Raw genomic sequence first — 56,606 nt, 5'->3', positions numbered from 1 at the left:
TGAGTTTACCGGGACTGAATTTCCTGCACAATATGTGCTGATCGGTGGTCACTTGGATTCTTGGGATTTGGGCACTGGCGCTTTAGATGATGGTGCAGGTGTTGCGCTTACCATGGCTGCTGCCAAGCATATTGCCGATGTTAAGCGTCCAAAACGTAGTATTCGTGTCGTGTTATTTGCCGCTGAAGAGCTAGGCCTTTGGGGTGCAAAAGCATACTTTAAAAAACATAAAGCAGACCTAGATAACATTGTTGCAGCAGCTGAGTCCGACTTTGGGGCGGATGTGGTGTATGCGTTTGAGTCCAATGTGAATGCAGCGTCATTACCAGTGGTACGAGAAATCGCAGCGCAGCTAGCACCTTTAGGTGTGAAATACGTAGGAAAAAATAGCGCACATGGTGGGCCTGATCTTATCCCGCTAAAAAATAGCACCTCGGCGCCTATTTTTGCACTGCATCAAGATGGCACTGATTATTTTGATTACCATCATACCGCAGACGACACACTTGATAAGGTCGATCCAGCCAAGTTGAAACAGAATACTGCGGCTTACGCCGTTTTTGCTTTGATGGCGGCAGATGCCAAAACCAAGATGGCGGGGAAATAAATTTTTACACTTATAAGGGACAAGTAAGCTTGTTCCTTTCTCTTCTATTGTCTATTTTAACAACACCTTTTGATGCAATTATAATTAGTATATGGAAATCAAAAACTTATTATTTTCGATTTATGACACGCTCTTCGACTTTATCAGTCGCAATAAGCTGGTTGTCACCGTGTTTATCGCTTTAACTGTTTGCCTTTACTTTTACCACCGACAGCAACAGGAAATCTCTAGTTATCGTTCTTTATTAAACGCACCTGAGGTGGATGATATTATTATCTTTGATACTGCAAAACGGTCTCAGCACCTTTATGAACCAGCCTTCCAAGTGCTGCAAGTAACCGCATTATCCGATGACCATATAGAAGTGAAAGCAGGTGCATTTACCTACCGTACCATGCGCAATATTACCCGTGATATCCGTGTCAGTATGCTAATGACAGACCGCTACTTTAAACCACAAAAGCAGACTCTAGAAAAAAGTAAATTACTGGATTTACTAGATAATGAAACGATAATGTCAGTCTATCGCCCTGTTGGTATTCATGTTTTAGGCGGCGTAGTCAGGCCAAGATTTAAAAAGCCTAAACCGCTTTACAATGGGCCAAACATTTCGGCACAAAACCAAGATGCGATTCGAGCTTATCATCGAGAAGAATTTGAAGCCGCAAGACAGGGGTTTGCCGATACCGCTAAATCTGGCAATCCATGGGGACAATATAACTACGCAACTATGCTACGTGATGGTGAAGGAGGTGTTAAAGACATTCCAGCGGCAATCCATTGGTTACAGCTTTCCGCAAAGCAAGGAAATCACAAGGCCAAAGCTGCGTTAGATACGCTGTGTAAAACCCATCACTGCCAGACTACGAATAACTAGTTGTGGTTTTGCTTATGATAGGCAGTTGTCAGTATATTTTCTTCAAAGTCCGACTGGTTTAACGGCTTAGAGTGAAAATATCCTTGTGTCATATCACATAGCAACCCTTTTAAGAACATGCACTGAGCTGGAGTTTCGACCCCTTCAGCGATGACTTTCAGATTGAGTTTATGTGCCATCAAAATAATAGCACTAACTAACGCTTTGTCCTCTTCGTCTTCAGGCAGATCGCGGATAAAAGTTCTATCTATCTTCAACTTAGATAATGGGAATCGCTTTAAATAGCTCAAAGAGGAGTATCCCGTTCCAAAGTCGTCAATGGCCAGCTCAACTCCCAACGCTCGCAGCGCCTTTAACTGTGCCAATATTTTATCTGAATTATCAACTAACACCGATTCGGTAATTTCTAATGTCAGATACTTTGCTTCCAGTTTTGTGTCTCTCAATACTTTTTTGACAAGCTCAACCATATCTTGACGTTTAAATTGAATGCTGGACACATTAACCGCAATAAAAAGAGGATTGCCATAATTGTCTTGCCATGCTTTAGCCTGTGAACAAGCATGATAAAGCACCCATTCACCGATGGGTAAAATAAGGCCTAATTCCTCGCATACCGGGATAAACTGCTCAGGAGAAACATGTCCTAATAATTCACTTTTCCACCTCAGTAATACCTCGCAGCCCACTACTTCTGCGCTGCCTAGTTGGGCGAAAATCGGTTGGTATACTAATGATAACTCTCTGTTTGACAGCGCTTTGTGTAAGGCGCTTTCCAGCACACTTCTTGCCTTTGCATGTTGGTGCATAGCCGAGGTATAAAATTGGAAGCAGTCACGACCATGATCTTTTGCTTTATACATCGCACTGTCGGCATTGCGCAATAGCACTTTACGATCAGCCCCATCATCAGGGTACAAAGTGATCCCCATACTGCCGGACACATAGGCCTCATGTCCCTCCAAATGGAATGGGTTTGCCAATGCCCGCAATATTTTTGTCGCGATATGCTCCAAGTCACTAATTGAGCTGACATCTTGCAGTAGCAATGCAAACTCATCGCCACCGAGACGCGCTACCGTGTCAGAACTGCGGACGCACTCATGGATCCGACTTGCTGCTTCTTTTAGCAATAAATCACCGATATGATGACCAAGGGTATCATTAACTGCTTTGAATCGATCGAGATCGATAAAGCAAATCGCAATCCGTTCGTCTAATTGCGCAGCGCGCTTTAGCGCTAGGTCAAACTTCACATGAAAATGATGACGATTGGCCAGCCCCGTCAAACTATCAAAGTTAGCCTGCTGCCACATTAGCTGCTCATTGCGCTTTCTAGACGTAATATCACTGAAAAGCGCAACATACATATCAATTTCTCGCGCTTCGTTAAATACAGAAGACACTTGTAGCCAACTTGGATAAATTTCGCCGTTTTTACGCTTGTTCCAAATTTCCCCTTCCCAGTGACCTTTATGAATTAAGTCTTCATACAATCCATTGAAAAATCTATCATCATGCCTGCCTGAATTTAATAATGCCGGTGTCTGGCCGATAACTTCGTCTACGCTGTAGCCGGTGATCTCAGTAAAGGCACGATTTACCATCTGAATATGATTGTGTTTGTCGGATACCAGCACACCTTCTGATGTTGTGGCAAATACCGTGCTGGCTAAGCGTTGCTCACGTTCATTCTCAAGCTCTAGGGTAATATCTTGTATAACGTAGATAAACCCGAGCCTGGCCTGATTTTCACTCACAACAGGTGCACACAATACCCTTACGTTTAAATAGTCAAAGCGCTCATCTAACTTACACTCTATCGTGCCTTCTTCTAATAGGCGCTCTGAATCCAGCACGTCAAATAAGGTATAGATAGATTGGGATTTTAAACTATCAAACTCTCCCAACTCTTTTAGTACCGCGCCATTCACGGCCTCTATGTGATGGGTTTCATCAGTAAAAACCAAGTAGGCGTTAATGCTATCGAAGATAGCACTAAGCTTTGCCCCTTGCGCTTGTGAGCGCTGATTAGAACGCTTAAGCCTCACCAATACTGCCATCAACACCGCCATAGAGAGGATCAAAACCGCAATTACGGCTGTTAGCAGCACCACTTGTACCATATTGGCTTGCTTGATCTTCTCCGTCTGCAACAGGACTTGTTGTTCAAGGTTAGCTTGATAGTGCCATAGGTCTTGTTGTAATTTGCGCTGCTCGCTCATGTCTTGAATGATTGACAGTAACTTGGGGTTGCCATTTAAGTCTTCAAAAGGTGTGGAATGCACGCTCACCGTTTTTATGCTGCCATCGGCGATTTGATGCTGAAAGATAAAGTAATTGCGTCCCTCATTTAATGCGGCTTGACGCTCATTAGCAACTTGTTCGGCAGTAAATAAGTTGATGTCTTGAATAGCTTTACGCTCTAACGTTGCCTCACTATAACCATAAAACGCTGCTGCTGATTTATTGGCATCTACAATTTTACCTGTGGCAGGGTCAATGATTAGCATCACAGCACTATGGTTGGAAAAAGTATAATATGGCAGCTCAGTTGCACCTGCGCCCAAGCAAACAAGCGACAGCAGACATCCAAGCATTTTCGACAACAACTTCAAACTCTGACCCCTTAGGATATCGATTTATCTAACTGCAGCAGCTATAGAGCAAAGGGCATGTGAGCGACATCTTACACCAACTGCGCTTAAAATTCGCTCCATGTAAGGGAGTAAACCCAACGCAGACTGCGTTAACTTTGGCATTAAGTATCCTATACTTTGGATAAATGATGCTTTTTTAGCAGCCAGTTTTAGCGTATTCCTTATCCAAACCTCAGGCCATGTAGACTTTTGTTTTTTTTCATGAAAAAAAACTCAACACACTCGTCTTTAGATAACAATTTATACACCTGACCAAACCAACTGACAAGACGGTGCATTCTGAAAATATGGTCTAATTCGCAATAATGTCAATTTGCTTGCTAAACCATTTACGCTTCCAACTCGTACAGCTAGGAAAAATATACTTAGTTGATATACTAAACCAAACTTAACTCATAGTGCGCCAATGAAATACCAAGACTTACGTGATTTTATAAAACAGCTTGAAAAGCAAGGGGAACTTGTTCGCGTCACCCAGCCTATTTCTACTAAACTAGAAATGACTGAGATTGCCGACCGAACGCTTCGTGCCGGCGGCCCCGCCATTTTATTTGAAAACCCTATCGGCTTCGATATTCCCGTTTTAGCCAATCTTTTTGGTACCCCGAAACGTGTTGCTATGGGTATGGGGCAAAATGATGTCAACGAGCTAAGAGAGGTTGGCAAACTGCTCGCGTTTTTAAAAGAGCCTGAGCCACCCAAAGGGATTAAAGAAGCTCTGGGTCAAATACCAGTATTTAAACAAGTGTTAAATATGCCCGCCAAAGAGGTAAAAAAAGCCCCATGTCAGGAGGTTGTACTTAGTGGTGATGAAGTTGATTTAACCAAGCTACCTATCCAGCACTGTTGGCCCGGTGATGCTGCACCTTTGATTACTTGGGGCTTAACGGTTACCAGAGGCCCTTATAAAAAGCGCCAAAACTTAGGAATTTACCGTCAGCAACTACTCGGTAAAAATAAAATAATCATGCGCTGGCTCTCACATCGAGGTGGCGCACTAGACTTTCAAGAGTGGTGTAAAGAGCACCCGGGCGAACCATACCCTGTCTCAGTTGCACTGGGCGCCGATCCAGCAACTATTTTAGGCGCCGTTACGCCGGTGCCGGATACTCTGAGTGAATACGCATTCGCAGGGTTGCTGCGTGGTAGCAAAACTCAGGTCGTCAAATCTATCTCGAACGAACTTCAAGTTCCAGCAAGTGCCGAAATCGTCTTAGAAGGATATATTCAACCGGGCGAGCTCGCGCCAGAAGGTCCGTATGGCGACCACACCGGTTACTATAATGAAGTAGATGACTTCCCTGTGATGACGGTCACTCATATTACCCATCGTAAAGATCCAATTTACCACAGTACGTATACTGGCCGTCCACCTGATGAACCAGCGATTCTCGGTGTTGCCCTTAATGAGGTATTTGTTCCCATCCTACAAAAGCAGTTTCCAGAAATCGTCGATTTTTATCTTCCACCAGAAGGCTGCTCGTACCGTATGGCGGTCGTCACCATGAAAAAGCAGTATCCGGGGCATGCGAAACGCGTCATGATGGGAGTATGGTCTTTCCTACGTCAGTTTATGTACACCAAGTTTGTGATTGTTTGTGATGATGACGTCAATGCAAGAGATTGGAATGATGTGATCTGGGCTATTACCACCCGCATGGATCCTGCAAGAGACACTACCCTAGTTGAAAGCACACCTATTGACTACCTAGATTTTGCTTCGCCTGTGTCAGGACTTGGTTCCAAAATGGGCATGGATGCCACAAACAAGTGGCCAGGAGAAACTGACCGCGAGTGGGGGGAGCCTATTGTGATGGATCCTACGATAAAACAACGTGTTGATGAAATCTGGGACAGTCTCGGGATAGACATCAAATGACATATATCATCTAACATTGTTCACTTAGCTATGCTAGAGTGCACAGACTTTAGCCACGTGCTTAATAAAGGTAAGGTATGCAAGTATTAGCAGCAGAGGTTGTTTCTATTACACCTCTTACAGAATTTGTTCACAAAGTTATTTTAAAACCTGAAGAGACAGTCAAGTTTGAAGCCGGTCATTATCTGCAAGTCGTACTTGGAGAAAAAGACAAGCGCGCTTTTTCTATCGCCAGTAGCCCATCGACTCAAGATCAACTGGAATTACATATCGGTGCCTCTGGTGCAGACTCTTATGCCATGCAATCTTTAGAGCACCTACGTCAGGCATTTGATACCAAGCAAACCGTACAGTTAGAGGTGGGTCTTGGCATCTCGCAGTTACGCACGGATCAAAACCGCCCATTAGTATTACTGGCGGGCGGCACAGGGTTTTCTTACGTAAAATCAATGGCTGACTATCTGGCTGAAACGGGATACGACCAACCCGTACTGTTTTACTGGGGCGTAAAAGAAGAGTCAGCACTTTATGCAAAAGCAGAAATGGAAGCTTGGGCGTCATCCAACAAACACTTTCAATTTATTCCTGTAGTAGAAAATGCCAGCGATGCTTGGCAAGGCCATCGCGGCTATGTACATCAAGCTGTGATGAAAGATATTGTTTCGTTAGAGCCATACAGCATCTATATGGCTGGGCGCTTTGACATGATTGGCATCGTGCGTGATGATTTTATCAACCATGGCGCAGAACGTGAGTTTATGTACGCAGATGCCTTCGCGTTTATTAAGTAACCAGAACTAAGTTATTTAATAGCAATTTATTCAATGTGTGACTGGTCGTCAGTCACACATTGAAAAAACAGAACAAACCAATCAAAACAATCCATTTTACCAAAAGTCACTCGCCCGCTATTCTCTTCGTATACACAAAGACCGCGAGAAGTATGATGAGTAAACTCTATGTTCGTGACATTATGTCACCCGATTTTCCAACACTAACCGCTGACACTGAACTTACTGATGCCATTACTTTGCTGCAAAAGCATCATTTAATTGGTGCTCCTGTGGTAGATACACAGCGTCATCTGGTTGGATTTGTATCAGAACAGCAAATGCTCAAGCCTTTGCTTAATTCCAGCTACTTTTGCGATGGTAAAGTGCAGGTAGGAGATTTACTGGCAACGCCTGCCCTGAGTGTTGAAGCTGCAACAACCGTTGTCGACCTAGCACAAAGAATGCAGCAAAATAGCCCTAAGGTTTATCCTGTCATAAACGAAGGTAAAGTCATAGGAATTGTGACGCGTAGCCAAGTGGTTGCGGAACTCAAAGAAAGTTATCTTAGCTGTGCGGGATAATCCCACACAGCTAGTTCAATTTAGGCTTTCTTTGCAAGTAAGGCTTTTTTATCGGCCTCACTTAAAAAAGCAATCTCAACTGCATTGCGCTGCGCTTTATGGATATCACTCAAGTCTAGACCTGCCGCCGCAGCCGCATGGCTATACTCGTTATCTAGCTCAATACCTTGAACCGCAGGATCGTCAGTATTGATGGTTGCCAACACGCCATGATCTAAAAATGCTTTTAACGGATGCGTGGTTAAGCTTTCGACAGTGCTTGTTTGGATGTTACTGGTTAGGCAAGACTCGATCCCGATACGATTATCACGTAAATAGTCCATCAGAGCAGGGTCATGGATTGCTTTAACTCCGTGACCGATACGTGTTGCACCAAGCTCCTTAATAGCTTGCCAGATACTTACCGCGCCCTCAGCTTCGCCAGCATGCACGGTCACACCAAGATAAGCATCACGAACCTGTTTGTAATGTTCAATAAACAGCTCGCCAGGGAAGCCCAGCTCGTCACCCGCGAGGTCAATCGCAACTAACTGCTCCTTAAAGGCAAGTAGCGCGTCTAGCTCATATTGGCATTTCTCAACACCAAATGTGCGTGACATAATGCCAATCAGGTTAACCTGAATGTCTTGACCCTTGACTGCACTTTGCACTCCGTCAATTACGGCTTCAACCACGCCCTGCGGGTGTAGATTATGGGTTTTTGCCATGTAGTAAGGGCTAAACCTTAACTCAGTGTAATCAATACCTTGTGCAACTGCGTCGGCAACATTTTCCACCGCAATACGGCGACAAGCATCGTAGTCACCTAGTACCTTTACACCCCAATCTAGTTTTTCAAGAAACGCCATGAGGTTGGGGGCATTGTCTAACACTTGCACATGGGGGCGCAGGCTTTCAATATCTGTAGCAGGGAGTTCCATATTAAACTGCTGGCCAAGTTCTAAAATCGTTGTCGCACGAACGTTACCATCTAAGTGGCGATGTAAATCTAATAGCGGAAGTGTGTTATTGATCATAAGAGGCTCGATTTGCAGTTAAAATTTTTGGGATCATACGCACCTAACCTAAGATAGCAAGGACAAATGTCAGTCTTGAGTATAGCTAACTTTAATACAAAAAAAGCCTGCACATCGCTGGGCAGGCTGTTTGTTACGATTTTGCGATTAAATACGCTTTTTCGTAGGTATGTATTTTTTCGTAGGCGAGCTGAGCTTGTTTACTCCAGCGCGCTTCCCATGGGTGGGCACTTAATGAGTCAAAAATCTTAGCGGCGAGTTCATAATCCGCTTCTGCGTTACAAAGGCACGCAAGTGCAAACAATAGCTCTTTATCATCAGGGTGCTTTTTCAACTGTTGTTGTAAGGCTAACTTAAGCTCTGCGTTAGCCTGTGTATTGTATTGCAGATATTCAGCCAATTGATGATATTGACCCTGCTTCAATAACTTCTTCAAGTCTCCTGTGACTTCTGCAATACGCCCCTGTTGTAACTTAACTTTGGTTAGCGCAGGTACTGCATGTGCCTTTACAGCTTTAGGTAGCATATTAAACAAAGTGTCAGCTTGTTCTGGTGTGGCTGTAAACATGCGCTCAAACAGAGTTTGCCACTGTGCATCACTCCAATTTAGCTTTTTATGCCACTTTGCAATTTGCGTCGTGGCTTGTTCAGACTGCTGCGCCTCAACACATGCTGCAATATACCCACTTAGCACCGCAGCGGTTGGCTTCGCCGCTGACATTTTGTCATCTAATAAAGCCAACGCTTGCTCACTATTATTGGCTTCAAGCCACAGCGTCGCAAGCTGTCCTTGGTTATCATCGGATATCGCTTCTAACTCAGTATTGGCTTTAACAATATCCCCTTGCTTCAAAGCTGCTTTTGCAGCGATGGCGCGAACATAGTCTTGACGCTCATCTGGCTGCGGCGTTTTTGCTAACAAGGTTGCGGCTTGCTCTACTTCACCATTAATGAATAGCCACAAGCTTTCATCCCAAGCTTGCTGCGCTTTTAATTTACGCTTTCTTGAAAAGTGACCTTTGGTATTTATTAGGTGACGCCACGACCAACGCACTATCTTAACCAGCAACACTAAAGCTGTGATAGCGAGCAATAACAAGATAGTGAAAGACACTATGCTGCCTTCAATCGTAGTTTGATTGAAGGAGATAAGCACATAGCCTTTTTCATCAATCAGTAGATGGCTCGCAGCTAAGGCAATGAAAATGAGTACGAAAGTAATGATTTTTGCCATCATTTGAGCCACCCCTTCACAGCTGCAGGCGTTGCTAGTTCAACAGAATCTTGGCGTTGCACTTCGCTGCGGCTTAGTTTGTGCAGCGCCTGTTGCATTGCATTCACCGAGGGGTGCTGGGTGTCAAAATAACGCGCCAGTGTTTCGGCTGCACCATCAAGGGCACTAAAATAAATGCCTGCTTGTTGATCCATTAGTGCCGTTTGCGCCTGAGTCAAATAAGCACGTAGCTGAGCGCGAATAAGTAGCTGTTCATTCTTATCAAGGAGCGGGTCGATGATCACTTCGTCATGATGGCGTATGGTAATAAAGTCATCAACTACTCTCTGCCAAGAGCGCTGTAAGTTTGCTTTCCAATCATCAACCTGTTGCGATAACACAGCGTCTTCACTCACACTCGTTTGGGGGATCTGTTTGGTTTTAATCGTTAGCACGTCAACCTGAGACAGCAAGCCATGAAGCTCGAAATAGAGCGACTCTGTTTGTGGTTTGGGCAAAGCTTTCAAGGTAGCAATGTCGGTGGCAATCGCCTGTTTCACCACTGCGGTGTTGGACTCAGACGCTAAGCTCTCTAACAACCGCTCAAGGATAGCAACAGCACCAAGGTAATCTTGTTCTGCGGCAACCTTAAACGTAGCTAAGCGCTGTAAATACAAAGCTTCTGAGGCAACTGCACCACTTACTTGCTGCTGCGCCTTGGCAAGCGTCTGCATAAGCTGTGTATCCACATTTTGCTGTTGCTCTGCCAATCGCTTTGTAACATCGCCTTGCAGCGAGTCGAGTACTTTTTCTACCCGCTGAAGTTGTGATTTAGCGCCATTCAATTGTGTACTTAGGAGCTGATTTTCCGCGCTAATTGCTTGATTAGCCAATAACGTTTGTTGCAACTGTTGTTGCTGCTGTAGATAAACATAGCCAGCACCAATACCACTACCAAGCGCGACGAATAACGCCAAGAGCGCAACCTTACTCACTCCTGCTTTTGCTTGATGTGATGCGACCGTTTGCTCAGCTGCTCTTTGTGTTTGCTGAGTATTTGTATGCTTTGTTTGCGATTCAGACTGAGTCATTTTGCGCCCTTGCTGCTTGGTATAGTCGATGATACTCCCTGCGATGGCACGATTATCAGGGCCATGACATACCACAATTTGAGACTGTTCAATGTTATAGGATTGCTGTACATGCTCAGCAATACGTTGGCTCACAACAAAGAAAGTACACTGAGCCAACCAATCTTTACTTGCTGACGACTGCGTATTAAAAATCGCATCCGCTGCACTGTTACTGGTAATGACTATACCTTCAATCTGCTGGCTCCGCCAGTGGTCTAACCAGCTATCCGAGGTATCCTTTACCGCTGTTCGCTCATACACCACTAAGCTATCAACGATGGCACCTCTTGCTTTGAGGGTTTGAGCAATAACAGGACGCCCACCTTTGCCTTTAACCAACAATACACGTTTACCTTCAACCGACGACAGTTGCTGAAGTGCAAGCAACCCTTCAGAGTCCGGTTGCTTAGGATATTTAGCCTTGATATTGAGAGTTTGCTGTATGGCATCGGCCGTGCCTTCACCAACGGCAAAGGCTGCGCAATGCCCCGCTAGTGGTACTGCTAATTGGCTAAAATAGCGCACTGCATCTGGTGATACGAAAATGGCTAACTCGGCTTCATGTATCATCGCCTGAGCCGCGTCACTAACCGCGACTTCATTTAACCTTAGTACAGGGCAAATCACAGAGTCTATCTGCTGCTGTAACAATAACTCAGATAACGGCTCAGATTTTCCAACAGGTCGAGTCAGCGCAACTTTCATTTAAGCGTCCTTATAAACCTCAGCTAAAATCTTGTCTGCTCCTTGTGCAAGTAACGATTCAGCAAGTTGAATACCAAGTTGCTCAGCCTCTGCGACAGTACCACGGCACTCACCACGCAAGATTTCACTACCATCAATTGCACCAACTAGACCTCGTAAGTGTACTTGATCACCCGACACTTCAGCGTACGCACCAATTGGAACCTGACACCCCCCCTCTAAACGACGGTTCATTGCTCGCTCAGCAAGTACACGAATACGCGTGTCAGTATGTTCAAGTGGTGCTAAAAAGGCTTTGGTCTGCGCATCATTGCTACGACACTCAATGCCCACCGCGCCTTGTCCATTTGCCGGTAATGAAGCTTCAGGCTCAATATAGCTTGCGATCCTATCAATCATTTCTAAACGGATAAGTCCCGCTGCGGCCAAAATAATGGCATCAAACTCACCGGCATCCAGCTTGGCAAGGCGGGTGTTCACATTCCCCCTCAAGTCCTTAATTACCAGATCAGGACGTGCCGCTCGAATTTGACACTGGCGTCGTAAACTAGAAGTGCCCACTATTGCACCTTTTGGTAGCTCTTTCAGTGACGCATAAGTATTAGATACAAACGCATCCCTTGGGTCTTCACGCTCACAAATAGTGTGCAGTTCTAGTCCTTCAGGAAAATCAACAGGCACGTCCTTCATTGAGTGCACAGCAATGTCAGCTCTGCCCTCTAACATTGCCTGCTCCAGCTCTTTTACAAAAAGCCCTTTACCGCCGATCTTGGCCAAAGGTGTATCTAAGATTTTGTCGCCTTTCGTCGACATTGGCACAAGCTCTACTTTCAAGTTTGCATGGTGTTTTTCAAGTTCAGCTTTTACAAACTCAGCTTGCCAAAGCGCTAACGCGCTTTTACGAGTCGCAATACGTAATACGGAAACTTGTTCTGTCATGATTTGCCTTTTGCGTTAGTACAGCAACTCAAAGCGTCGCTGTGTATTCTTATATTTGGTAACTTGGCCGCACGAATGAACGGCCTCAGCATGAGTGGGTCAGATCATTGCTGTGTATTATCAACGATACGAAATGACTTCTGTGCTAATAACTGTCCAGCATTCGTTACTACTTCAACTCGCCAGTCGCCAGTTTGACTCGGCATAATATTTTTACTCGAGTAGGTTCGATAACGCATCGCTTCAATAGGTAGTTCAACCTCAGCCATTAATTCATCTTGATGAAACCACAAGTGCGATACAAGCTCCCCCTTGAGAGCATGTACTTCAGTGAAAAAGTAAAGTTTCTCTTTGATTTGCGCTGCGGAGATAATGTCTTTGAGTACATTCGTCGGCTCGCGATTATCAACCATCGTGGTTAACACCGCTCGACTAATAAATTGTGTATCAATCTTTGCTCCCAGCGCTACGCTTGCTACCTGCGCATCTGGGTTAAATCGCTTTATCTGCCCTGTTTCTGTTTCTGTTTCTGTTTCTGTTTCTGTTTCTGTTTCTGTTTCTGTTTCTGTTTCTGTTTCTGTTTCTGTTTCTGTTTCTGTTTCTGTTTCTGTTTCTCCAACAGATTGCTGCACCACTTCATTCAATGCAAGATCTGAAGCGGTATTCGTGGTAAGCACAGCTGTAACAGGCGATTCATTGTCAGCTGTTCCTTGCGCTACACTAGGTAGAGCCTCAATCGTGTCTAACGCTACAGCCACATCATCAGCGCTGTCGATATCAATCGTGGCGGCGACAACTTGGCCATCATCTTCGTCAGCATTCACACTGTTGACGACACCGTAGACACCCGCAGTTGCAATGCCAGCAAATGCCGCCGTTGCCATAAAAATGCGCTTCCAGTGCCATTGATAGGTCACCGCTGAGGGCTTTGAAGGCTGCTTACTCACCGACGTTTTTATGACAATTTTTTGTGACATTGCTTTGCTCCTGTATCTGTCACCTGCATATGATACTAAGTGATATTAATCACTTAGTCTTTCAATAAGCCAAGCACGAATGGCTTTTAATTCTTCAAGACAAACCTGATGCTCCATGGGATAGTCTTGCCAGCTTACCTCATAACCTTGCTGCTTTAATGTATTAAAGGCTTGTTCACCAGCAAACATTGGAACCACGGGATCTGCACTACCGTGTGCCATAAAAATCGCAAGTTCAGTTTGCTTCGCTTCTGCACTCAGTTTTTCAGGCACACACATATAAGTAGATAGTGCCATGACACCAGCTAGTTTTACAGCCAAACGCGGTGCAAGATGAAGCGCAATCACGCCACCTTGAGAAAACCCAGCGAGGATAATACGGTTAGCTGGAATACCTTTATCTAACTGTGTCTGAATTAACGCTTCAACCTGAGCTGATGAGTCTCGCACACCTTGCTCATCCGCTCTTTTATCCAGATCAAATGATTTAATATCATACCAAGCACGCATGACCATACCACCATTTATGGTGACCGGTTGCTCTGGTGCATGTGGAAAAATAAATTGTACGCCTAATTCATCTGGTAAGTTTAGCTCAGGTGCAATCGGTAAGAAGCCATTACCTGAGTCGCCCAAGCCATGTAACCAAATAATGCTCGCTTTATGCTCCCCCGCGGCTGGGTGTGCTACAAACTCCAACATCAATCGTGCTGCCACTCTATAGGGGTGTTTGCTTGCTTCGTGGCCGCGTCGCTCATAAATTGCCAAAACTCAGCACCGGAGCGATTATCAATCCACTGATCGCCACGCAATTCAAAGTGATGACCATTAAACTTAGTCGCCACCCAAACTTGATGCAATGGTGCTTGTTTGTTGATAACAATTTTGCTCTTGTCTGGGAAAATAATCTCTAGAATTCCCGCTGCTGATTCGTAATCTAAATCAGCGTCACAATCATCGATCTGCTCTTCAATAGTCAACATTAGCGCATCGGCTAACTCATGATATTCACTTTCTGTCATCGTGATTTCCTCTTACTGACGCACTGCGGCATGGTGCCTAAGCTTAACTCGCTATTTGAGCAATTTGATGAAGACGAAATTTCAATAGCGAAAAGCTGCTTTTTTTATCAATTCTGTTACTCTGCGATTATAAAGGCACTGACACGAATTATCTAATGAAAGCGACACCTTATAAATTTAGCGTAACGGCACTTGTTTTTACTACTTTAATCGGATTATCGGGTTGCGGTCAAAGCGGTCCGCTTTATTTGCCTGAACAACAGGCTAAAAAATCAAACCAACCGAAAGTAGAACAAGCAAACCAGCCTGCAGCAGAACAACAGGAGCGTTAAAATGGATTATTTCAATTACCGAGATGGTGAGTTATTTGCAGAGGATGTCTCGATTAGCGATATAGCCAAGCAATATGGTACTCCCTGTTATGTCTATTCGAAAAAAACCCTCGTTAGGCATTATCACGCTTTTACGGATGCCGCAGCAGGTCATCCCCACTTAGTGTGCTACGCAGTAAAAGCAAACTCCAATATTGCCGTCTTGAATGTCTTAGCTCAGCTTGGTTCTGGTTTTGATATTGTGTCAAAGGGTGAGCTTGCTCGTGTACTTAAAGCCGGTGGCGATCCACAAAAAGTCGTCTTTTCTGGTGTCGCAAAAACAGAAGATGAAATCGCGTTTGCGCTTGATACCGGTATAAAGTGTTTTAATGTTGAATCAATTGCAGAGCTTCACCGGATCAGTGAAGTAGCGACTAGGCTAGATAAAATCGCGCCTATTTCATTGCGCGTAAACCCGGATATTGACGCGAAGACTCACCCTTACATTTCGACGGGCTTGAAAGAAAATAAGTTTGGTATTGATATCAAGGCTGCATTTGATGTGTACCAGCTCGCCTATGCCCTACCTGGCTTAAAAGTAGTTGGGATCGACTTCCACATTGGCTCTCAGTTAGTTGAGGTTAATCCATTTTTAGCCGCTTTAGATAAAGTGCTTGCGCTAATCACACAGCTGGAAAAAGCGGGGATTTACTTACATCACTTGGATATTGGTGGCGGACTTGGCGTACCATATGATGGTGAAAAACCACCGCACCCGAGTGCATACGCTGCAGAAATTAAAGCCAGACTGGAACAATTTACTGATCTAGAACTTATTTTTGAACCCGGTCGTGCCATCGCGGCAAATGCGGGTGTCCTAGTCACTAAAGTCGAATTTATTAAGCCAACTGCACACAAGCACTTTGCAATTGTTGATGCCGGCATGAACGATATGCTGCGCCCGTCGCTATATCAAGCTTGGCAAAATATTGTGCCAGTCACGCCGCGAGACGATGTAGAGTCGATAAATTATGACGTGGTTGGCCCTGTATGCGAAACAGGTGACTTTTTAGGTAAAGACCGAGTACTAAAACTAAAAGCAGGTGATCTATTAGCACAACGCAGTGCTGGTGCCTATGGCTTTACCATGAGCTCAAATTATAACTCTCGCCCTCGTTGTGCAGAAGTTATGGTGGATAACGACCAGCATCACTTAATTCGCCAAAGAGAACCACTAGAGTCTCTGTGGCAATATGAACAACTACTGCCACAATAACCCAACTTAGTACATAACCTAGGGGGCAGCATAAAGCTTTACATTAAGCCGCTTCCCTAGTCGATGTATCCATGGCAAAGTATTAGCAAAGTGAGGACATGGTTTTATACCAAAAGATAACCACTCTATGTTTATAAACTTTTCAAAAATGCACGGTTTAGGCAATGACTTTGTGGTGATAGATAATGTCACTCAAAATGTATTCTTGTCTCGAGACCAAATAAAAAAGCTTGCAGATCGCCATTTTGGCATTGGCTTTGACCAGTTATTAATGGTCGAGGCGCCTTACTCTCCCGACTTGGACTTTCATTACCGTATTTTTAATGCTGACGGTAATGAAGTTGAACAATGCGGTAATGGTGCCCGTTGCTTTGCCCGTTTCGTACGGATGAAGGGACTCACCAATAAGCACAAGGTGAATGTATCCACCAAAGGGGGCAATATTACTCTGTATATCGAGAAAGACGGTCAAGTGACAGTCAATATGGGCAAGCCAAATTCGAATCCACAAGCCATTCCGTTTCGTGCAAATAAGCAAGAAAACACCTATATTTTAAGAGCTGATGAACATACCGTGTTCTGTAGTGCCGTATCGATGGGCAACCCACATGGTGTAATCATTGTGGACAGTATTGACACCGCAGATGTTCACACGCTTGGTCCTTTACTAGAACACCATGAACGATTTCCACAAAAAGCCAACATCGGCTTTATGGAAGTCGTATCTAGAGAGTATATAAAGTTACGGGTGTGGGAACGCGGTGCGGGTGAAACCTTGGCATGTGGTACAGGCGCTTGCGCTGCTGTAGTTACCGGTATTATGCAAGGAAAGCTGGATGAAACGGTTAGGGTTGACCTACCTGGCGGCAGCTTGCAGGTGCGCTGGGCAGGTCAAGGCCAAGTGGTGAAAATGACCGGACCGGCGGAACACGTTTTTGACGGACAAATAGCGATATGACCCAAAAAGAAAGCGAGGTGACAGAGCAACACGTTGTAGAATACCTACGCGCGCACCCTGACTTTTTATTGCGCCATCCCTATCTTATGTTGGAGTTGAAATTACACCACCAACAGCAAGGATTACCTGACCTTTCCTTGCATCAACAGCGCCTGTTGCGACAAGAAGTCGACACGCTAAAACAGCAGATCCGCGACATGATTGAACATGCAACGGCCAATGAGCTGATCTTCAAGCAGCTTACGCAATGCCAGCTGGCCATCATGCGCTGTACGGAGCTAAACGCGATTAATGACACATTGGCACAACGCTTTGATGTCTACAGCGACATTCAATGTAAGCTTATCAGTATTGACGACTCAGTGTCTGAATTGGTTACAGCGAAGCTAACCAGCAGTAACTGCTATCTCGGTCGTATCAGCCAGCAATTTGCAGCACAACTATTTAGCGACTTTGAGGTTGGCTCCGTTGCACTATATCGCATTTCGGCATCGGAACAAGGGAACTACATTCTCGCGTTTGCTAGCCGCTCAGCTGAACACTTCTCACCACAGCATGATAATATGTTGATCGCAGCATTTATCCAAACGTTAACGCTAAAACTCGAAGCGCTGGCATGACCCAAACGCCGCTAACCGATGAATGGGCAGAGCCAATCACCGCCTTTATGGCACACCTTCGCCATGAAAAGCACTACTCTGAGCACACCTTGAACCAGTATCGGACGCAACTCACTCAAGCAGCCTTGTATTTTTGCCAGTACGCCAGTGCTTGGCAACAAGTTAGTGGCGAACAGATCCGTCGCTACAGCATGAAACTGCGAAGCCAAAATTACAACCCCAGAACCATCAACCTCAAACTCAGCTGTATCCGCAGTTTATACAAGTTTCTAAAACTAAAATCGCAATCAGAGCAAGCTGTCGTAAACCCGGCACAAGGGATCCGAGGCCCTAAATTTCAAAAGCCATTACCAAAAAACCTTGATGTCGACCAAATGGGGCAATTATTAGAAATTCCATCCGATGATGCTTTAGCTGTTCGTGATAAAGCCATGATGGAATTAATGTACTCCAGTGGGTTACGGCTGAGCGAGTTAGTTGGTGCAAACCTATTGGATGTGAAAGATGGCGAGATCCGAGTGTTAGGTAAAGGTGGTAAAACCCGTATTGTTCCCGTTGGGGGCAAAGCGCTCAACGCATTAGACGACTGGCTGAATATCCGTACCCAGTATGCTCCGCCAGAAGAGCCCGCGCTTTTTGTCAGCAAATTAAAGCGCCGGATAAGTCCACGGCATGTGCGCGCAAGGATGAAAGAATGGGGGCTGAAGCAAGGGATAAGTACACCTATTCATCCGCATAAACTGCGACACTCTTTTGCCACCCATTTACTTGAGTCTAGTGGCGACTTGCGAGCAGTCCAAGAAATGCTTGGTCACGCTAGTTTGTCAGCCACGCAGGTCTATACCCATTTAGATTTTCAACATCTAGCAAAAGTGTATGATAGTGCTCACCCTAGAGCGAAAAAACAAAAAGACGAGTAATCATGCGATTTAATAAGCCTATTTCAACTATCCGTGCGATTAGTTTTGATTTAGACGACACGCTATACGATAACCGCCCAATTATTATTGCTGCGGTTCAAGCAATGACCGATCACCTCAACGCTATCCCAAAATGGCGTGCCAAAGGGGAAACATTTTGGTTACAGTGTCGTGATCAAGCGCTCAAACAAGACCGGACGCTGGCGGAAAACGCCACTCGATGGCGTCAAGCTGCTCTCCATCTCGGTTTCACTATACTGGGATATGAACATGATGCAGCAACAGATGCTACTCAACGTGCTTACCAAGCGTTTGCAGATGTCCGTAGCAATATTGTCGTCAGCGACTCCGTTATCGACTTACTCACACAATTACGTCGTAAGTTTCATATTATCGCCATCACTAACGGTAATGTAGAGGTAGAGAAATTTAACCTAAGGAATAGCTTTGACTTAGTGCTTCGCGCTGGCATTGATGGTCGTGCTAAACCTCACCCTGAACTTTATCACCTTGCTTGTCAGCATTTTAATATTACACCAGAGCAGTTACTTCATGTAGGTGATAGCCTAGATACGGACGTCCAAGGTGCACATCGCGCAGGTGCATCAAGCGTCTGGCTGCGCAATAACTTTACTCAATACCGCTATCAAGGATTAGCAAATATAGAAATAGATAACATACAGATGTTAAAAAACATGATGTAATGTTTCTCTACTGTGGTTGCATTCAGTGCTCGAATAACGTACTAATATTGACTTCCAAAAAACGATAATAATGGAAGTAAATTATGTCATCACAGGACACCACAAGTGATGTGGGCTTTTTTGGCCATCCCAAAGGCCTACTCACTCTTTTTCTCACTGAGATGTGGGAGCGCATGAGTTACTATGGCATGCGCGCCATGCTCGTTCTTTTTATGACCGCCACCTTACAACAAGAAGGACTTGGTTTTACAGTTGCATCTGCTGCTGCAATTTATGGTCTCTATACCGGCTCAGTTTATTTTTTAGGGTTGCCTGGAGGCTGGATAGCTGACCGCTTGCTCGGTGGCCAACGTGCCGTTTGGTATGGCGGTATTATCATTATGATCGGCCATATTATTCTTGCCATACCCAGCCAATTTTCTTTTTTTGTCGGGCTCATCTTCGTTGCCTGTGGGACTGGATTATTAAAGCCAAACATCAGCGCAATGGTTGGCCAACTTTATAGTGATGAAGACAACCGTCGAGATAGTGGCTATGCCATTTACTATATGGGTATCAACTTAGGCTCTGTGATTGGCTATATGGTCTGTGGCTATTTTATGGAAAATATCGGATGGCATTGGGCGTTTGGCGCTGCGGCTGTTGGTATGGCTATTGGCCTTATCACTTACCGCTTAACAGGTCGTCACATTGCAACTGTTGGCCATGTTCCAACCAACCCTATGTCAGCCAGCCAAAGTACTAAAGCATGGAGTGCAATCGCCCTTGCCGTTGCGACTGTTGCTGCTGTGACAATTGCCACCTTTACCGGTGTACTGTTCATCGACCCCGTTATACTGGCAAAATATGTCGCTATCGCGTTTACGATCACCTTTTTCTTGTACTATGGCTACATTTACTTTGCTGGTAACTTAGATGACAATGAAAAGCGCCGTATGTGGGCATTATTTTTGGTTTGCGTAGCCTCAACGTGCTTTTGGTCTGGCTTTGAACAAGCAGGTTCATCGCTGAACTTATTCGCCCGGGATTATACAGACCGCCTGATCGGCAGCTTCAGTATTCCTACAGCTTGGTTTCAATCAACGAACGCTTTTTTCATCATTATCTTATCACCGTTTTTTGCCGCCCTTTGGATTAACTTAGCTAAGCGCATGATAACGCCGACCTACAGTATTAAATGTGCAATCGGATTACTTATTATGGCAAGTGGCTTTATTGTCATGTTTTTCGCTTCTCAATATGCTGCACAGGGCTTGAAAGTAGCACCTATGTGGCTGATCACAACTTATTTTCTTCATACGGTTGGCGAGCTATGTCTAAGCCCGGTTGCACTTAGTGCAGTCAGTAAGTTATCTCCAAAGCGCTTTGCTGGACAGATGATGGGTGTATTCGTACTAACTTACTCTATTGGCAATATTTTCTCAGGTCTACTAGCAGGCAGCTTCGACCCTAATAATATCGCTGATCTTCCAAACCTCTATCTGCAAATTGCACTATTCACAATCGGTATTGGTGTTTTTGTAGGTGTGCTTGGATTAAAAACCAAGCATTGGGAGAAACAATCTGAAAAGCCGCTCACTGAGCAAACGGCTTAACCGCCATGATGTAAGTGTAGGGGCGTTATGCTCCTACATCTTCTCAAATTCAGCTGAAACCAACTGCCCTTCGTATGCCTTAAAGTGACCCACCCACTTGGGTGCAGCCACCTCTATGGTGTCATAAAAACGTTCAACTTTACCTAGTTTTGACGCCGCACTTTGTGGATCAAGATAACTAATACCATAAAACTGCCATGGTAATAGCACCTGAGATATTGATGCCAAACCAATCAAGTTGGCATTACGCAAAGACCATGCTTCTTGTAGTTTTACTGAGGTTACTTTACCTAACTTGTTCAACTCCATAAGCTGATGGCACCCCGTATACAATATTGTTTTGCGTTCAACATCTTGCCATTGAACAAGATGAGATTGCTGCTGCTCGATAAACAAGTCTATATCTGTTTTACCTTGATAACAGGGTGGCGTAGTCGGCTCATCAATGTGAAAGCGGCCTATCGTTAACTCAGACAACTTAGTGTTTGGAGTTTTGGTATATCTCCCCTCTTGAAAGAAAGCGACATGAGCATAGCGTGCAGTTAGCACAGAGACATGATGTTGGCTCAAAGGTCGATTGATAATGGCAAGAGACTCATCTTCGACTTGCACCTTGGCGTCAATATCGTGGATATTAATTAAGTTTGCCAATGCTACGGGCAATAAGGTAAACGCATATTGATAACCTACCAACTTGTCGTGTTCAAACAAGAATGCGTGGTTACGGCCAATCGTGGCTAGTTTTTGGTGACTGTTAACTGGCCATACGAGTGTAAAGCGCCCTATTTGCTGCTCTGCGGCAGCAAAGGTGTCACCCAAGGCTATCCCAAATACCTCTGTGGGTGTAATTGCGGTATCTTTAACTTGGGTCACCTTTTGCTCAGCACGCTTGGCGTTAAGATCGATTGTAATTTGAGATGAAACTGTGTGTGTCTTTTTGGAAAAAGCAGTCGCGGTAATCACTTCATAATTATCAGCCGTGATGGCTGTTTTTGTGCGACATGCTGTCACAGGATAAGCAAATATGCGCCCTGATACAGCGACAAGTTTTCCATTATCTTTTAACCTCTCTTTTAGCACTACTTTGTCTATGACTAGGTCGCGACCTTGCTCTTCAGACTTCTCGATCAGCGCCTCAAATAGTGACCGTTTTACTCCATCTAGCAAGTCAGTGGTGACTGTTTCTATTTGCTCTCTACGGGGTTCTTTTCCCATTAACGTTGTGATTGAATCAAAGTGCTGCCGAAAAATATTGATAACCGTTGCACTCTCGTTAATGTCACAGTCACTGCCTTTCATCCATATTTGTGCAGCAGGTACGTGCGAGGAGAATATGACTAGGCTTGCCAACAAAACTTTTTTATTCATTTTTTTTCCTTGTTCTTTGTCCTGACATTAACTTAACGTAAACCAATATGAACCTGTAGTTTTTATTGCGATTTTGCTACTGTACAAACTCTTTTTTCATGAAGGATAGCATCATCATGTCGACTGTTATGATCACAGGTGCAACAGGTTTACTTGGTCGCGCACTGTGCCAAAAAATAAGCCACCACCACACAGTTATTGGGTGTGGTTTTAGTCGTGCAGTGGCCCCGTTACACCAATTAGACTTAGGAGATCAAACAGCGGTGCTAAGCTTTTTAGACACACACCAGCCTGACTACTTGATCCATGCCGCTGCCGAAAGAAGACCCGAGTACTGTGAGCGTGACCACCAAGGGACGTTAGCACTCAATGTGGCTGCAACAGAGTTTCTAGCTAAAACATGCCGCCAACGGGGGATCCGCTTTTTCTTTATCAGTACCGATTATGTTTTTGACGGTACATCCCCCCCATACCTTGAGTCAGACCCAACACACCCGATTAATTTTTATGGTGAAACAAAGCAGGCTGCAGAACGAGCAATTATAGCGGACAGTGGGTTACATACCATTGTTAGGGTGCCGGTGTTATACGGAGAAGTGACGACATTGGAAGAGTCTGCGGTCACTATTATCGCCCAGCAGCTACTTAACTCCCCAAGTGCTAGCCATGACCACTGGGCTATCCGTTATCCAACGCATGTCGATGATATTGCATTAACGCTCAATGATGTTATCGCCAACCCAGACGTCACAGGAATCATCCATATTAGTGGCAATCAAGCATTCACTAAATACGAGATGGCGACGATCATGGCGCAAATACTAGATGTGCCAAGCTATCTTGTGACTTCACAAGCGACACCGAGTGGTGACGCCAAGCGGCCAAAAAATTGTGCGCTCAAAGACACTGGGTTGTTACAGTATGGGATCAATCACCAGCGTGACTTTGCAACCGCTATTGCAGACGTACTGTCTACTCATATGCCTCGTTGTCAATGAGACATAACCTGAAGGTGGGCTAAAACAGCCCATTTCGACCGAAGGGAACTTCCAAGGTGTTATCGCTAGCCGAGACGGGATGTCCTATCATTTCATCGAAGGCACTTTGATGCCTTATCACCATTTCCACGTAGCTAATATCAGACAGACGTTTTTGAATTTGCAGTGGGTTATGTGCTTTTAAAAACTCACCATTTTCTTCTTTGACATAATACTCTACGTTGTTTACAACTACACTCACCTGATAAAGCGCCAAATCTATCGAATGAACAATGACTTTTTGTAGTGGTTGATGGTGTTTTAGTTTTGAAAATAATATCGCCATGCTCAGCAAAGAGATCCAAATTTACAAGTAGATACATTACAATACGCATGGTGCTCAATAACAGTTCAATTCAGTTTATGTCCTACCCAATGCGTTTAGCAAAATATCTCGGCCATTGTGGTGTCTGCTCACGGCGACAGGCTTCGCGTCTAATTGATAGTCAACGCGTGATGGTCAATGGTCGGCTAGCCAATCATATAGATCACATCACACCTGAAGACCATATCACTGTCGATAATATTGCTGTTGCTAAGCCCGAACCTAGACGACTATTTGCGTATTACAAACCGGTAGGTATTGACTGTAAAGTAAAGCCACACGACCCGCACAGTATTTATCATGTTTTACCTCAGTCCTGTCGTGTTTACCCAATTGGCCGACTAGATAAAGATAGCCGAGGGCTATTACTACTTACCAATGATGGTGAGCTATGCCAACGCCTGATCCATCCGGATCAGCATCAGGAAAAGGAATATGAAGTACAAGTCGACAAGCCTATTGATGCTGCATTTTGCGCCAAAATGGCAGCAGGCATACCAATCAAAGGGCAAGTCACCTTACCGTGTGTGGTAGAGCAAATTGCCCCCGATCGATTTAAGATTATTTTGCGCCAAGGCCTCAATCGGCAAATAAGAAAAATGGCGCATTATTGTGGCTACCACGTTATTGATTTGCATCGCGTCCGGATTGCAGCACTACAATTGACACAATTACAGATTGATAGTGGTGAAATAAAAGAAATTGCAGCTGACTTTTTTGCCCAAACTACAACCCACACACAACAATGATTGCAACAGCACATCCCATACCAAGTGCCCATACAATAGAGCGAAGTACATCGATATTCAGCCAGTAAAGCACACAATACAGCGCCCGAGCCGTAACATGCCCAATGGCTAACCACTCAATCAAAGGAGTATAAGTTTGGGTGCCAAATGCAACCGCCATGGCCACTGCAAAAACGGCTAATGACTCAAAACAATTTTGATGTGCCGCAAGCGCTCTGGCACCAAGCCCAGTTAATCTTTTTTGTTGCTCTCGAGGGTGTTTATTGTCGTAACCACCTTCTTTATTCATTGCCACTGCGACTGGAATTTTGGCAAAGTAAGGTAATAAGATGGCAAGAATTGCACAGATAATTAAGATGTTCAAAAGATACTCCTTCAACTATTAATATCGCGACTCTCAGTAGAGCAGAATAGTTAAAAAAAGAAAAGCCATAAGCTAGAACAACGGTTCTTACCTATGGCCAAATCTCGTAGCATCGATATTAATCTTAGCTCGATTTTTCAGATTTAAAATGTGGCAAATTGTCGCAGCGCTATTTTGTCGTCAGACTGCACAGTAAAATTGGGCTAGCCCATTGATAGTAAAATAAATTATTTTCACTATTATTATAATTCATTTATGCTTAATTGAGTCTTTATTGTATGCTGAGCTGCATCATCGACTGTTAGAGCTCAAGTATAATGTGGATCGTATTCACGCTGTTAGCCGCTTTCTCGCAAGCTTGGCGAAATGCTTTTCAAAGCCAGTTGAGCGCCAGTGCCTCAACGGCCAGTGTTACCCTCGCGCGATTTATTCTTGCAAGTCCCCTAGCCCTGTTATATTTGTGGCTACTCTACCAATTCAACCCAGTAGCACCGCTTGCCATTTCCACACATTTTCTCTTTTATGTCTTTGGTGCCAGCGTCATGCAAATCTTAGCAACGGGATTGATGGTCGTGCTTTTCAAGCAAAATAACTATGCCATCGGTGCTGGACTGGCAAAAAGCGAAGCGTTGGTTGCGGCTATGTTAGGTGTGCTGTTTTTTGGTTCTAGCTTAACTTTACTCGGGTGGTTTGGCGTTTTTATTGGCGCGATTGCTGTGATGCTACTTAGTGGCTTTAGTTTACGCACTGTAGAATGTAAAACCGCACTTATCGGGCTTGCTTGCGGCACTTGCTTTGCGCTTACTTCATTGTGGGTACGTGAGGCCAGTATTGCCGCCGGTTTACCTTTTCCTCATAGTGCAGCTTGGGTGTTACTGCTGGTGTTATTATGCCAAACACTGATGTTGAGTATTTATATGACACTGCGAGAGCCTCAGTCATGGTTGATACTTTGGCGGCACCGAAAGCTGACCACTGCAATTAGCGTCAGTAGCTGTATTGGTTCTATTGGTTGGTTTAGCGCCATGAGCCTTGAGCATGTTGCTTATGTAAAAACACTCGGCCAAGTAGAGGTCTTTTTTACATTACTTATCTCTGTTTTGTGGCTCAAGGCACCGATAAAAAAGCGTGATTCAGCGGGACTGGTGCTGATCGCCATCGCCGCTGTTTTGGTTATGCTAACTTAAGTACCACGACGCCACTGATAATCAGCAACACACCCAAATAACGCATAAAGGTACTGGGATCTCCGTAAAAGGCTATCCCGACCAAAAATGTCCCCGCAGCACCAATGCCTGTCCAAACAGCATAAGACGTGCCAAGCGGGATCTGTTTTTGTGCCATCCATAACATCCATCCACTAAGCGCCATAAAGCCGACAGCGATACAAATTCCTAGCCATCTCGTCTCTGCTTGCTGCGCCATTTTCAAACCAACCGGCCAGCCTATCTCAAATAAGCCAGCCATAATTAAGTAAACCCATGCCATCGTTACTGCGCTTTCAACTCCACCGAATATAGATCTTTTCTGCGATCTCGTAAGTTACGCACAGTTCCTTCACTATGCAATATTTTGAGCTTATCTAAATCCAAATCACTGAATAGCAGCATCTCGGTATTGGGAGTGGCTTCGTTAAGCGCAGCATCGTGTGGAAAAGCAAAATCTGATGGTGTGAGTACTGCCGATTGCGCATACTGTACATCTAAACTCTCCACTTGTGGTAAGTTACCAACACTCCCCGCGATTACCACATAACATTCATTTTCTATTGCTCGAGCTTGCGCACAATGCCTAACGCGCAGGTAACTATTTTTGGTATCTGTCCAAAATGGCACAAACAAGATGTCTAGACCCTTCTCAGCCATAATGCGAGAAAGCTCTGGAAACTCGACGTCATAACAAACCTGGATCCCGACACGACCGGCATCGGTATCAAACACCTCTATTTTATCACCACCCTTTATCACCCAATCATAGTCTTCATGTGGGGTGATATGAATTTTACGTTGCTCATCGACCTTACCCGAGCGGTGGCAAAGATAACTGACGTTGTAAAGCTTATCGCCTTCGAGCAATGGCATTGAGCCGGTGATAATATTGGCATTATATTCGATTGCCATTTGCGACATTGCTTCACGAAAACGCTCGGTATAAGTGGCTAAAGCACGAATAGCTTCAGTTTGATTTTTGTATTGGCCAAGTCCCATCAGGGGGGCATTAAAAAACTCTGGGAAAAGGATAAAGTCACTTTGGTAATCTGACACCGTATCAACAAAGTACTCCACTTGCTGCATCAACTCCTCTACCGACTCCACACGACGCATTTGCCACTGTACCGCACCAACTCTCACAATGGTTTTTTTGCTCTCAATAACTGTATCTGTCGGCTCAAACAATATGTTGTTCCACTCTAATAACGTCGCGTAACCTTCTGAATCTTGATCTTCCGGCAAATATTGCTTGAGTAGACGTTTGACTTGAAAGTCGTTAGCCAGCTGAAAGCTCAAAATAGGATCATGAAGTTCTTTGTGATCTACTTTATTGATATATTCCATCGGCGACATGCTGCGGCGATATTGCTTGTATAATGGGATTCGACCACCAGCGAGGATCGCCCGCAAGTTATACTGACGACACAGCTCTTTTCGAGCATCGTACAACCGGCGTCCTAACCGCAGCCCGCGATGACTTTTGGCGATAACGACATCTAGACCGTACAACGCATCTGCATTACTATCACTAAAAATTCGACTATGTGCATCCACAATATCCTCGTAAGTATGTGGATTCGAGAATGTTTGATAATCGACTTGCACACTCAGCGCGATACCAACAATTCGCTCACCATCCTTCACGCCAATTTGACCTTCAGGGAATTGGTCAATTAACCTAAAGATTGTGTGGCTTGGCCACGCTCCTCCAAGATCAGGATAGGCTTCATCCATTAACTGCTTTACCTGATCATAATCGGACTTTTCTAGGTTACATAGCGTGATCCGCGCTTTTTCTATAGACATGTCAACTCCAAAGCTTAGGTTACCTTCCTATCTCTACTCTATCACAGTTAACCTTACTCGATACTGAGTAGATTAACCTGAGCTTAGGATAAATAAGCAGCAAATCAAAACTAACCTTCTATACTTGTTTTATTGTGTATAACTCAAGAGCTTAGGTTTGACTAAACACCACCCTTACAGCAGGCCAGATCAAGTCGAGGCACTGAAATTTGCCTTATTGCGTCGTGTCGCGCTGTACTGTATGTGGCTGCATGTCCTGCTGATCGGGGCATTTTGGCATCTTCAAGTGGAGACGCTTGCTATTGTCAATATTGGTAGCGTCACTATGTGGTATATCGGTATTAAACTCATCGATAACAACAAACCTTCTCTCGCACTACGTGTATTCTGCTTAGAGGTCGCATTGCACGCCACCTTAGTATGTGCCTACTTAGGAATGTCTCTTGGGTTTCAATATTACTTGTGGACTGTTTCTTGTTTGATGCTGCTGGACTATCAGCTCAAGCTCAGGCACGCGGTTATTTACTCTGTCGTGCTTATCACGCTTTTTGCCACGCTAAAATTGTTATTTGACGATGTCATCTACCATTACCGATACCAAGAGTTGGTGCCATATGTGCATTTTGCTAATGTACTGATATGTGGTATTCCAATGATTTATACCATTAGCCATATTCGTAAAATGACCGTACAGCAACGCGATGAGCTAGCAGAGCTGGCTGCGCATGACCCGCTTACCAAAATGTTTAACCGCCGCTATGCCAAAGAGCTTATCACCCATGCGAAAGAAAGCTGCATATCCACACACTCACCATTATGTTTAGTGATGGCTGACATTGACCACTTCAAAAAAATTAACGATACCTTTGGTCATGGTAAGGGGGATAAGATTTTAAAGACTGTCGCAAAGACAATACAATCACATATTCTGCCAGCAGATATCGCTGTGAGGTGGGGCGGTGAGGAATTTTTGATTGTATTGGCGCCTTGCTCTGGCGATGAAGCAATGCGACGCATCGAGCAATTACGCCAAGCCATTGAAAGTATCAAGTTTGAGAATAACATAATCAAAATCACCATGAGTTTCGGTATCACCAACTGGGATCACAGCGAGTCTTTTGAGCAGGCTATTCATCATGCAGATGCTGCGCTTTATCGCAGCAAAGAATTAGGGCGCAACTGCATTACAACTGCGCCCTCGATATCTACCACCCAAACGAGTTAACTGCACCCCACCCTTGCTGAACATGACTAAAATAAGGTTATTGCGGTGAAATACGTATTTCGTGAGTCAAGGGCTGCGGTAACAAAGGCGTATTACTTCCAGCGCTGTATTCAGCAAAGCCTGAGCGATAAAAAGGCGAGAGTGGGTGCCCACTTTGCCCACCCGCGACTGTTAAAATCGCGTTTTTAAGATGTCCTGGCTGTGCGATAAAGCGCTGTGAGGCACCAAAGGCTGAACCTTGTACAGCTGGCATAAACGTATCACCAAATGCTGGTACGGTCGGCATATCCAATAGTCCACTGAGCATGGGGATCTGCTGCGAAAATGGATGTTGCACCCGCAGTGCATTCACCTCTCCCCAGCGCCATGCAGCCATATTACTGCCATAAGCATCTCGCAGTCTTTGCTTCGCCAACTCATAGGCCGCAAGCTGTAAATCTTGCCAAGAGTCATATTGACCAAGCCAATCATCTGGTTGATGCGTTAACAACTGCCACAGCCCAGGCTCTAGGTAACGCTTCACCGGCTTTAATGACTGTTGCTCTTGTTGCAGCCCAGCTTCTATCGGTGCGTACAAGGTGTCAATTAGTGCACTACGGTAATACTTAACTAGTGTATACCCGACAGAATCAGCACAAGCACAAGCTTGCCATGCGTCGAGCTTTGCCAAGTCTTGTTGGTATTGTGATGGCTCATGGTGACGTAACAAGTCAACAAGTGACTCATGCCATGGTGCTAAAAATAAAGCTTGGTTATCTAATTGTAATTGATAAAAGTCGTTTTCAATGAAGGCCTGTTTTGCCATAAGGCCATCACGGATCTGTACCGCTCGTGCACCTAGAGCATAGCCACCGTCACCAAAGCGCTGATCGTCCTCTACAGAGACAACTCGAGAGTTAGCAGTCCATAATTTACCGTTAGATGGATTTTGCACGACAGGACGATTCACTTCGTTCTCTTGCCATGCTTGCTCATATGAACGCAGTGCAGCAGCAGTATCGTGGGTTATTTTTCTAGCAGGTACCGCCCCCATTAATGTCCATGCGGCAGCGCCTTGATTATCCACAACCATCAAGTTCTGCACTGGAATACCAACCTTTACTGCATGAGTCGTCGCCGCCTCTGCATCCGCCAATAGCTCCATTCCCACCAATTCCAAGTTAACGGCATAAGGCTGATGTGCAACCCAGCTAAGTGCATACTTATCATCACCGATTTGCTTCACAGGGCCAAAGGCACTCATTTCTAATTGATAAATATGCTCACTACCATCAGGCAGTTTAATTACTTCAGAAACAAGCTGGGTTTTAGTATCAGCAGCTAACGCTACCCAATCAGCCGTATCGACATAACTATTGGTAAACCCCCAAGCAATACTATTATTACTACCAACGACAATGGCAGGTGCACCAGGTAAAGAAACTCCGGTTACCTGCACAGCCTGCCCTTGATGTTGATAGTTTAATTGTGCACGATACCAGATTGAAGGTACATTCAAGCCCAAGTGCATATCATCAGAGAGCATAGCAGCGCCAGTTTTTGTTAACGCGCCCGTCACTGCCCAATTGTTACTGCCATACAAGGGCTGATCTGCGATTGCGCTGGGAAGGTAAGTGCTCAGCGGCTGCGGTAACGTTGGAATAGTCGCAACTGTTGAGTCTATTACACTATTATCTAATGCGGCTTGATACCGACTTGGCTGTAGAATAAAGTCAAGCATCTCATGGCCAAACTTTTGCTCTAATACGATGAGTGCTTCGTCACGTTCATAGGTGCCAGCCTGTAAATCTAAGTACATACCAAAGATAGTCAACAGGCTATCTTCAGGCCGCCAAGCTTGTGGCTCGGCGCCCAATAACAGGTATTCAAAGCTGGTAAACCCCGACTGTATACGGCCATCATTTACACCTTGCGTATACCGAGTTAGGATTTGCTTATGTGACTGTGGTAAAGACATCACAATTTGTCTTGCCCGTTTTCTAAACTGATGAAAGCGCATCTTTTCATCGCGCTTGATTGCTGCAGCACCAAATAACTCACTAAGCTCACCTGCAGCATTACGCCTTAATAAATCCATCTGAAAATAACGATCCTGGCCATGCGCAAAGCCAAGTCCATAAGCCGCATCAGCTCGGGAGCTTGCAGACACGACAGCCTGGCCTAGCGCATCCCTGGCTAACACCACAGGCGCATCAATCCCCACAGCACTTCCCTTTCCATCTAGCGCTGGAAGGCTTAGCGCCAAAGCACCATAAATGCCTGCCGTTCCAATTAGCAATAACAAGAGTACAACAACAGTAAATCGTTTAATCCAAGTAAACATGAATATCCTTAACTTTTTCAGCTACGCAATTTAGGCTTAGAAGATATAGCACGTCATCAACTGATAGACCAACTCTGCCATAACCATAAGACAATCAAGTTAAAGCATTTTATTTTTCAATTAGATTTCGCTTTGCGTGTACTGAACTATAGTTAAAGCATCGTCTTAAACACAATAGCCCCATGACTTCAGAACTATCAACTTCACCGCTTAAGTTTCGCTTTATCAAGTCTAGCTTCTGGCTATTGCTCGTCTTGATCATAGCCGTAGCATGGTATGTTGATCAGGTTAATTATCGCCGTCTTGTTGCTATGGAAAAGAGCCGAGCTACCGAAGAAGTGAATGTATATCGTACCAAGATAGAAGGTGTGCTCGCCAAAAATGTGCAACTGGTTAGAGGGCTTGGAATTGCACTCGCCGACCAAACCACGCTTTCACAACTTCGCTTTGAGCAACTGGCAAGACCCCTATTCGAGACCAGTCAAGTACTCAGAAATATTGGTGCAGCCCCAGATATGCGGCTTGATTATGTCTATCCACTACAGGGTAATGAAAAAGCCATAGGCCTTGACTACCGCACTCATCCAACACAAAAATATGGCGCTTTACTCGCAAAAGAAAGTCGCGAAATAGTAATGGCTGGACCTTTAGAGTTATTACAAGGAGGGACTGGGCTCATTGCTAGAGTCCCTGTGTTCAAGGATAAAACACAGTTTTGGGGATTGTTATCCGTCGTGCTGGATATGGAGAGTTTATATCAACAAACCAACTTAATGGCATTGGAAAGCCGATACCTTGTTGCGATTCAAGGCGTTGATGGTAAAGGCCAAGAAGGCGAATATTTTTACGGCAACAGCAATATTCATTCTTTGTCGCCTATCGCTTTTAGCGTCAATGTGCCATCAGGGCAGTGGGAATTATATGCAGCCCCGAGGATAGGCTGGCAGCCAGAAGCCGCTTCAATATGGCCTTTTCGGCTCGCCATCATCGCACTTATTATCATTTTTATCGCTGCGTTTGTCTTTATCACCCGATTACTAACCCAGTTGCAACGAAACAGCGCAGCACTCACTAACATGGGCATATTAGCTGAAGTAGGCGCATGGGAAATCAATGTGAGTACGCGTGATATTATTTGGTCAGATGTAACGCGAAGCATTTTCTGTGTGCCTAGGCACTTTCAACCAACATGGATGAATACCACAGAGTTTTTTAAAGCTGGATTGCATCGAAGACGTCTGCAAGAGTGTATTGATAGCATCATCAAAACCGGTACCGAGTTTGAAGGAGAGTTCATCATTCACACCATGAATGCGGACGAATTATGGGTCTTAGTAAAAGCGCGCTCAGTACGAAAAGGCAAACGCACGACCCATATTTTTGGTTCAATCCAAAATATCAACAAGCGCAAGTTAATGGAAATGGAGCATGACAAATTTGCTAAAAATAATGAACTACTGGCTTATTTAAGCTCTCACGAGGCACTACTGAATAACCAGCTAAATAAGGCCTTTTCGCTATGCGCTGAAACATGTAAAAAAGGGGTAGAGGCAAATAAAGTCAGTATCTGGCAGTTTAATGATGATAAAACGCTTCTTATTCCCGTGTGCTTCTCTAATGCTACGGTAGATAATCTAGTGCACTTCCCACCATGGCGAAAAGCCATTGCACCTGCTTTTTTTAATGAAATAGAAACTGGACAGCTGATCGTCGCGCAACAAGCTGAAAATCATCCAGCAACACTGGCATTATCTGCAACTTACCTTGAGCCATTTGAGATTAAAGCCATGCTTTGCTGTCCCATAAGCCATAAAAATAATTCCTTAGGTGTGCTGTGTTCAGAGTATGAAATTGACAATCCAGCATGGGGGCAAAGTGATATTCGGCTCACCAAATCTATTGCCGCGATGCTCGGTAGCTTATTTATCAACAAGGCGCATCAACGAGCAAGAAACCAAGCCATTATAGATAAAGATCTTGCTGAACAATCAGCAAAGATGAAAGCAGAGTTTTTAGCTAGTATGAGCCACGAAATCCGCACCCCACTGAATGGGGTAATGGGCATGATAGAACTTGCTATGCATTCAGAGCTAACAGCAACTCAGCACCACCAGCTTACTCTGGCGCATAGCTCTGCAAAATCACTCCTCACAATCATTAATGATATTCTCGACTTTTCCAAAATCGAAGCGGGAAAACTCACAATTGAGCTGGTTGAGTTTGATTTAATAGAAATGCTAAGCAATATGCTGTGCAGCTTTGTGCGCACGGCGGATGCCAATAACAACAAATTACATATCGACTTGTCGGGAATGAAGGTAGGAAAGGCGCAAACTGATCCAAACCGGCTTAAACAGATACTCAATAACTTACTCAGTAACGCCATCAAATTCACTCATAATGGGTCGGTTACGCTCAGCTGCCACACTGAACAAATTGGTGAGCAAACACACTTGTGGTGTAGTGTTGAAGACACTGGGATAGGCATCTCTAAAGAAAAGCTTAATAAGGTGTTTGACTCATTTACACAAGCGGACCTTTCAACAACGCGCCAATATGGTGGTACCGGACTTGGACTGACCATCGCAAAGCAACTTAGTCAATTACTCGGAGGCGACTTGCAAGCATTCAGTAAAGAAGGTATTGGCAGTACCTTTTCTTGTAATGTATTGTTGAATCAAGCGCAACCAATCCCTGTACAGACACATGCTGACGACGCCACCTTGTATGTATTAACTCAAGCAGCTGAAGACTATAATAAACTACTTAAACCATGGAACATTACTTGTCTTCGCGTTGATCAAATAGAGACCCTGCTCACTCAGCTTCAAAGTCCTCCATCACATCTAGCCGTCATTTTAGATGCCGAACAGCTATGTGCAGCACCACTCACACAACAGCAAACACTAAAAGCAGCATTGCTCGAACTCAAGGTGGTTCATGCGGTTGCAGTTGAGGAGCAACATAATCTTGCCATCGATCTTTTTAGTTACTGTGAGCGCGTTTACTATCCAATAACTCCCCATGCCGCGCTCAGTGTATTCAATGCACCATTTACCGATCCGACGCAGTCCAGTAGTAACCATACCTCCAATGATGAAGCACCGCTGCTCGGTCGCACCGTATTACTGGTTGAAGACAATAAAATCAATCAAACTGTTGCTACCACTATGTTAGAACGCCTAGGTATCACGGTAGTATGCGCAGAAAATGGCGAGTTGGCACTTACCCACCTACAGTCAATAAAAGTACCTTATGATCTGATATTTATGGACTGCCAAATGCCTATTATGGATGGTTACCAAGCTGCCCAACAAATACGCCAAGGCGTTGCTGGAAAAGTACATCAAGATTGTGTGATTGTTGCGCTCACCGCCAATGCAATGCAAGGTGATAGAGAAAAGTGCCTAAATGCCGGCATGGATGACTATCTCAGTAAGCCAATTAATTTTGATGACCTGAAAGCGAAAATATGGCAGATGCTGCCACCAGAAGACAGCCAATTTGACTCTTCTATTACACAACAAAATTAGCTCACCTACTTTGCTRCCTGATTGATTAGCGTTATATTAATCCTTACCAAGGCGATGCTAGCAACCACAATGATAATAAGGAAAGCGATGCAACTCGATGCTCATGAACAACGTGTACTAGGTAGTTTGATTGAAAAGCAAGTCACAACTCCTGAACAATATCCCATGTCTCTTAACGGCCTTACCAACGCATGTAACCAAAAGTCCAACCGTGATCCGGTGATGGAACTTTCTCAACATCAAGTTTTAGACACCCTTAAGCGCTTGCAAGAGAAACGCCTGATCACCTGTGACGAGGCATTATCTGGTCGCGTAGATAAGTATAGCCAACGCTTTTGTAACAGTGACTTTGGCCACTTGAAAGTAGACGCTAAGCAAAAGGCCATTGTTTGCTTGTTACTGTTGCGAGGCGCGCAAACACCTGGCGAATTGAGAACTCGTAGTAATCGCTTAGCCGAATTTTCATCGGTCCAAGAGGTTGAGTCCACACTTGCCACTATGCAGCAAAACGAACACGTTATGAAACTTGCTAGAGAACCCGGTAAGCGAGAGAGTAGGTACCAACATTTATTCGGCGATCAAGCAGAACAAACCAGCGCCATCGCCAGCGATTCAGAGCCAGCAGTACAAAGCCAGACAGAGCTTGAGAGCTTAATGGCTGAGATAGAGCAGCTAAAACAAGAGCTGGCTACAATCAAACAGCATTTAGGACTTTAAAAAACACGCTCATCACAACATAATATAAGCTTATAGCCCCTGAAAGTATTGAGGAACCAGTATGCGTGAAGCAATCATGGCTGAAATGAAAGTTCAGCCTGTTATTGACCCAGAATTTGAAGTTAAACGACGGATCGCTTTTTTGAAAGCGCGGTTACAAGCCTCTGGCTGCTTCACTCTCGTACTTGGGATCAGTGGCGGTGTCGACTCTTCAACCTGCGGACGCTTATGCCAGTTAGCCATTAATGAACTTAACGCAGAGCATGAAACGGGTGCTTATCAATTTATCGCTATGCGCCTACCTTATGGTATCCAAGCAGATGAAGATGAAGCTCAACTTGCACTTGATTTTATTCAGCCGAGCCAGCGCTTAACCGTGAATATTAAACCTGGTGCCGACGCTATGCACGAGCAAGCGTTGGGCGCAATGGCAGGAAGTGCGCTCACTCTACCATCTCAAACCAGCGTCGATTTTATCAAAGGCAATGTCAAAGCACGCCAGCGCATGGTTGCGCAATATGAAATTGCCGGCCTTACTCGTGGCCTAGTTGTTGGTACTGACCATAGCGCAGAGAATATCACCGGCTTTTACACTAAATTTGGTGACGGAGCATGTGATCTCGCCCCGCTGTTTGGTCTATCGAAACGTCAAGTTCGCTCGTTAGCCGCATACCTAGGCGCTCCAACTGGTCTAGTAAACAAAACGCCAACGGCTGATCTTGAGTGTGATCGCCCAGGTCTTGCTGATGAAGAGGCATTGGGCTTGAGTTATGACGATATAGATGACTTCCTTGAGGGCAAACCTATCAGTGATGAAGTGAGTGAAAAGCTCATTACCATTTATCAGCGAACACAGCATAAACGCCAACCTATCCCAACGGTTTACGACGAGTTATACCAATTTGCTTAATTAAGTGGTCTATTTTGAGGCGAGAAAACCTTGTCGATAACGAGGCAAAAATTTTGCTATTTAGTTGTTCTAAATGAGAAATTTTTAACGCTGTTAGCGTCAGGTTTACTCCTTCAAATTGAGCAAGTATTAAGTCAAATTGGTATTATAACTCAATTTCTGACGGTGCAGTGCTTGCATTGCACCACAGCCATTACTTTACTTAACCTCTCAAGGTGACTGATTTATGAGCCAAGCAGCTGCACCTATCTTAATAACTGGCGGCGCCCAGCGCATTGGACTTGCTATGGTGCATCATTTTATCGCGCGCCAACAGCCTGTCATATTAACCTATAGAACCAGGCACCAAGTGATCGATGAGTTAGAGACACAAGGCGTCACTTGTATTCATGCTGATTTTGATGAGCCAGATACAATTACCAAACTGACCACGGACATTCGCTCACGCACAAACACACTACGCGCCATTATTCACAACGCATCAAGTTGGGATTGTGAAGCCAATAACCCTGACTACGCAACCCTGTTTGACAACATGATGCGAATACATGCAAAAGTACCCTATTTGATTAATCAAGCATTAGGCGAGTTATTGGCTGCCGACGATGCCATTGGTGATGTGATCCACATTACTGATTACGTAGTAGAAAAAGGTAGCCCAAAACATATTGCTTATGCCGCAAGCAAAGCAGCACTAGATAATCTAACGCGATCATTTGCCGCCAAATTTGCACCTAAGGTCAAAGTTAATAGCATTGCACCTTCACTGATTATCTTTAACCAAGATGATAGTGAACAATACAAAGCAAAAACATTGAAAAAGTCTATCATGGGAATAGAGCCTGGGAGCAAAGAAGTCATTAACAGCGTTGAAATGATCTTAAATAGTAATTACATGACGGGTCGTACGATACAAATCGACGGCGGTCGTCATTTGAGGTAGCGCATTATGCAAGACGAATTACAACAGAGTTATAAATCAATCATAGCAGCCGTTGGCGAAGATACGGGTCGAGAGGGATTACTAGATACCCCCAAACGAGCAGCAAAGGCAATGGAGTATCTGACTCAAGGTTACCGACAAACATTGGATGAAATCACCAATAATGCTGTGTTTACCTCAGATGCAGATGACATGGTACTGATCCAAGATATTGAACTGTACTCCATGTGTGAACACCACCTTCTGCCTTTTGTGGGGCGTTGTCATATTGCTTATATTCCAAATGGCAAAGTACTTGGATTATCAAAGTTTGCACGTATTGTTGACATGTTTGCACGACGCTTTCAAATCCAAGAGCAACTTACCCACCAAATTGCCAAAGCTGTGGAAGAAGTAACAGGCGCCAAAGGGGTCGGTGTCATTGTTGAAGCTAAACACATGTGCATGATGATGCGTGGCGTAGAAAAGCAAAACTCCAGCATGCGCACCTCGGTTATGCTTGGTAACTTTAGAAGCGACCCTAAAACACGTAACGAGTTTTTGCAGTTAGTGAAAGGATAAGTACTGTATGTCCAATGCCATCATTAAAGTAACAAATCTAAGACTTCGCACTTTTATTGGCTTTAACCCTGAAGAGCGAGAAAAAAAGCAAGATGTCGTTATCAACCTTGAGATCCACTATCCGGCGGATACGGCATGCTTAGACCACGATAATGTCACCCACGCGCTGAACTATAAAACCGTGACTAAAGCGGTTATCTCCGTGGTTGAAGAAGGGCATTTTTTGTTACTTGAAAAGTTGGTTGCCGACATTCTGTCTGAGTGCCATCGTCACGAAGATGTTACTTATGCAAAAGTAACTGTGGATAAGCCTCATGCACTCAGATTTGCAGACTCGGTTTCTTTGACTCTCGATTGGCATCGAAATAAGCTGTAAATAACGTTGTCCTTCCTTGCCTTATGACATCACCTGTAAGGCAAGGAATATCACGAGCGCATAGCGTACTCCTTTTCCAAGCGCCACTAATAAAAAGAACCAAGTAAATGACGTTCTTAAAGAACCTGCCACCACGGTCAACGGATCGCCAACAATAGGCAGCCACGCAAATAACAATGAAAACTTACCATAGCGGTTAAAGTGGGCACATGCGCTATCATACTGCTTTTGAGAAATTGGAAACCACCGTCTATCTCGCCACTTGACGATAAACCACCCTAAATAATAATTCACACAGCTCCCAAGCAAATTACCAGTTGTTGCCGCAACCCATAACCACAGCAACTCACCTTGTTGTTGTGTCACCAAGCCGCTGAGTGCTAGCTCAGAGGAGGCAGGAAGTAAGGTAGCAGCAATAAACGCAAGTCCAAATAACGAAAGATAAATCATAGTGACGAAGGTGATACCAATCTGCGTTAGCAATTAGGCTTTAAGAAATTATCCAAGTGGGGCAATATACTTAAATACACGCCATACTTCAAAAATACTCACACGCTCATAGGACAAAGCATGAAAACAATAATAAAACCCTTGCTGCTTGCTACTTTGCTCACAACCGGGCTAAACGGATGCAGCACGTCTCATGAAGCACCGATTGCATCTGGGTATCAAACCTATATTCAAGTGGGCGAGCGCTTTAAACATCTAAACCTAACCGATATTAACGATAACAAAGTCGCATTTGAAGCTGAGCACAAAAAACTGGTGATATTATTTGCAACTTGGTGTTCTGACTCACAGCGGCTATTGGACGAGTTGCAAGCGTCTTCATTACTCAACATGTCAAATTTAACGATTATTGCCATTGGCCGCGAGCAAAATCAGACTACACTGAAACAGTTCAATGATACCCAAGCACTACCTATCCACTTTGTCGCTGATCCTAACCGTACGATTTACAACAGCTATGCAAATAAAGGGATACCCAGGTTAATATTACTCGATGAGCAAAATAACGTATTACAGACACTTATTGGTGAGCAGCCAAACACATTATCAAAACTTCGCTGGAATTAATGAGGTACTACCATGACGCCTGATGTTGTTAGCATTCTTACCATGGCAAAAGTGATTCAAACCGCTGTGGCACCGGTGTTTTTAATAACAGGGATTGCAGCGACCTTAGGGGTACTGTCAAATCGGTTAGCGAGAATTACTGACAGAGCGCGCTTGCTAGATAGAAAAATCAATAGCACACAAGACGAAGAGCTAAAAATGCACTTTTGTCGTGAAATGCGAGCTTTATTAAAGCGCTCTCGCTTTATTCATATCGCATTTAGTATGAGCGTCCTTAGTGCACTTTTAGTTTGTGCCGTGGTTATGCTCCTGTTCATGTCACACTTGTACAGTATGCCACTTGGCATTACGCTGTCAGCTTGCTTTATCGCTGCAATGGTTTTACTGATTGGTGCATTTGTTTCCTTGCTAGCAGAAATTTTTCTTGCTACCCGTAGCATGCGTCGAGGTATGATATTCAAAGATATTGAGAGCTAACATCGGTAAATTATCGATGACATTCATCGCAATTGTTTGCTTGTATTTAAAAGTTACACTGACAATAGGGAAAATAATTAGGGGTTTATGACTATGAAGAAACTACTTACCGTCACACTATTAAGCTGCCTTGCGGCAACCGCACAGGCGAACACCATGTTTGAATCTGCGGAAGATGCCATTCAATACCGTCAAGCATCTTTCCAGCTGATCCGCTTCCAAATCGGTAACATGGGGGACATGTTAAAGGGCAAAGTACCTTTCGATGCTGAAGCATTTAAGCAACGCGCACAAAATGCTGCACAATTATCAAAAATGCCATGGGAAGCTTTTATCGAAGGTTCAGATAAAGGAAGCACTGACGCACTACCGGCCATTTGGTCAGACCGTGCTGAGTTTGATGGCAAAGCCAAAAAGTTTGCCGAATACGCACAAGCATTAGCGGTAGCTGCAGAATCAGGTGATAAGAAGATCATCGCTTCAGCATTTAAAGACTGGGCGAAGGGCTGCAAAGACTGTCACCAGTCATTCAAAGACTAAACAAAACAGCCGCGTATGCGGCTGCTTATGAGGTCTGTGAGCTGGTGTGTAATCCGTTTCAGGCCTTTATACCTCTGGCCTTACGTCATCCAACCACCCTATTATCTAGCGATAATAGTATTCACAACTTTATTCGTGATAGACGTACAATATCAATCGTCAATATAGTCGAAATCATCGTCGCCTAGATTTCTACGTAGGCGTTTTTGCTCTAAGTAGTCGTCTAGCTTTCTTTTGACTTTACGTTTTTGCTTATCATGTTGGTTACGACCCAACTTTTCAAATTCATCATCAGCAAAATCATCATCAAGCGCATCGTAAGAGAATGTCTTACCCACAACTTACTCCAAATAATATAGTCATTAATAAAATGAGAACCGTCTCTCAAGATCACTATTTAGCGTTAAATTTGCATTCTGAAAAGTGAGACTTTTTTGTCTTCACAATAAAAAATTTTTATCGGATTGTAGAAAGTGATAAGAATAGCTAAATTTTAGTCAATCCCATTATTTTTTAAACACTTCATTCCACACCTAAAAATCGCAACACTTTGATTATATTAAACTTATTAATTGGCACCTTTTTTGTAATGTCATATTTGTCACTGAGCCAATAAGGATTGACCATGAATAAAATTATCTTACTAACCGCCGCAACAATGATGAGCACCACAATTGCAGCGCATGAACAGCATACCGTTACCTTTAACGATGAAAATTGTGAAGTCGAGTTTCAAAATGACGTTCGTATCACACCGGATAATTTAGTTATCACCACAACAAGCCATGCAACAGCAGAGATCACCAGTCAAGGAACCCTTACGCTCAATGGCGACACTATACCCCTCAATCAACAACAACAAGCGATGCTAACGCAATATAGTGAACAATTAAGGGGTCGACTGCCCCAAGTTGCCAATATCGCCTTTGAGGGCATCAAACTAGCAGGAGTTGCGCTCAACGAGGTTGCCACAACATTCAACCTTACCAATCTCGATGATATTCATGCAGTGATAAACGATTTTGAAACCCAAGTGCACGACACATTTTACCAACAAGGTGCATTCGTCATGGGCAAACAAACCTTCGATGACTTTGGTAGTAACTTTGATGAGCAATTTAATGAAAAAGTAGAAACCGTTATCAAAGGGGCGATGATGCAATCAATCGGCAGCTTACTTGTGACGATTGGCACTGAAATGTCAAACTCAAATGGTGATATGAGTGCTTTTGAGCAACGTATGGAAGACTTTGCGACACAAATAGAGACCAAAGTGACACAACAAGCAAAAGCCATCGAGCAAAAAGCCGACAGCTTATGTGGTGAGTTTGAGCAGATAGCCCATCACGAAGCCATTGTTGCAAACGCTATTCCTGAGATGTCCGCCTATCAGTTATTTAAATTTAAGTAATACCACTAAAGGGGGTCAGATCCCCCCTTTTTCTTTGTATTTCAGCCAGTTTACCCAATGTCACAATGGCTTGTTCCAATTCATCTGACCATGGTAAGCCATAGCTTATACGAATACAGTTTTGATATTTTTTACTCGCGCTAAAAAGCGTGCCAGGTGTAATGCTAATACCTGCTGCTAACGCTTGCTGGAATAAAACAGCGCCATCTACTTGCTTACCCAAATCTAGCCACAGCACGCACCCACCTTTGGGGCGACTAACACGAACCTCATCCCCAAATGCAAAATTTACCGCAAGGATCATGCGATCGCGATTTTCAATGAGCCGTTTGCGAACGAGCTTTAAGTGGCGCTCGTATCCTCCTGAGCTGAGAAAATCCGCTAAAGCCCATTGGTTCATCAAAGAGGATGAACAACTCAATGCGCGTTTGATACGCTTCGCTTTTGCACTAAATTGCGACGCTACCATCCAGCCAACTCGGTAGCTTGGTGCTGCCGTTTTTGAAAAAGAAGCACAGGTGATCACTAACCCCTTTTTACTGTAAGCCTGCGCAGGTATACCACGCTGTTCGGTAAAGTAGAGATCGCCATATACATCATCCTCTATCAGCACCACCTCTCGCTGCTCCAGTAACTCCACTAATTGCGCGCGTCGAACATCTGGCATATAACTTCCCAGCGGGTTACTTATACTGGTAGAAAAGACGCAAGCACGAATATCATGTTTATCCAAAGCTTTCTCTAAATCATCAAGCCAAATACCATCGTCAGGGCACACTGGTATTTCAATTGCTTTCAGCCCTAAGTTTTCTACTAGCTCAACAATGCCGAAATAGCATGGCGACTCGATAGCGATGACATCACCGGGGTGTGTTACCGCCTGTAGCGCAATTGCCAGCGCCTCTTGAGCACCATTAGTAATAACCAGCTCATCCATGCTAACTGCCAGCCCCATATCCAAATAACGCCGTATTATTTGTTTTTTTAAACTATCTAAACCATCCATCGGACCATAATTAATCAACTCGCTGCCAGCTTCTTTCATCACTCGGCGCATTATTTTTGCAAGCACCTGCTCCGTACCTGCGATCGCAATTGGATTTGCAATCCCCAGTGGCACAGCGTGCGATTGATGAATGCCACAGTACACCTGCTCAATCAATGCTTGTTTATTCACAACGACAGGGTTGGCTGGCAATCTTGCGCGTTTCGGTGAATGTTTTACAGGAGGATCTTCACATAAGAAATAACCTGACTTTTCTTTCGCGATGACCTTTCCTTGCGCCTCTAGTGTTTGGTAGGCCTGCTTAACTGTTGGAATACTGACATTCAGATTTTGCGCCATTGCGCGAAGTGATGGCAGTTTTTCTCCCGGCAAAATAGACGCTTGCTCCGCCATTAATAAAATCATTTGGATTACTTGTTGATATAAAAAAGCGGATTGCTGACGCTCGATCACTGTACTCATAAATAAAATAATCTGTATAGGTTTAAAATAACAAATTCTGTATATAGCTTATACAGAATAGCAGCGTACACTACGCACATCTACTGTTGTTTTAATTTAGAGCCGATCATGAAAAATCTGTTTCTCTATACTATTACCGTGTTGATATGGGGCTCAACTTGGCTGGCCATCGAGTATCAGCTAGGCAACGTTAATGAGTTTGTATCGCTATTTTACCGTTTTGGTCTTGCGGCGATCTGTATGTGGGTATTTGTTTTTTACAAACGGGTGCCGATGCGCTTTTGCCGCCGCGATCATGGCTTTTTTATTTTACTCGCTCTGTGTAACTTTGGTGCTAACTATTTATTTCTGTATTGGGCTCAAGCACATTTAAATTCGGCAATGGCTTCGATTGCATTTTCTTTATTGCTAGTCGTCAATATCATTAATACAAAGCTGTTTTTTGCCAAGCCAATTGCCAAACGTATTTACTTTGGTGCGTCGCTCGGCACGCTTGGTATAGTCAGCTTATTTTGGCACGATTTGGTCGCATTTGATTTGCAAAGCGATGCCTTCATGGGGTTATTATTAGCTCTATCGGGAACAGTAGTCGCGTCACTTGGCAATATGGTGAGCGTGCGTAACTCAAACCAGCAAATTGATGTAATGGCAGGAAATGCTTGGGGTATGCTATATAGCGCCATCATGCTGGCCACTTATGTGGCCTTCAGTGAGCATCAATTTATCAACCAAGCTCCTGCATCTTATTGGTGGTCACTTATTTATCTTAGTGTATTTGGCACCGTCATTGCTTTTGGTTGTTATTTCTCTTTGCTCAAGAATATTGGTCCAGAGAAAGCCAGTTATTTAATTGTGTTATTTCCGTTTGTTGCTGTAGCGTTGAGCACTTTGTTTGAAGGCTTTGAATGGCAACAAAATACGTTCATTGGATTTATTTTGGTCATCCTTGGCAATGCAATTGTATTAACTCCTTTGGATCGCATTTACACATGGTTGTCCATTCGGTCCCCAGTTAGAAGTTGAGGTTTTACCAATACTTTGGCTTCTTACTTTTTAGCGCCATTTTATGATGGCGCTTTTTTTATGCTCAACGCTTGGCGGCAACATGTGATGGTTGCTGGTGTGCGCCCAACAATCTCACCATCGGCCTCAATATCATATCCCGCTTGTGCTATACAAAGTTCGGTAATACGGTCGTGATGCACATTTTTCGCGCCAATATGGCGCTTAAGCAACATACTGGCAAATACGACCACCCGCTGCCAATGTGTTTTCGGTGTAAACCACAGCAGCTCCAATTGCCCATCATTCAAGCTGGCCATAGGCGCAGGAGTTAGCCCTGCACCAAAGTGTTTACCATTGGCGAGCAACAGCATCATACCGTGCTCAGGCCATGTTTTACTGTGATAGCAGATTGATTTTGCACTAAATAGCGAAATTAATCCCGCATAGGTATAGCTAAGCTTTCCCAAGCGCTTCTTTTGCCCCAAATTATTCATTACATGCGCGTTAAACCCAACGCCTGCAACATTAACAAACCAGCGGCTATCTACTTTACCCAAGTCAATATTGGTAACTTGATCTGAAAATACGGCAGCTCGCCACTGTGCTTTGGAGTAGTTAAACTGCCGTGCAAAATCATTACCCGTGCCAGCAGGAAGCAAGGCGAGTGGATTATTACGCCGAGCGATGGCGTTGGCAACTAAGTGTAAGGTGCCATCTCCACCAATTACTACTACTGTCGTCCCTGTCGTCGTCGCTTTTACTATTGCATCTCTGTCTGATACAAAGTTGCCGGTGGTATTAAACCAAGTTGCCGTTATCTGCTGTTGTTTTAATTGTTGCTTTAACCATGCGATCTGCGCATCTCCCTCAGCACCCGATAAAGGGTTAACCACCACCAGCATAAAGCCTCTCAAATACAAAAAATCAACTTATATGAATAAACAACCAATAAAACAATTGGCTCACCAAACAAAGAAAACCAAACAAATGATTTAATTGAAGTTAATCAAACACAAGGTAAATACCCACTCGCATAAATATGCAAAATCACAATTTTACAAACAGGAAAAAACACAAAATACATTAGTTATTTTTATCCGAAAACAGTAATTTTTATCGTTTTAAATTTAAACAAATTGCGTGCAAAATAGCCTTGTTTTCAACCATAGTTTAATTAGGAGCCAGACATGCTTAATTCAGCTGCGCCTTGCAGCCCATCACAAAACACGCTTAACCAAACGCAAGCAACGAAACAACGTCGACTCAATTTGACGAAGTGGCTCGCAGTCTGTGGTCAACACTTAGCGTTAAAAGACGTGATTATGTATAAGTAAGTCTGCACAGAGCATGGCGTCCCAACCCGCCATGCTCTCGTCAGCATTTGTTTAAATAGACCACAAAAGCATCACTTCAACCAGTACTTTTGATAAAACCTCCCTGTCAAACCGCTAATTTCTGGCACAATTTTAAAAAAAACCTATTTTTAGAACATTTTTTAAGCAAACAGTTTAAAAATGGTTTACAGCGCTTAAATCGCTAAGTATTATCTTTGCCCATGGAGAGATGGCTGAGTGGTTGAAAGCACCGGTCTTGAAAACCGGCATACGTTAATAGCGTATCTAGGGTTCAAATCCCTATCTCTCCGCCATTTTTAAAGTATTGCGCCGGAGAGGTGGCCGAGTGGCTGAAGGCGCTCCCCTGCTAAGGGAGTATAGGGTTTGTAGCCCTATCGAGGGTTCGAATCCCTCCCCCTCCGCCATGACTTATAAGAAAACCGCTTAATTGCGGTTTTTTTATGCCTGAGATTTATCACGTTCACATGACAACTGGTCAGATGTCTTTAACCTATGCTATGTTGATATCTGATTAGGATATGAGTGTGACTAATGAAAATCCATACCTTAGAAGGTTATATTCAACATATTTATTTGGTTGAGCACGGCTCAGAGCTACTGTTACTTGATGGTTGCTGTCGTGCCGATGTTGACGTGGTCTGTCATTTTATTCAGCAACTACAAAAACCTCTTAGTGCACTCAAACTTATTGTCGTCACACATATGCACCCAGATCATGCCGGTGGTGCGCACAAACTCAGAAAACTCACGGGTGCTAAAATAGCGACGGCAAATGCACCCAGTCAGTGGTATCGTGGTATCGATGGTGTCATGATGCACCTTTCTGATATGGCGTTGGCTCTATGGGTTGCAGGAAGAAAGCGTAAAGCGAAACGTAACCTGTGGTACCCAAGACGCCTTGCACCAGACTTTTTCTTGGCCGATGGTGATAAGCTGCCTTATTTCGAGCAGTGGCAAGCTATTCATACCCCTGGCCATACCGACAGAGACATTAGCTTACTACATCAACCTAGCGGGCGTATGTATGTTGCAGATTTGACCGTCAAGGTAAAAGGGCAGTTTGTTGCACCCTTTCCAGTCTTCTATCCTCGATTATATCGATTGTCGCTAGCCAAAGTAAAAGCATTGCAGCCTCACTCCTTGATATTGGCACATCAAGGAGAAGTGCCTGCAAGCGACATTGATTTCGATGCGTTAATCGCAAATGCGCCTAAACAACCAATGACCCATTGGCGCTCTGTGAAAAAGAAAACAAAGCGCGCTTTGGGTCTCGGTCGCTAATTAACAACATGAAGCAGCGCCTCAATATCTGCCTGATCGTTATAAATGTGAGGTGAAACACGGATACCGTAACGTCTATTATCAACTGCAATGTTGGCTTGCTTAAGACGCGATCTGACTTGTTCATGATATGGCCCAAAATCTAGAATAGCGGTTCCAGAACACATACTCTGATCTGTCGGAGAGTAATAAAATTCAGGTAATGCCTTTTGGAGTTTTGCCAACAAGGTAACGTTGTGTTCACGCACCGTGTTAATACCTACGTTTACAAAATAATTCAGGCTATGACCTGCATAGATATATGGCGCAACGCTTGGTGTGCCTCCCCAAAAGCGTAGCGCACTCTCATTAGGTTCAAAATGATGGATATTAAACTCGAATGGGTTTTGATGAGAAAACCAGCCAACATCTTTTGGTTCGCAATAAGGTAGGATACTTTTATTCACCCACATAAAACCAGCCCCGGGACCTGCACAACTCCATTTAACACAAGATCCTACGACACAATCAGCATCCCACTTATTTAAGTTTATAGGCAGCACACAAAGTGACTGAGCGATATCAATAATGGTGCGACAACCCTGTTGTTTTGCATATTGAATAATTTCAGCCACCGGTGCCTGCTGGCCACTATTGGAGTATACATGGCTCACAAAAACCCAATCAATTTGCTCATCGATATATTGCTGCCATACCGCAAGATCATACATATCAAATGACTCTGGAATATACACAATCTCGACATTATCCAACGCATTTTGTAGCGCAAATCCCATGCTCGGGAAATCTTGTTCACTCATCAATACACGAACTTTGCGAATACCACTCTCAGGCAAGCTCATCGCCCACTTTGTTAAGCCGCTAGACAAATTGGTTTGTGGACAAAATAGCCTAGCTTCTGAGCTCAGCAATTCAGCCAGTGCACTGGTAAATCGCTCGATACCATCGAGCCATTGCTGCCAAGGTTCTTGATTCTGCTGCTGCCATGGCATAATAAACTTCTGTTGAAAATCAGCCTCGGCTGATTTCAACATACGACCAACTGAGTGACTTAATAAATAATGGCCAGGCGCTAAGTGAAAATCATCTTTAAAGGTTGTCATTCTGTTCTCCTAGCGCCTCACGCAGTCGTTTCAAGTCATTGTATCGTGTAAAGATATCGTCGCGGTTAGCCGCCGCCCTACGATCGCGCAAGTCCGCAAGCTGCTGCAATAGGACTTCTAAAGGTGGACCACTGGCTGTCACCTTACTCAAATGCTGTTGCTGCATCGCCTGCGAAGGTTTGGCAATATACTTTTCTACCAGTTGATTATGATGCTGAATAGCTGTATCGCCATGGAGTTTACATACTTGCACAAACAAATTAGCAGCAGGCGCAAACCACTCACGCTTTGGTGTATTCAATGCTGCCAAAAAAGCATCCATAAGATTAGGTGTACGCATACACTCTCGTAATGTAGCTTGATCTTCAGGCATCATAAATAAGAATTTTTCCACCAGCATTTGACCATAACTAATATCATTAGCTGGACACAATCCCAACATCATATCGATAACATTGATACCCGCAAAATCTCCAGCGTTAGCGCCACGATAGACTTCTTTACCAACTCGGTATGGTTTGTAGTAAGGGCGCACCACATAGAAGAACGCTTCAGCGTCTAAGGCATTAAACAATGCTCGATTAGACTCTATTACTTCAAGCAGCGCTTGCTTAACTTGTTTGAGTAGCACCAATGACATGGGATGAGAAATGCCTAAATGATGTACCTTCATTAGCGATTCGGACGCTCGTTTATAGGCAAGAATAGCCTGAGTATTATAGTCAATAAATAAGCGCTCTGCGGGGTGTGAAGTAAAGCGTTTATATACCCCATTCACTGCGCGATTATGGGTAGTGAGATGTGCGGTAGCAAACCTTGGTGTAACCCCCAAAGAGGCACCAATGTGCATAGCAAGTGCAGAAGCTTGTTTTAATGGCGAAACGTGTTCGCGACTTGGTTCGGTAATTTCATGACGCCGACATGCGGCCATAAAAAGCCCAACATTGCCTAATAAATCAAAAGCTTGATCAAATCCTTCATCGGTATTGCCTTCCTCCAATAAGGCTTGGATCAGTCGATTACCTTCTTCTTGTAACTGTATTTTTAGTGCTTCGCCAACGCCTTCAACGTTCGCTTTATCTTGTTGCTGCCAGTAAAGGTGCTCAAGCTTATCGTTTATGTCAACAAACTGCCCTCTGATCCAAGCATCAAATTGTACGGCTAATGAACTCATGATTACTTCTCGTGATTATTCCATTATTAAGGCTAACAAATCACCAAGAGCATAATTTGCCAATTTTCTCTAAAAGTTTAATACTGATTAGCAATAATCACTCTTTTATTTCGCTTATGTCAGAAAATCTTGATGCTAAGGACAAACTGCTCCTGGCCGCTTTACAACATAATGCCCGTTTGAGTAATGCCTCACTCGCTGAAAAAGCCAACCTTTCTGATACCCCTTGTCTACGACGCGTAAAGCGGTTACAAGAGACAGGGGTGATTTCTGGTTATCATGCTGCACTAGATAGAACGCAAGTTAATTTGAGTATCTTGGTTTATGCGTTTATAAAACTCAGTGAAAATACCGCAGCTGCTGCCCAGTTATTTGAACAACACGTAGAATCTGAAGATCAGGTGATCAGCTGTTCTGTGATCTCTGGCAGTTATGATTATTTATTGGAAATCGTAGCAAAGGATTTACCTAGTTATGAGCAATTTGCCAAACATCAACTGGGCGCCTGTAAGGTCATTAGCGGGATTGAATCAACGATTGTCCTAAAGCAAACTTTTGCAAAACGCATATTACCGATCCGTTGAGCGTTTTTATTGTCACGTGATCTCGCTATACTGCTTCAAACCTATAGCTTAAAAGGATTGAATATGCGTCACTACTTCACCTCCACAGTACTAGCTTGTAGCTTGCTTGTTTCACCTTTGGCCATTGCCCAAGATTGCACATCCCAAGTAAGTGATATGTCGCTATTCACCAAAAGCAAAGCATCAGGGTTATTTCGTGAAGCAATTGATAAAGGTCCTGTCACTATTGATATAACGAATATAACTAGCTTTGACGATTATATTCGCTCGACCAAAACAGTTATTGAAAATCGCAATCCTCGCGCCGCACTACCATGCCCGTTAATGACACCGACAGCAAGATTGCTGAATCTTACAAACCCGAAGGTAAGTGATCTGATTGCGCCATTTACACTTGACCATGACAACAAAGATAAGGCTGTGCTGCTTATCCATGGGCTAACTGACTCTCCTTTTACTTTTCACTATCTCGCAGCAGCGCTCTATGAAGCAGGATACAATGTCAGAACCATGTTATTGCCAGGTCACGCCACCGCAGCGAGTGATTTAACCGAAGTCGATATCGACGATTGGCAAGCACATACAGATTATGCCATTTCACAGACGAGCAAAGATTTTACGCATTTTTCCGTACTTGGCTATTCTACAGGTGCCGCTTTGATGCTTAGTAGCATAGCGAAGCATAAGCCCAATAATTTAGAAGCTGTTGCACTGATCTCTCCCGCTACAGAGCCACATAATAAGAATGGTTGGCTCGCCAAATGGATTGATTACGTGCCATTTGTCAATTGGATAGATGAAGACGCTGATTTGGATTTCGCCAAATATGAATCTTTCCCGTGGCATGGCGCAACGTTGGCCCATCAGGCTATGGCACCACTCAAATCACTCTCTACTTTGCCAAATGTACCGATGTTTATCAGCTATAGCGATGTTGATACCACCATAGACAATCATGCAACGGCAAAGTTACTCGAAAAGTGGCAACCTAAGTCAGCATTGACCCAATTTATCTACTCGGAAACGCCATCGACTAAGCTGGGTGTGAATTATCGGAGCGTGAGAGCCGACAACATTGTCGATATGTCTCATATTGGTATTTTACAGCCAACTGATCATATTTTTTATGGCCAAAAAGGCCCTTATCGTAACTGCACCAGTTACCACTTAAAAGACCAAGCCTTCGTTAACTGCCGCACTGGTAAAACTATCTATTTTGGTGAGCGTCACGAAGAAAACATGAAGCAACACAAACCTTTGGCACGGATCACATTTAACCCTGATTACAGCAACTTTGAGCAAGCACTGCTCGCATTTTTTGACGGCCACAATGACTGAGTACCAACACAGATTTATTCATTCTCTGACAGAAGTGACAGAAGCGCAGTGGGAACGTGTTTCACCACCACATGTATTTACAAGTTACGAGTGGCTGCTTGCATTAGAGTTAAGCGGCTGCACCAGTAAAGAAACGGGCTGGATACCTCATCATCTAATGATTGAACGCCAAGGTGAGTTAATTGCGATTTTGCCAGGTTATATTAAATCGCACTCTTATGGCGAGTACGTTTTTGATTGGGCTTTTGCTGAAGCCTACGAGCGTCATGGAGTAGATTATTATCCTAAATGGCTGTGTGGCGTCCCCTTTACGCCCACGCAGGGACCAAGGATCTTAACTAAAGCACCCTCTGCTGATCTACTTGAATATATTAACGCGACGCTCACGAGCCTCGCTCCACTGGGTATTAGTGGCGTCCATATTAATTTTTGTCAACAAAGCGACTTACTCGCTCAAAGTCATTTAACGATGCGCCGCAATGTACAATTCCATTGGCACAATAAAGGTTACGCAGGGTTCGAAGATTTTCTCGCGCAACTCACATCAAGAAAGCGTAAAATGGTCACAAAAGAGCGCCAAGCCGTGACTGCCCAAGGTATTAATATCAGTTGGATTGATGGCAAAGAAATAAGCGCAGCACAGCTCGATGCCTTTTTTCTCAGCTACCAACTTACCTACCTTAAACGCTCACGACACCAAGGCTATCTCTCGCGCGACTTTTTCCAGCAAGTTATCACCTCAATGCCAGATAAGTTTCGCCTTTGCTGTGCCTATTTAAACCACGACATTATTGCCACTAGTTTATACCTTGTGGATGGTGACACCTTGTATGGTCGCTATTGGGGCGCGATTGAGGATAGTTACGACTTTTTGCATTTTGAGCTGTGTTACTATCAAGGTATAGAGTACGCCATTGCTAACCAACTTGCAGTCTTTGATGCCGGTGCTCAGGGTGAGCATAAGCTGGTGAGGGGCTTTGAGCCGGTGTGGAGACAATCGTATCACCGCTTATTTCAACCTGACTTTCAGCAGGCGCTTGAAGATTTTACCAAGCGCGAAGCTGATGCACTCGAGCATTACTTTATCGAGTGCCAAGCAAAGCTACCGTTTAAACACCAATAAGCGATTATTAGCCGGCATCGCATAGTCTTGCTGTAGTGTAAGTCCTTGCTCTTTAGCAAGCGCCAATACCCATTCTTGATCGCGAATACCACTATCCTGGTCTTGCGACTTTAGATAGGCATCAAACTCTCGATTACTTTCGCTGGTAAATTCGCCTTGATAATTAAACGGCCCATAAACTATCAGGTAGCCGCTTTCTTTAAGGTGTTGTCCTACTCCAGTGATTAAACGTTCCACGAGGGTCGATGACACAATGTGCAAGGTATTAGCGGTATAAATCACATCATAACGCTGATTAATAGGCCACCCATGGTGTAAGTCTAGCGCCAATGGCGGTAAAACATTTTCAAGCTCTGCGTCATCCAGCCACGCATAAATACCAGCGTGATTGACCTCTCTATCTGCTGTTTGCCATATTAAATGCGGTAATGCCGCAGCAAAGTGCACTGCATGCTGACCCGTACCAGAGCCTATCTCTAGGACTTCCAAAGGCTTGCTTAGATAAGGAGTAAGCTTTTCTAAAATCGGATGTTTATTGTTTTCACACGCTTGAGAGTAAGGTTTTGTCATCTCGTTTGCACTATTTTGATCAAATTATGCGCCTCATTGAGGCAAGCTTTTATATTAATTGCAAGGTAAATAGCCCAAAGTTTCACTAAATGATTAAAACTCAGAAAGAAATTTATTTTGGTACGACTTCTGCTAAGTTTAAAGAGTACTAAGAGGAGAAGCGAGCATGAAAATTTCAGAGATCACCCAAATGCCTAGCCAACTAAAAAGCGAAGGACTTGTCCTGAAGCAGCGAAAAAACGCGTTCACCAAAAGCCGCGCCTATCGGCAAGAAGTCGCTAATCTTATGCAGCTTGAAGAGCAAGAAAAAGAACATTCCGAACAGCAGTATCTCCTTGGTTATAATTAACACTCACTTTTTAAATTCATTTCAGACTCATAGTGAGCTGCTATGCTGAATACCAAACTCAAGTTTGGTAGGGTAAATACAAAAGCTTGAATTGCTAACCAAACGATGTAATGATAATTGTTATCATTACATCGTTTGGTTTTGTATCTATGCAGCTTGCTACTTTATTACAGACTTACCGTGCGAAGCTTAATCGCCACTGCCAGCGGCCACAACTAGAGGCCCCGCTCTTAGTTGCTGAATATATCTCAGCAGGAATAGACATGGCTAAATGGTATGAGCGCCACAATAACCCGCTGCTGCAAGAGTTTTATCTCAGAAATACATTATCTGAGCTATTAGAGCAGATTGCCGATCCTCTCGTTGATACAGCCATACGTAAGCAATGTATGGATCAATTATTCAAGCCTTTGCTGGCATTAAAACGGTTTTATAAACATCACCATACTTCGTCGCAGCAATTTCTTAAGCTCCAGCGAGATGCGTGCCAAACCTGCCAGCAGTTTAACCCTTTTTATTAGGAGCAACGATGACTACTTTTCGTCAAGAATCCGATAGTATGGGAACACTAGATGTTCCAGAGCATGCGCTCTACAAGGCGCAAACACAGCGTGCAGTAAACAACTTTCCTATTAGTGGTATCACCATGCCAAGTAGCTTTATCAAAGCGCTGGCCTACATCAAACAAGCTGCAGCTGAAACCAACCAATCCCTTGGCCATCTACCAAGTGACAAAGCAAAAGCAATAGTGACTGCCTGCCAACAGCTAATTGATGGCAAACACTTAGATCAATTCCCAGTTGATGTCTTTCAGACTGGTTCTGGCACCAGTTCAAATATGAATGCCAATGAGGTGATAGCCACATTAGCCTCACAACTTAGCGGACTGACTGTACACCCTAATGACGATGTTAATATGGGTCAAAGCTCGAATGATGTGATACCAACAGCCATTCATGTCAGTAGTGCAATTACTGCTGTATATGACCTATTACCCGCACTAAAACACTTATCTCGTAGTATTGAACAAAAAGCAGAACAAGTCGGTCATCATGTCAAAACCGGCCGAACTCATCTAATGGACGCAATGCCTGTGACATTCGCACAGGCATTAAGTGGCTGGCAAGCGCAAGTAGATAACGCTTGTCAGGGAATTGTTCATTCATTAGAAAAAGTGTACGAGTTAGGTCAAGGTGGAACGGCGGTAGGCACAGGTATTAATGCCGATCCACAGTTCGCGAAATTATTTAGCCAAAACCTGAGCACTAACATCGGGATCCGATTTAGCCAAGGCAGTAACTTTTTTTACCATATCGGTTCACAAGACGCGATTGTGGGACTTTCTGGACAACTTAAAACTTTTGCCGTGGCGCAAATGAAAATCGCTAACGATTTACGCTGGATGAATTCTGGTCCCCTCGCTGGATTAGGTGAAATTGAGCTTGAGGCGCTCCAACCCGGCTCTTCCATTATGCCAGGAAAAGTAAACCCCGTTATTCCAGAAGCAGCAGCAATGGCCAGTGCTCAAGTGATAGGTAATGACGCCACAATAAGTGTTGCTGGGCAATCTGGTAACTTTGAGCTAAATGTGATGCTGCCAGTGATTGCATTGAATGTATTACAGAGTATCGAAATTCTCTCAAACACAGCACGACTTCTAGCTGATAAAGCCGTTGCCAGCTTCACAGTTAATGAAGTAAATATTCAAAAAGCTCTGGCAAAAAATCCGATCCTTGTGACTGCACTAAACCCTGTGATCGGGTATGAAAAAGCAGCACAAATAGCCAAACTAGCATACAAAGAAGGCCGCCCTATCATCGAGGTGGCTGCGGAGCAAACCGATCTGAGTGAAGCTGAGCTCAAGTCATTACTTGATCCGAACAAACTTACCAAAGGCGGTTTATAAATAAATCCTTTTCAGCCTGTAAGGATACAGGCTGTTGAGCTTGCTATTCCTCAAGGACTTGCGTAGTTTAATTAGCAAACATGAGGAGAGCATATAATGAACAAAATGATCCCCACCTTACTGGTTACATTTTTATTATTTGGCTGCCAGGGAGAAGCAATTAAAAAAGATGTAACAACGCAAAATACCGCTAACGCACAGCCGCAGAGCGGGCTACAAGCTGAAGATAAAAAACCCAAAGAGACAAACTTAGCCATCCAAGTAGACAGCCAAAAACTAGATAGCTCAGATATTGCCGCCTACAAACAATCACTAGAAGACGTAAGTGCTGACAAAAATTGCGATACTAATACACAATGCAAAGTGATCGCAGTTGGCGCTCGAGCCTGCGGCGGCCCTTCTTCTTATTTGGTGTATTCAACAAAGTCTGCGAATGAAAAACAAGTAATGCAGTTAGCGGATCAAATCACAAAGCTTGAGCGTGCTTTTAATAAGCAAAATCAAATGATGAGTATCTGTCAGCATTTAATTGAACCGGCAACACAATGCGTTGAAAATAAATGTGTTAAACTCCAAAAGAACCATTCTGCATACTAGAGGCAATTAATGAAGTTAGCTATCTCTCTCACTTGCATCAGTGCACTCCTTATAGTGCTACCTGGCTGTGAAATGACATCAACTAGTGTAACAAGTAGCCTAGATAGCCAATATACGCTCTCAGATATCAGAGCTAGTATTGAGTGTGATGCAAGCTACCAATGTAAAGTGGTTGGTATAGGTGAGCGATTGACATGTGGGGGTCCAAGAGAATATATAATTTATTCGACCAAACATACCAATGAACAAGAAATTGAAAAAGTCGTCGCCAATATTACCAGACAAGAAAAGCTGGATAACGAAGAAAAAGCACCAGCGATGAGTTGTGAGCCAGTGATGCCAGTGCAAACACTATGTATTGCCAACACTTGCCAAGCAGTACCACTTTAAACTGACAAGTACTTAAATCATCGTGCAAGTTCACTGATCACAGAAACAAGCATGACTAAAAGCCCACAAATACTTGCATTGATAATGTACTTTACTTCGAGCCGCTTTTTCACCCAGTAGCTGTACATAAAACGAATTAGGTAAGTGGCTGAAGTACCAAACAGTGCAAATATAACTAATAGCGCAATTAAATGAAATGACACACTAAGTCCCTCTGTTTTTAGTCAATCATATCGTTAATTAGCCCTTCCATGTAGCCCTTATTACATAAAACCGAATAGTTGATCACACCAGCAAAAATACAATAAGAACAGCCTACTATTTCTTACGCCGTACAGATGCACAGCTCGGCGGGTAAAATACCTCTTCCCAGTCCAGCACTTTGTTGATGTTGTGGTGGGAGCGAATTTACCTCGCGATGTTACAGAGTAGACTGTTTTATCGCGATGTTACAGAGTAGACTGTTTTATTCTTTTTGTTTGAGAGACCCAACAGCTCGGCGGGTAAACCGCCTCCTACCAGTGCAGTACTTTGTTGATGTCGTGGTGGGAGCGAGTTTACCTCGCGATGTTACAAAGTAGACTGTTTTATTCTTTTTGTTTGATAGACCCAACAGCTCGGCGGGTAAACCGCCTCCTACCAGT

59 protein-coding genes and 2 tRNA genes (1 of these 61 running past the window's edge) are annotated in these 56,606 nt (G+C 44.0%); 39 read left to right on the top strand and 22 right to left on the bottom strand.

Going from position 1 to position 56,606, the window contains the following annotated elements; all coding sequences use genetic code 11:
- Together EAG18_RS17390 and EAG18_RS17385 are read left to right on the top strand one after the other, a co-directional pair.
- On the top strand, positions 1 to 607 hold the final stretch of the coding sequence (locus EAG18_RS17390) for a M20/M25/M40 family metallo-hydrolase (protein ID WP_125253629.1). 785 nt of this gene lie to the left of the window's left edge; the window shows 607 of its 1,392 coding nt (coding positions 786-1,392); its start codon lies beyond the left edge, outside the window; it ends in the stop codon at positions 605 to 607.
- A 91-nt stretch (positions 608 to 698) separates the two neighbouring features.
- Positions 699 to 1,484: a sel1 repeat family protein gene (locus EAG18_RS17385; protein WP_125253628.1), complete on the top strand. Its 786-nt coding sequence runs from the start codon at positions 699 to 701 to the stop codon at positions 1,482 to 1,484.
- Here EAG18_RS17385 and EAG18_RS17380 read toward each other — a convergent pair.
- Positions 1,481 to 4,102, bottom strand: a complete 2,622-nt coding sequence (locus EAG18_RS17380) for an EAL domain-containing protein (protein WP_275557334.1) — start codon at positions 4,100 to 4,102, stop codon at positions 1,481 to 1,483. The two genes, EAG18_RS17385 and EAG18_RS17380, sit on opposite strands and share 4 nt — an antisense overlap.
- 448 nt (positions 4,103 to 4,550) lie before the next feature.
- On the opposite strand from EAG18_RS17380, the gene ubiD reads away from it, so the two are divergent.
- From ubiD to EAG18_RS17365, 3 genes are all read left to right on the top strand, one after another.
- Positions 4,551 to 6,023 carry a 4-hydroxy-3-polyprenylbenzoate decarboxylase gene (ubiD, locus tag EAG18_RS17375; RefSeq protein WP_125253627.1) on the top strand — a complete coding sequence of 491 codons (1,473 nt, stop codon included), beginning with the start codon at positions 4,551 to 4,553 and terminating at the stop codon, positions 6,021 to 6,023.
- 77 nt (positions 6,024 to 6,100) lie between these two features.
- The gene (fre, locus tag EAG18_RS17370) at positions 6,101 to 6,814 is read left to right on the top strand and encodes an NAD(P)H-flavin reductase (protein WP_125253626.1); all 714 of its coding nucleotides are present in this window, start codon (positions 6,101 to 6,103) and stop codon (positions 6,812 to 6,814) included.
- Between the two features lie 155 nt (positions 6,815 to 6,969).
- Positions 6,970 to 7,377 (top strand): CBS domain-containing protein, encoded by a 408-nt coding sequence (locus EAG18_RS17365; protein ID WP_125253639.1) that lies wholly within the window; start codon positions 6,970 to 6,972, stop codon positions 7,375 to 7,377.
- 20 nt (positions 7,378 to 7,397) lie between these two features.
- Here the strand turns inward: EAG18_RS17365 and add are convergent, their stop codons facing one another.
- The 7 genes from add to cyaY all read right to left on the bottom strand — a co-directional run bounded on the left by add (position 7,398) and on the right by cyaY (position 14,382).
- Entirely contained in the window at positions 7,398 to 8,393 is a 996-nt protein-coding gene (gene add, locus EAG18_RS17360; protein ID WP_125253625.1) for an adenosine deaminase, read from the bottom strand.
- A gap of 133 nt (positions 8,394 to 8,526) precedes the next feature.
- Positions 8,527 to 9,630 carry a heme biosynthesis HemY N-terminal domain-containing protein gene (locus EAG18_RS17355; protein WP_125253624.1) on the bottom strand — a complete coding sequence of 368 codons (1,104 nt, stop codon included), beginning with the start codon at positions 9,628 to 9,630 and terminating at the stop codon, positions 8,527 to 8,529.
- Positions 9,627 to 11,444, bottom strand: coding sequence for a uroporphyrinogen-III C-methyltransferase (locus EAG18_RS17350; protein ID WP_125253623.1), 1,818 nt, complete (start codon positions 11,442 to 11,444; stop codon positions 9,627 to 9,629). Before EAG18_RS17350 ends, EAG18_RS17355 begins: the two co-directional genes overlap by 4 nt.
- The gene (gene hemC / locus EAG18_RS17345) at positions 11,445 to 12,383 is read right to left on the bottom strand and encodes a hydroxymethylbilane synthase (RefSeq protein WP_125253622.1); all 939 of its coding nucleotides are present in this window, start codon (positions 12,381 to 12,383) and stop codon (positions 11,445 to 11,447) included.
- Positions 12,384 to 12,487: 104 nt separating this feature from the next.
- A complete protein-coding gene (locus EAG18_RS22215; protein WP_185745614.1) occupies positions 12,488 to 13,360 on the bottom strand; it encodes a DUF2914 domain-containing protein in 873 nt (290 codons plus the stop codon).
- A 45-nt stretch (positions 13,361 to 13,405) separates the two neighbouring features.
- Positions 13,406 to 14,062, bottom strand: coding sequence for a dienelactone hydrolase family protein (locus EAG18_RS17335; RefSeq protein WP_125253620.1), 657 nt, complete (start codon positions 14,060 to 14,062; stop codon positions 13,406 to 13,408).
- Complete coding sequence (cyaY, locus tag EAG18_RS17330) at positions 14,062 to 14,382, bottom strand: iron donor protein CyaY (RefSeq protein ID WP_125253619.1); 321 nt, start codon at positions 14,380 to 14,382, stop codon at positions 14,062 to 14,064. Before cyaY ends, EAG18_RS17335 begins: the two co-directional genes overlap by 1 nt.
- 155 nt (positions 14,383 to 14,537) lie before the next feature.
- Here cyaY and EAG18_RS17325 point away from each other — a divergent pair, with 155 nt between their 5' ends.
- The 7 genes from EAG18_RS17325 (at position 14,538) to EAG18_RS17295 (ending at position 20,766) form a co-directional block, all read left to right on the top strand.
- A complete protein-coding gene (locus EAG18_RS17325) occupies positions 14,538 to 14,714 on the top strand; it encodes a lipoprotein (RefSeq protein WP_125253618.1) in 177 nt (58 codons plus the stop codon).
- A 1-nt stretch (position 14,715) separates the two neighbouring features.
- Positions 14,716 to 15,969, top strand: coding sequence for a diaminopimelate decarboxylase (gene lysA, locus EAG18_RS17320; protein ID WP_125253617.1), 1,254 nt, complete (start codon positions 14,716 to 14,718; stop codon positions 15,967 to 15,969).
- A gap of 127 nt (positions 15,970 to 16,096) precedes the next feature.
- Positions 16,097 to 16,927, top strand: a complete 831-nt coding sequence (gene dapF, locus EAG18_RS17315) for a diaminopimelate epimerase (protein WP_125253616.1) — start codon at positions 16,097 to 16,099, stop codon at positions 16,925 to 16,927.
- Positions 16,924 to 17,547 carry a DUF484 family protein gene (locus tag EAG18_RS17310; RefSeq protein ID WP_125253615.1) on the top strand — a complete coding sequence of 208 codons (624 nt, stop codon included), beginning with the start codon at positions 16,924 to 16,926 and terminating at the stop codon, positions 17,545 to 17,547. Before dapF ends, EAG18_RS17310 begins: the two co-directional genes overlap by 4 nt.
- A complete protein-coding gene (locus EAG18_RS17305; RefSeq protein WP_125253614.1) occupies positions 17,544 to 18,467 on the top strand; it encodes a tyrosine recombinase XerC in 924 nt (307 codons plus the stop codon). Before EAG18_RS17310 ends, EAG18_RS17305 begins: the two co-directional genes overlap by 4 nt.
- Positions 18,468 to 18,469: 2 nt before the next feature.
- Positions 18,470 to 19,171 carry an HAD-IA family hydrolase gene (locus EAG18_RS17300; protein ID WP_125253613.1) on the top strand — a complete coding sequence of 234 codons (702 nt, stop codon included), beginning with the start codon at positions 18,470 to 18,472 and terminating at the stop codon, positions 19,169 to 19,171.
- 83 nt (positions 19,172 to 19,254) lie between these two features.
- Positions 19,255 to 20,766 (top strand): peptide MFS transporter, encoded by a 1,512-nt coding sequence (locus EAG18_RS17295; protein WP_125253612.1) that lies wholly within the window; start codon positions 19,255 to 19,257, stop codon positions 20,764 to 20,766.
- Between the two features lie 33 nt (positions 20,767 to 20,799).
- Here the strand turns inward: EAG18_RS17295 and EAG18_RS17290 are convergent, their stop codons facing one another.
- Positions 20,800 to 22,134: a hypothetical protein gene (locus tag EAG18_RS17290; RefSeq protein ID WP_125253611.1), complete on the bottom strand. Its 1,335-nt coding sequence runs from the start codon at positions 22,132 to 22,134 to the stop codon at positions 20,800 to 20,802.
- A gap of 116 nt (positions 22,135 to 22,250) precedes the next feature.
- Here EAG18_RS17290 and EAG18_RS17285 point away from each other — a divergent pair, with 116 nt between their 5' ends.
- Entirely contained in the window at positions 22,251 to 23,132 is an 882-nt protein-coding gene (locus tag EAG18_RS17285; RefSeq protein WP_125253610.1) for an SDR family oxidoreductase, read from the top strand.
- Between the two features lie 19 nt (positions 23,133 to 23,151).
- On the opposite strand, the gene EAG18_RS17280 is transcribed toward EAG18_RS17285, so the two are convergent.
- Positions 23,152 to 23,457 carry a DUF6482 family protein gene (locus tag EAG18_RS17280; protein WP_125253609.1) on the bottom strand — a complete coding sequence of 102 codons (306 nt, stop codon included), beginning with the start codon at positions 23,455 to 23,457 and terminating at the stop codon, positions 23,152 to 23,154.
- Between the two features lie 77 nt (positions 23,458 to 23,534).
- On the opposite strand from EAG18_RS17280, the gene EAG18_RS17275 reads away from it, so the two are divergent.
- Positions 23,535 to 24,245 (top strand): pseudouridine synthase, encoded by a 711-nt coding sequence (locus tag EAG18_RS17275; protein ID WP_125253638.1) that lies wholly within the window; start codon positions 23,535 to 23,537, stop codon positions 24,243 to 24,245.
- Here the strand turns inward: EAG18_RS17275 and EAG18_RS17270 are convergent.
- Positions 24,223 to 24,609, bottom strand: a complete 387-nt coding sequence (locus tag EAG18_RS17270; protein WP_125253608.1) for an MAPEG family protein — start codon at positions 24,607 to 24,609, stop codon at positions 24,223 to 24,225. The two genes, EAG18_RS17275 and EAG18_RS17270, sit on opposite strands and share 23 nt — an antisense overlap.
- Before the next feature lie 317 nt (positions 24,610 to 24,926).
- Here EAG18_RS17270 and EAG18_RS17265 point away from each other — a divergent pair, with 317 nt between their 5' ends.
- Entirely contained in the window at positions 24,927 to 25,796 is an 870-nt protein-coding gene (locus EAG18_RS17265) for an EamA family transporter (RefSeq protein ID WP_125253607.1), read from the top strand.
- Here the strand turns inward: EAG18_RS17265 and EAG18_RS17260 are convergent.
- Positions 25,783 to 26,097 carry a multidrug efflux SMR transporter gene (locus tag EAG18_RS17260; protein WP_125253606.1) on the bottom strand — a complete coding sequence of 105 codons (315 nt, stop codon included), beginning with the start codon at positions 26,095 to 26,097 and terminating at the stop codon, positions 25,783 to 25,785. The genes EAG18_RS17265 and EAG18_RS17260 overlap by 14 nt on opposite strands.
- Positions 26,098 to 26,099: 2 nt before the next feature.
- Complete coding sequence (locus EAG18_RS17255; protein WP_125253605.1) at positions 26,100 to 27,626, bottom strand: bifunctional GNAT family N-acetyltransferase/carbon-nitrogen hydrolase family protein; 1,527 nt, start codon at positions 27,624 to 27,626, stop codon at positions 26,100 to 26,102.
- A gap of 157 nt (positions 27,627 to 27,783) precedes the next feature.
- On the opposite strand from EAG18_RS17255, the gene EAG18_RS17250 reads away from it, so the two are divergent.
- A complete protein-coding gene (locus EAG18_RS17250) occupies positions 27,784 to 28,851 on the top strand; it encodes a diguanylate cyclase (protein ID WP_125253604.1) in 1,068 nt (355 codons plus the stop codon).
- A gap of 37 nt (positions 28,852 to 28,888) precedes the next feature.
- Here EAG18_RS17250 and EAG18_RS17245 read toward each other — a convergent pair whose 3' ends face one another.
- Positions 28,889 to 31,174, bottom strand: a complete 2,286-nt coding sequence (locus EAG18_RS17245; RefSeq protein WP_125253603.1) for a penicillin acylase family protein — start codon at positions 31,172 to 31,174, stop codon at positions 28,889 to 28,891.
- 182 nt (positions 31,175 to 31,356) lie between these two features.
- Here EAG18_RS17245 and EAG18_RS17240 point away from each other — a divergent pair, with 182 nt between their 5' ends.
- From EAG18_RS17240 to folX, 6 genes are all read left to right on the top strand, one after another.
- Complete coding sequence (locus EAG18_RS17240; RefSeq protein WP_125253602.1) at positions 31,357 to 34,707, top strand: ATP-binding protein; 3,351 nt, start codon at positions 31,357 to 31,359, stop codon at positions 34,705 to 34,707.
- Positions 34,708 to 34,794: 87 nt separating this feature from the next.
- Positions 34,795 to 35,424, top strand: coding sequence for a DUF480 domain-containing protein (locus tag EAG18_RS17235; protein ID WP_125253601.1), 630 nt, complete (start codon positions 34,795 to 34,797; stop codon positions 35,422 to 35,424).
- A 61-nt stretch (positions 35,425 to 35,485) separates the two neighbouring features.
- The gene (gene nadE, locus EAG18_RS17230; protein WP_125253600.1) at positions 35,486 to 36,334 is read left to right on the top strand and encodes an ammonia-dependent NAD(+) synthetase; all 849 of its coding nucleotides are present in this window, start codon (positions 35,486 to 35,488) and stop codon (positions 36,332 to 36,334) included.
- A 226-nt stretch (positions 36,335 to 36,560) separates the two neighbouring features.
- Complete coding sequence (folM, locus tag EAG18_RS17225; protein WP_125253599.1) at positions 36,561 to 37,277, top strand: dihydromonapterin reductase; 717 nt, start codon at positions 36,561 to 36,563, stop codon at positions 37,275 to 37,277.
- A gap of 6 nt (positions 37,278 to 37,283) precedes the next feature.
- A complete protein-coding gene (gene folE / locus EAG18_RS17220; protein WP_125253598.1) occupies positions 37,284 to 37,838 on the top strand; it encodes a GTP cyclohydrolase I FolE in 555 nt (184 codons plus the stop codon).
- A gap of 7 nt (positions 37,839 to 37,845) precedes the next feature.
- Positions 37,846 to 38,214 (top strand): dihydroneopterin triphosphate 2'-epimerase, encoded by a 369-nt coding sequence (folX, locus tag EAG18_RS17215; protein WP_125253597.1) that lies wholly within the window; start codon positions 37,846 to 37,848, stop codon positions 38,212 to 38,214.
- A 21-nt stretch (positions 38,215 to 38,235) separates the two neighbouring features.
- On the opposite strand, the gene EAG18_RS17210 is transcribed toward folX, so the two are convergent.
- On the bottom strand, positions 38,236 to 38,664 hold the full coding sequence (locus tag EAG18_RS17210; protein ID WP_125253637.1) for a YqaA family protein: 429 nt from the start codon (positions 38,662 to 38,664) through the stop codon (positions 38,236 to 38,238).
- 120 nt (positions 38,665 to 38,784) lie between these two features.
- Here EAG18_RS17210 and EAG18_RS17205 point away from each other — a divergent pair, with 120 nt between their 5' ends.
- The 3 genes from EAG18_RS17205 to EAG18_RS17195 all read left to right on the top strand — a co-directional run bounded on the left by EAG18_RS17205 (position 38,785) and on the right by EAG18_RS17195 (position 40,308).
- The gene (locus EAG18_RS17205) at positions 38,785 to 39,291 is read left to right on the top strand and encodes a thioredoxin-like domain-containing protein (protein ID WP_125253596.1); all 507 of its coding nucleotides are present in this window, start codon (positions 38,785 to 38,787) and stop codon (positions 39,289 to 39,291) included.
- Positions 39,292 to 39,303: 12 nt separating this feature from the next.
- Complete coding sequence (locus tag EAG18_RS17200; RefSeq protein WP_125253595.1) at positions 39,304 to 39,768, top strand: DUF2721 domain-containing protein; 465 nt, start codon at positions 39,304 to 39,306, stop codon at positions 39,766 to 39,768.
- Positions 39,769 to 39,855: 87 nt separating this feature from the next.
- Positions 39,856 to 40,308 carry a cytochrome c gene (locus EAG18_RS17195; RefSeq protein ID WP_185745613.1) on the top strand — a complete coding sequence of 151 codons (453 nt, stop codon included), beginning with the start codon at positions 39,856 to 39,858 and terminating at the stop codon, positions 40,306 to 40,308.
- A gap of 152 nt (positions 40,309 to 40,460) precedes the next feature.
- On the opposite strand, the gene EAG18_RS17190 is transcribed toward EAG18_RS17195, so the two are convergent.
- Positions 40,461 to 40,646 carry a hypothetical protein gene (locus tag EAG18_RS17190; RefSeq protein ID WP_010604204.1) on the bottom strand — a complete coding sequence of 62 codons (186 nt, stop codon included), beginning with the start codon at positions 40,644 to 40,646 and terminating at the stop codon, positions 40,461 to 40,463.
- A 287-nt stretch (positions 40,647 to 40,933) separates the two neighbouring features.
- On the opposite strand from EAG18_RS17190, the gene EAG18_RS17185 reads away from it, so the two are divergent.
- Complete coding sequence (locus tag EAG18_RS17185; protein WP_125253593.1) at positions 40,934 to 41,719, top strand: DUF2884 family protein; 786 nt, start codon at positions 40,934 to 40,936, stop codon at positions 41,717 to 41,719.
- Here the strand turns inward: EAG18_RS17185 and EAG18_RS17180 are convergent.
- A complete protein-coding gene (locus EAG18_RS17180) occupies positions 41,712 to 43,187 on the bottom strand; it encodes a PLP-dependent aminotransferase family protein (RefSeq protein WP_125253592.1) in 1,476 nt (491 codons plus the stop codon). The genes EAG18_RS17185 and EAG18_RS17180 overlap by 8 nt on opposite strands.
- Before the next feature lie 108 nt (positions 43,188 to 43,295).
- Here EAG18_RS17180 and EAG18_RS17175 point away from each other — a divergent pair, with 108 nt between their 5' ends.
- Positions 43,296 to 44,210 carry a DMT family transporter gene (locus EAG18_RS17175; protein WP_125253591.1) on the top strand — a complete coding sequence of 305 codons (915 nt, stop codon included), beginning with the start codon at positions 43,296 to 43,298 and terminating at the stop codon, positions 44,208 to 44,210.
- 41 nt (positions 44,211 to 44,251) lie between these two features.
- Here EAG18_RS17175 and EAG18_RS17170 read toward each other — a convergent pair whose 3' ends face one another.
- On the bottom strand, positions 44,252 to 45,094 hold the full coding sequence (locus EAG18_RS17170; protein ID WP_125253590.1) for a YegS/Rv2252/BmrU family lipid kinase: 843 nt from the start codon (positions 45,092 to 45,094) through the stop codon (positions 44,252 to 44,254).
- 285 nt (positions 45,095 to 45,379) lie between these two features.
- Here EAG18_RS17170 and EAG18_RS22210 point away from each other — a divergent pair, with 285 nt between their 5' ends.
- From EAG18_RS22210 to EAG18_RS17155, 4 genes are all read left to right on the top strand, one after another.
- Positions 45,380 to 45,526 (top strand): hypothetical protein, encoded by a 147-nt coding sequence (locus tag EAG18_RS22210; RefSeq protein WP_170178652.1) that lies wholly within the window; start codon positions 45,380 to 45,382, stop codon positions 45,524 to 45,526.
- A gap of 223 nt (positions 45,527 to 45,749) precedes the next feature.
- Positions 45,750 to 45,840, top strand: a tRNA-Ser gene (locus EAG18_RS17165).
- A gap of 18 nt (positions 45,841 to 45,858) precedes the next feature.
- A tRNA-Ser gene (locus EAG18_RS17160) sits at positions 45,859 to 45,951 on the top strand.
- A gap of 127 nt (positions 45,952 to 46,078) precedes the next feature.
- Positions 46,079 to 46,828 carry an MBL fold metallo-hydrolase gene (locus EAG18_RS17155; protein WP_125253589.1) on the top strand — a complete coding sequence of 250 codons (750 nt, stop codon included), beginning with the start codon at positions 46,079 to 46,081 and terminating at the stop codon, positions 46,826 to 46,828.
- Here EAG18_RS17155 and EAG18_RS17150 read toward each other — a convergent pair.
- Together EAG18_RS17150 and EAG18_RS17145 are read right to left on the bottom strand one after the other, a co-directional pair.
- The gene (locus EAG18_RS17150; protein WP_125253588.1) at positions 46,825 to 47,931 is read right to left on the bottom strand and encodes an aminotransferase class V-fold PLP-dependent enzyme; all 1,107 of its coding nucleotides are present in this window, start codon (positions 47,929 to 47,931) and stop codon (positions 46,825 to 46,827) included. The genes EAG18_RS17155 and EAG18_RS17150 overlap by 4 nt on opposite strands.
- The gene (locus EAG18_RS17145) at positions 47,918 to 49,105 is read right to left on the bottom strand and encodes a monodechloroaminopyrrolnitrin synthase PrnB family protein (RefSeq protein ID WP_125253587.1); all 1,188 of its coding nucleotides are present in this window, start codon (positions 49,103 to 49,105) and stop codon (positions 47,918 to 47,920) included. Before EAG18_RS17145 ends, EAG18_RS17150 begins: the two co-directional genes overlap by 14 nt.
- Before the next feature lie 116 nt (positions 49,106 to 49,221).
- On the opposite strand from EAG18_RS17145, the gene EAG18_RS17140 reads away from it, so the two are divergent.
- From EAG18_RS17140 to EAG18_RS17130, 3 genes are all read left to right on the top strand, one after another.
- Complete coding sequence (locus EAG18_RS17140) at positions 49,222 to 49,689, top strand: Lrp/AsnC family transcriptional regulator (RefSeq protein WP_125253586.1); 468 nt, start codon at positions 49,222 to 49,224, stop codon at positions 49,687 to 49,689.
- A 63-nt stretch (positions 49,690 to 49,752) separates the two neighbouring features.
- Complete coding sequence (locus tag EAG18_RS17135) at positions 49,753 to 51,027, top strand: alpha/beta fold hydrolase (protein WP_125253585.1); 1,275 nt, start codon at positions 49,753 to 49,755, stop codon at positions 51,025 to 51,027.
- Positions 51,020 to 52,150, top strand: a complete 1,131-nt coding sequence (locus EAG18_RS17130; RefSeq protein ID WP_125253584.1) for a GNAT family N-acetyltransferase — start codon at positions 51,020 to 51,022, stop codon at positions 52,148 to 52,150. Before EAG18_RS17135 ends, EAG18_RS17130 begins: the two co-directional genes overlap by 8 nt.
- Here the strand turns inward: EAG18_RS17130 and EAG18_RS17125 are convergent.
- Positions 52,130 to 52,720, bottom strand: coding sequence for a DUF938 domain-containing protein (locus EAG18_RS17125; protein WP_125253583.1), 591 nt, complete (start codon positions 52,718 to 52,720; stop codon positions 52,130 to 52,132). The genes EAG18_RS17130 and EAG18_RS17125 overlap by 21 nt on opposite strands.
- A 166-nt stretch (positions 52,721 to 52,886) precedes the next feature.
- Between EAG18_RS17125 and EAG18_RS17120 the strand changes: the two genes are divergently transcribed.
- The 5 genes from EAG18_RS17120 to EAG18_RS17100 all read left to right on the top strand — a co-directional run bounded on the left by EAG18_RS17120 (position 52,887) and on the right by EAG18_RS17100 (position 55,962).
- Positions 52,887 to 53,069, top strand: coding sequence for a hypothetical protein (locus EAG18_RS17120; RefSeq protein ID WP_125253582.1), 183 nt, complete (start codon positions 52,887 to 52,889; stop codon positions 53,067 to 53,069).
- A gap of 110 nt (positions 53,070 to 53,179) precedes the next feature.
- The gene (locus EAG18_RS17115) at positions 53,180 to 53,590 is read left to right on the top strand and encodes a hypothetical protein (RefSeq protein ID WP_125253581.1); all 411 of its coding nucleotides are present in this window, start codon (positions 53,180 to 53,182) and stop codon (positions 53,588 to 53,590) included.
- Between the two features lie 8 nt (positions 53,591 to 53,598).
- Complete coding sequence (locus tag EAG18_RS17110) at positions 53,599 to 54,975, top strand: class II fumarate hydratase (protein WP_125253580.1); 1,377 nt, start codon at positions 53,599 to 53,601, stop codon at positions 54,973 to 54,975.
- Positions 54,976 to 55,071: 96 nt separating this feature from the next.
- Positions 55,072 to 55,572, top strand: a complete 501-nt coding sequence (locus tag EAG18_RS17105) for a hypothetical protein (RefSeq protein WP_125253579.1) — start codon at positions 55,072 to 55,074, stop codon at positions 55,570 to 55,572.
- A 9-nt stretch (positions 55,573 to 55,581) separates the two neighbouring features.
- Positions 55,582 to 55,962, top strand: coding sequence for a hypothetical protein (locus EAG18_RS17100; RefSeq protein WP_125253578.1), 381 nt, complete (start codon positions 55,582 to 55,584; stop codon positions 55,960 to 55,962).
- A gap of 17 nt (positions 55,963 to 55,979) precedes the next feature.
- On the opposite strand, the gene EAG18_RS17095 is transcribed toward EAG18_RS17100, so the two are convergent.
- A complete protein-coding gene (locus EAG18_RS17095; RefSeq protein ID WP_125253577.1) occupies positions 55,980 to 56,165 on the bottom strand; it encodes a hypothetical protein in 186 nt (61 codons plus the stop codon).
- Positions 56,166 to 56,606: the final 441 nt, after the last annotated feature.

Origin of the sequence: Pseudoalteromonas sp. J010 (genome assembly GCF_003934235.1) — a bacterium.
In the GTDB taxonomy this organism is placed as follows: Bacteria; Pseudomonadota; Gammaproteobacteria; order Enterobacterales; family Alteromonadaceae; genus Pseudoalteromonas; species Pseudoalteromonas peptidolytica.
Note: the sequence above shows the minus strand (reverse complement) of the source record. Positions and strands in the feature narration are given on the sequence as shown.

Bases quoted from the DNA above. Each gene is read 5' to 3' on its own strand.
- EAG18_RS17385 (WP_125253628.1), top strand. From the start codon at position 699: ATGGAAATCAAAAACTTATTATTTTCGATTTATGACACGCTCTTCGAC.
- ubiD (WP_125253627.1), top strand. From the start codon at position 4,551: ATGAAATACCAAGACTTACGTGATTTTATAAAACAGCTTGAAAAGCAA.
- fre (WP_125253626.1), top strand. From the start codon at position 6,101: ATGCAAGTATTAGCAGCAGAGGTTGTTTCTATTACACCTCTTACAGAA.
- EAG18_RS17365 (WP_125253639.1), top strand. From the start codon at position 6,970: ATGAGTAAACTCTATGTTCGTGACATTATGTCACCCGATTTTCCAACA.
- add (WP_125253625.1), bottom strand. From the start codon at position 8,393: ATGATCAATAACACACTTCCGCTATTAGATTTACATCGCCACTTAGAT.
- EAG18_RS17355 (WP_125253624.1), bottom strand. From the start codon at position 9,630: ATGATGGCAAAAATCATTACTTTCGTACTCATTTTCATTGCCTTAGCT.
- EAG18_RS17350 (WP_125253623.1), bottom strand. From the start codon at position 11,444: ATGAAAGTTGCGCTGACTCGACCTGTTGGAAAATCTGAGCCGTTATCT.
- hemC (WP_125253622.1), bottom strand. From the start codon at position 12,383: ATGACAGAACAAGTTTCCGTATTACGTATTGCGACTCGTAAAAGCGCG.
- EAG18_RS22215 (WP_185745614.1), bottom strand. From the start codon at position 13,360: ATGTCACAAAAAATTGTCATAAAAACGTCGGTGAGTAAGCAGCCTTCA.
- EAG18_RS17335 (WP_125253620.1), bottom strand. From the start codon at position 14,062: ATGTTGGAGTTTGTAGCACACCCAGCCGCGGGGGAGCATAAAGCGAGC.
- cyaY (WP_125253619.1), bottom strand. From the start codon at position 14,382: ATGACAGAAAGTGAATATCATGAGTTAGCCGATGCGCTAATGTTGACT.
- EAG18_RS17325 (WP_125253618.1), top strand. From the start codon at position 14,538: ATGAAAGCGACACCTTATAAATTTAGCGTAACGGCACTTGTTTTTACT.
- lysA (WP_125253617.1), top strand. From the start codon at position 14,716: ATGGATTATTTCAATTACCGAGATGGTGAGTTATTTGCAGAGGATGTC.
- dapF (WP_125253616.1), top strand. From the start codon at position 16,097: ATGTTTATAAACTTTTCAAAAATGCACGGTTTAGGCAATGACTTTGTG.
- EAG18_RS17310 (WP_125253615.1), top strand. From the start codon at position 16,924: ATGACCCAAAAAGAAAGCGAGGTGACAGAGCAACACGTTGTAGAATAC.
- EAG18_RS17305 (WP_125253614.1), top strand. From the start codon at position 17,544: ATGACCCAAACGCCGCTAACCGATGAATGGGCAGAGCCAATCACCGCC.
- EAG18_RS17300 (WP_125253613.1), top strand. From the start codon at position 18,470: ATGCGATTTAATAAGCCTATTTCAACTATCCGTGCGATTAGTTTTGAT.
- EAG18_RS17295 (WP_125253612.1), top strand. From the start codon at position 19,255: ATGTCATCACAGGACACCACAAGTGATGTGGGCTTTTTTGGCCATCCC.
- EAG18_RS17290 (WP_125253611.1), bottom strand. From the start codon at position 22,134: ATGAATAAAAAAGTTTTGTTGGCAAGCCTAGTCATATTCTCCTCGCAC.
- EAG18_RS17285 (WP_125253610.1), top strand. From the start codon at position 22,251: ATGTCGACTGTTATGATCACAGGTGCAACAGGTTTACTTGGTCGCGCA.
- EAG18_RS17280 (WP_125253609.1), bottom strand. From the start codon at position 23,457: ATGGCGATATTATTTTCAAAACTAAAACACCATCAACCACTACAAAAA.
- EAG18_RS17275 (WP_125253638.1), top strand. From the start codon at position 23,535: ATGTCCTACCCAATGCGTTTAGCAAAATATCTCGGCCATTGTGGTGTC.
- EAG18_RS17265 (WP_125253607.1), top strand. From the start codon at position 24,927: ATGTGGATCGTATTCACGCTGTTAGCCGCTTTCTCGCAAGCTTGGCGA.
- EAG18_RS17260 (WP_125253606.1), bottom strand. From the start codon at position 26,097: ATGGCATGGGTTTACTTAATTATGGCTGGCTTATTTGAGATAGGCTGG.
- EAG18_RS17255 (WP_125253605.1), bottom strand. From the start codon at position 27,626: ATGTCTATAGAAAAAGCGCGGATCACGCTATGTAACCTAGAAAAGTCC.
- EAG18_RS17245 (WP_125253603.1), bottom strand. From the start codon at position 31,174: ATGTTTACTTGGATTAAACGATTTACTGTTGTTGTACTCTTGTTATTG.
- EAG18_RS17240 (WP_125253602.1), top strand. From the start codon at position 31,357: ATGACTTCAGAACTATCAACTTCACCGCTTAAGTTTCGCTTTATCAAG.
- EAG18_RS17235 (WP_125253601.1), top strand. From the start codon at position 34,795: ATGCAACTCGATGCTCATGAACAACGTGTACTAGGTAGTTTGATTGAA.
- nadE (WP_125253600.1), top strand. From the start codon at position 35,486: ATGCGTGAAGCAATCATGGCTGAAATGAAAGTTCAGCCTGTTATTGAC.
- folM (WP_125253599.1), top strand. From the start codon at position 36,561: ATGAGCCAAGCAGCTGCACCTATCTTAATAACTGGCGGCGCCCAGCGC.
- folE (WP_125253598.1), top strand. From the start codon at position 37,284: ATGCAAGACGAATTACAACAGAGTTATAAATCAATCATAGCAGCCGTT.
- folX (WP_125253597.1), top strand. From the start codon at position 37,846: ATGTCCAATGCCATCATTAAAGTAACAAATCTAAGACTTCGCACTTTT.
- EAG18_RS17210 (WP_125253637.1), bottom strand. From the start codon at position 38,664: ATGATTTATCTTTCGTTATTTGGACTTGCGTTTATTGCTGCTACCTTA.
- EAG18_RS17205 (WP_125253596.1), top strand. From the start codon at position 38,785: ATGAAAACAATAATAAAACCCTTGCTGCTTGCTACTTTGCTCACAACC.
- EAG18_RS17200 (WP_125253595.1), top strand. From the start codon at position 39,304: ATGACGCCTGATGTTGTTAGCATTCTTACCATGGCAAAAGTGATTCAA.
- EAG18_RS17195 (WP_185745613.1), top strand. From the start codon at position 39,856: ATGACTATGAAGAAACTACTTACCGTCACACTATTAAGCTGCCTTGCG.
- EAG18_RS17185 (WP_125253593.1), top strand. From the start codon at position 40,934: ATGAATAAAATTATCTTACTAACCGCCGCAACAATGATGAGCACCACA.
- EAG18_RS17180 (WP_125253592.1), bottom strand. From the start codon at position 43,187: ATGAGTACAGTGATCGAGCGTCAGCAATCCGCTTTTTTATATCAACAA.
- EAG18_RS17175 (WP_125253591.1), top strand. From the start codon at position 43,296: ATGAAAAATCTGTTTCTCTATACTATTACCGTGTTGATATGGGGCTCA.
- EAG18_RS17170 (WP_125253590.1), bottom strand. From the start codon at position 45,094: ATGCTGGTGGTGGTTAACCCTTTATCGGGTGCTGAGGGAGATGCGCAG.
- EAG18_RS22210 (WP_170178652.1), top strand. From the start codon at position 45,380: ATGCTTAATTCAGCTGCGCCTTGCAGCCCATCACAAAACACGCTTAAC.
- EAG18_RS17155 (WP_125253589.1), top strand. From the start codon at position 46,079: ATGAAAATCCATACCTTAGAAGGTTATATTCAACATATTTATTTGGTT.
- EAG18_RS17150 (WP_125253588.1), bottom strand. From the start codon at position 47,931: ATGACAACCTTTAAAGATGATTTTCACTTAGCGCCTGGCCATTATTTA.
- EAG18_RS17145 (WP_125253587.1), bottom strand. From the start codon at position 49,105: ATGAGTTCATTAGCCGTACAATTTGATGCTTGGATCAGAGGGCAGTTT.
- EAG18_RS17140 (WP_125253586.1), top strand. From the start codon at position 49,222: ATGTCAGAAAATCTTGATGCTAAGGACAAACTGCTCCTGGCCGCTTTA.
- EAG18_RS17135 (WP_125253585.1), top strand. From the start codon at position 49,753: ATGCGTCACTACTTCACCTCCACAGTACTAGCTTGTAGCTTGCTTGTT.
- EAG18_RS17130 (WP_125253584.1), top strand. From the start codon at position 51,020: ATGACTGAGTACCAACACAGATTTATTCATTCTCTGACAGAAGTGACA.
- EAG18_RS17125 (WP_125253583.1), bottom strand. From the start codon at position 52,720: ATGACAAAACCTTACTCTCAAGCGTGTGAAAACAATAAACATCCGATT.
- EAG18_RS17120 (WP_125253582.1), top strand. From the start codon at position 52,887: ATGAAAATTTCAGAGATCACCCAAATGCCTAGCCAACTAAAAAGCGAA.
- EAG18_RS17115 (WP_125253581.1), top strand. From the start codon at position 53,180: ATGATAATTGTTATCATTACATCGTTTGGTTTTGTATCTATGCAGCTT.
- EAG18_RS17110 (WP_125253580.1), top strand. From the start codon at position 53,599: ATGACTACTTTTCGTCAAGAATCCGATAGTATGGGAACACTAGATGTT.
- EAG18_RS17105 (WP_125253579.1), top strand. From the start codon at position 55,072: ATGAACAAAATGATCCCCACCTTACTGGTTACATTTTTATTATTTGGC.
- EAG18_RS17100 (WP_125253578.1), top strand. From the start codon at position 55,582: ATGAAGTTAGCTATCTCTCTCACTTGCATCAGTGCACTCCTTATAGTG.